At 44.0% G+C, this 57,671-nt stretch carries 38 protein-coding genes, 2 pseudogenes and 3 riboswitches (1 of these 43 running past the window's edge); of the genes and pseudogenes, 34 read left to right on the top strand and 6 right to left on the bottom strand.

The genetic code is table 11. The features are described 5' to 3' along the window. The 7 genes from QNI08_RS19830 to QNI08_RS19800 form a co-directional block, all read left to right on the top strand. On the top strand, nt 1-618 hold the end of the coding sequence (locus QNI08_RS19830) for an aldehyde dehydrogenase family protein (RefSeq protein ID WP_285769108.1). 876 nt of this gene lie to the left of the window's left edge; only the last 618 of its 1,494 coding nucleotides appear in the window; its start codon lies beyond the left edge, outside the window; the stop codon is at nt 616-618. An 84-nt stretch (nt 619-702) separates the two neighbouring features. Further along, on the top strand, nt 703-1,605 hold the full coding sequence (gene dapA / locus QNI08_RS19825) for a 4-hydroxy-tetrahydrodipicolinate synthase (protein WP_285769107.1): 903 nt from the start codon (nt 703-705) through the stop codon (nt 1,603-1,605). A 39-nt stretch (nt 1,606-1,644) separates the two neighbouring features. Further along, nucleotides 1,645-3,036, top strand: a complete 1,392-nt coding sequence (locus tag QNI08_RS19820) for a flavin monoamine oxidase family protein (RefSeq protein ID WP_285769106.1) — start codon at nt 1,645-1,647, stop codon at nt 3,034-3,036. Nucleotides 3,037-3,183: 147 nt separating this feature from the next. After that, entirely contained in the window at nt 3,184-4,560 is a 1,377-nt protein-coding gene (locus QNI08_RS19815) for an MFS transporter (protein ID WP_285769105.1), read from the top strand. A gap of 249 nt (nt 4,561-4,809) precedes the next feature. Then, nucleotides 4,810-5,724: a DMT family transporter gene (locus tag QNI08_RS19810; RefSeq protein ID WP_285769104.1), complete on the top strand. Its 915-nt coding sequence runs from the start codon at nt 4,810-4,812 to the stop codon at nt 5,722-5,724. A 263-nt stretch (nt 5,725-5,987) separates the two neighbouring features. Further along, nucleotides 5,988-6,857, top strand: a complete 870-nt coding sequence (locus tag QNI08_RS19805) for a MurR/RpiR family transcriptional regulator (RefSeq protein ID WP_285769103.1) — start codon at nt 5,988-5,990, stop codon at nt 6,855-6,857. A gap of 622 nt (nt 6,858-7,479) precedes the next feature. Beyond that, entirely contained in the window at nt 7,480-10,209 is a 2,730-nt protein-coding gene (locus QNI08_RS19800) for an ATP-binding protein (protein ID WP_285769102.1), read from the top strand. Nucleotides 10,210-10,346: 137 nt separating this feature from the next. Here QNI08_RS19800 and QNI08_RS19795 read toward each other — a convergent pair whose 3' ends face one another. Then, nucleotides 10,347-10,778 (bottom strand): VOC family protein, encoded by a 432-nt coding sequence (locus tag QNI08_RS19795; RefSeq protein ID WP_285769101.1) that lies wholly within the window; start codon nt 10,776-10,778, stop codon nt 10,347-10,349. 1,194 nt (nt 10,779-11,972) lie between these two features. On the opposite strand from QNI08_RS19795, the gene QNI08_RS19790 reads away from it, so the two are divergent. The 4 genes from QNI08_RS19790 (at nt 11,973) to gnd (ending at nt 17,087) form a co-directional block, all read left to right on the top strand. Next, the gene (locus QNI08_RS19790; protein ID WP_285769100.1) at nt 11,973-12,704 is read left to right on the top strand and encodes a GntR family transcriptional regulator; all 732 of its coding nucleotides are present in this window, start codon (nt 11,973-11,975) and stop codon (nt 12,702-12,704) included. Further along, a complete protein-coding gene (gene gntK / locus QNI08_RS19785; protein WP_285769099.1) occupies nt 12,697-14,241 on the top strand; it encodes a gluconokinase in 1,545 nt (514 codons plus the stop codon). The genes QNI08_RS19790 and gntK overlap by 8 nt, the downstream gene beginning before the upstream one ends. A gap of 18 nt (nt 14,242-14,259) precedes the next feature. Next, nucleotides 14,260-15,606: a GntP family permease gene (locus tag QNI08_RS19780; protein ID WP_285769098.1), complete on the top strand. Its 1,347-nt coding sequence runs from the start codon at nt 14,260-14,262 to the stop codon at nt 15,604-15,606. A 77-nt stretch (nt 15,607-15,683) separates the two neighbouring features. After that, nucleotides 15,684-17,087 carry a decarboxylating NADP(+)-dependent phosphogluconate dehydrogenase gene (gene gnd / locus QNI08_RS19775; RefSeq protein ID WP_285769097.1) on the top strand — a complete coding sequence of 468 codons (1,404 nt, stop codon included), beginning with the start codon at nt 15,684-15,686 and terminating at the stop codon, nt 17,085-17,087. 593 nt (nt 17,088-17,680) lie between these two features. On the opposite strand, the pseudogene QNI08_RS19770 reads toward gnd, so the two are convergent. Next, nucleotides 17,681-17,907 (bottom strand): annotated as a pseudogene (locus tag QNI08_RS19770) (toxin C-terminal domain-containing protein); the annotation flags it as partial. A 426-nt stretch (nt 17,908-18,333) separates the two neighbouring features. Here QNI08_RS19770 and pbp4b point away from each other — a divergent pair. Beyond that, nucleotides 18,334-19,709 (top strand): annotated as a pseudogene (gene pbp4b / locus QNI08_RS19765) (penicillin binding protein PBP4B). A 210-nt stretch (nt 19,710-19,919) separates the two neighbouring features. Here the strand turns inward: pbp4b and QNI08_RS19760 are convergent. Continuing rightward, nucleotides 19,920-20,921 carry an ABC transporter substrate-binding protein gene (locus tag QNI08_RS19760; RefSeq protein WP_285769096.1) on the bottom strand — a complete coding sequence of 334 codons (1,002 nt, stop codon included), beginning with the start codon at nt 20,919-20,921 and terminating at the stop codon, nt 19,920-19,922. A 135-nt stretch (nt 20,922-21,056) separates the two neighbouring features. Between QNI08_RS19760 and QNI08_RS19755 the strand changes: the two genes are divergently transcribed. The 7 genes from QNI08_RS19755 to QNI08_RS19725 all read left to right on the top strand — a co-directional run bounded on the left by QNI08_RS19755 (nt 21,057) and on the right by QNI08_RS19725 (nt 31,272). Next, nucleotides 21,057-22,097: a FecCD family ABC transporter permease gene (locus QNI08_RS19755; RefSeq protein ID WP_483313799.1), complete on the top strand. Its 1,041-nt coding sequence runs from the start codon at nt 21,057-21,059 to the stop codon at nt 22,095-22,097. Continuing rightward, nucleotides 22,094-23,122 carry a FecCD family ABC transporter permease gene (locus tag QNI08_RS19750; RefSeq protein ID WP_285769095.1) on the top strand — a complete coding sequence of 343 codons (1,029 nt, stop codon included), beginning with the start codon at nt 22,094-22,096 and terminating at the stop codon, nt 23,120-23,122. The genes QNI08_RS19755 and QNI08_RS19750 overlap by 4 nt, the downstream gene beginning before the upstream one ends. Before the next feature lie 447 nt (nt 23,123-23,569). Next, a complete protein-coding gene (gene hutP / locus QNI08_RS19745; RefSeq protein ID WP_285769094.1) occupies nt 23,570-24,019 on the top strand; it encodes a histidine utilization transcription antiterminator HutP in 450 nt (149 codons plus the stop codon). Nucleotides 24,020-24,133: 114 nt separating this feature from the next. Next, on the top strand, nt 24,134-25,651 hold the full coding sequence (gene hutH, locus QNI08_RS19740; protein ID WP_285769093.1) for a histidine ammonia-lyase: 1,518 nt from the start codon (nt 24,134-24,136) through the stop codon (nt 25,649-25,651). A gap of 326 nt (nt 25,652-25,977) precedes the next feature. Next, on the top strand, nt 25,978-27,372 hold the full coding sequence (locus QNI08_RS19735) for an amino acid permease (RefSeq protein WP_285769136.1): 1,395 nt from the start codon (nt 25,978-25,980) through the stop codon (nt 27,370-27,372). Nucleotides 27,373-28,334: 962 nt separating this feature from the next. Continuing rightward, complete coding sequence (locus QNI08_RS19730) at nt 28,335-29,540, top strand: quaternary amine ABC transporter ATP-binding protein (RefSeq protein WP_285769092.1); 1,206 nt, start codon at nt 28,335-28,337, stop codon at nt 29,538-29,540. A gap of 4 nt (nt 29,541-29,544) precedes the next feature. Continuing rightward, nucleotides 29,545-31,272 (top strand): glycine betaine ABC transporter substrate-binding protein, encoded by a 1,728-nt coding sequence (locus QNI08_RS19725; RefSeq protein WP_285769091.1) that lies wholly within the window; start codon nt 29,545-29,547, stop codon nt 31,270-31,272. A gap of 252 nt (nt 31,273-31,524) precedes the next feature. On the opposite strand, the gene QNI08_RS19720 is transcribed toward QNI08_RS19725, so the two are convergent. Next, nucleotides 31,525-31,707: a hypothetical protein gene (locus tag QNI08_RS19720; RefSeq protein WP_285769090.1), complete on the bottom strand. Its 183-nt coding sequence runs from the start codon at nt 31,705-31,707 to the stop codon at nt 31,525-31,527. A gap of 258 nt (nt 31,708-31,965) precedes the next feature. Between QNI08_RS19720 and QNI08_RS19715 the strand changes: the two genes are divergently transcribed. The 8 genes from QNI08_RS19715 to QNI08_RS19680 all read left to right on the top strand — a co-directional run bounded on the left by QNI08_RS19715 (nt 31,966) and on the right by QNI08_RS19680 (nt 43,523). After that, entirely contained in the window at nt 31,966-32,880 is a 915-nt protein-coding gene (locus tag QNI08_RS19715; RefSeq protein ID WP_285769089.1) for a nucleoside hydrolase, read from the top strand. A 407-nt stretch (nt 32,881-33,287) separates the two neighbouring features. Next, on the top strand, nt 33,288-33,578 hold the full coding sequence (locus QNI08_RS19710; RefSeq protein WP_285769088.1) for a WXG100 family type VII secretion target: 291 nt from the start codon (nt 33,288-33,290) through the stop codon (nt 33,576-33,578). A gap of 97 nt (nt 33,579-33,675) precedes the next feature. Next, nucleotides 33,676-33,915 carry an ESX secretion system protein YukD gene (yukD, locus tag QNI08_RS19705; RefSeq protein WP_285769135.1) on the top strand — a complete coding sequence of 80 codons (240 nt, stop codon included), beginning with the start codon at nt 33,676-33,678 and terminating at the stop codon, nt 33,913-33,915. A gap of 69 nt (nt 33,916-33,984) precedes the next feature. Continuing rightward, a complete protein-coding gene (gene essB, locus QNI08_RS19700) occupies nt 33,985-35,292 on the top strand; it encodes a type VII secretion protein EssB (RefSeq protein WP_285769087.1) in 1,308 nt (435 codons plus the stop codon). A gap of 30 nt (nt 35,293-35,322) precedes the next feature. Continuing rightward, nucleotides 35,323-39,807: a type VII secretion protein EssC gene (gene essC, locus QNI08_RS19695; protein ID WP_285769086.1), complete on the top strand. Its 4,485-nt coding sequence runs from the start codon at nt 35,323-35,325 to the stop codon at nt 39,805-39,807. Further along, nucleotides 39,800-42,730, top strand: a complete 2,931-nt coding sequence (esaA, locus tag QNI08_RS19690; RefSeq protein ID WP_285769085.1) for a type VII secretion protein EsaA — start codon at nt 39,800-39,802, stop codon at nt 42,728-42,730. Before essC ends, esaA begins: the two co-directional genes overlap by 8 nt. Further along, entirely contained in the window at nt 42,717-43,190 is a 474-nt protein-coding gene (essA, locus tag QNI08_RS19685) for a type VII secretion protein EssA (protein ID WP_285769084.1), read from the top strand. Before esaA ends, essA begins: the two co-directional genes overlap by 14 nt. A 168-nt stretch (nt 43,191-43,358) precedes the next feature. Next, a complete protein-coding gene (locus tag QNI08_RS19680; RefSeq protein WP_285769083.1) occupies nt 43,359-43,523 on the top strand; it encodes a hypothetical protein in 165 nt (54 codons plus the stop codon). Between the two features lie 553 nt (nt 43,524-44,076). Here QNI08_RS19680 and QNI08_RS19675 read toward each other — a convergent pair. Both QNI08_RS19675 and QNI08_RS19670 read right to left on the bottom strand, forming a co-directional pair. Then, complete coding sequence (locus tag QNI08_RS19675) at nt 44,077-45,024, bottom strand: helical backbone metal receptor (RefSeq protein ID WP_285769082.1); 948 nt, start codon at nt 45,022-45,024, stop codon at nt 44,077-44,079. A 15-nt stretch (nt 45,025-45,039) separates the two neighbouring features. Beyond that, entirely contained in the window at nt 45,040-45,573 is a 534-nt protein-coding gene (locus tag QNI08_RS19670) for an ATP:cob(I)alamin adenosyltransferase (protein ID WP_285769081.1), read from the bottom strand. 160 nt (nt 45,574-45,733) lie between these two features. Further along, nucleotides 45,734-45,951: riboswitch (cobalamin riboswitch) on the bottom strand. A gap of 184 nt (nt 45,952-46,135) precedes the next feature. Here QNI08_RS19670 and QNI08_RS19665 point away from each other — a divergent pair. From QNI08_RS19665 to ptsG, 7 genes are all read left to right on the top strand, one after another. Continuing rightward, nucleotides 46,136-47,092 carry an AAA family ATPase gene (locus QNI08_RS19665; RefSeq protein ID WP_285769080.1) on the top strand — a complete coding sequence of 319 codons (957 nt, stop codon included), beginning with the start codon at nt 46,136-46,138 and terminating at the stop codon, nt 47,090-47,092. After that, the gene (locus tag QNI08_RS19660; protein ID WP_285769079.1) at nt 47,092-48,288 is read left to right on the top strand and encodes a DUF58 domain-containing protein; all 1,197 of its coding nucleotides are present in this window, start codon (nt 47,092-47,094) and stop codon (nt 48,286-48,288) included. Before QNI08_RS19665 ends, QNI08_RS19660 begins: the two co-directional genes overlap by 1 nt. Next, nucleotides 48,285-50,477 carry a DUF4129 domain-containing transglutaminase family protein gene (locus QNI08_RS19655; protein ID WP_285769078.1) on the top strand — a complete coding sequence of 731 codons (2,193 nt, stop codon included), beginning with the start codon at nt 48,285-48,287 and terminating at the stop codon, nt 50,475-50,477. The genes QNI08_RS19660 and QNI08_RS19655 overlap by 4 nt, the downstream gene beginning before the upstream one ends. A gap of 36 nt (nt 50,478-50,513) precedes the next feature. Further along, nucleotides 50,514-50,615: riboswitch (purine riboswitch) on the top strand. Nucleotides 50,616-50,793: 178 nt separating this feature from the next. Further along, nucleotides 50,794-52,314: a glutamine-hydrolyzing GMP synthase gene (gene guaA / locus QNI08_RS19650; RefSeq protein WP_285769134.1), complete on the top strand. Its 1,521-nt coding sequence runs from the start codon at nt 50,794-50,796 to the stop codon at nt 52,312-52,314. Nucleotides 52,315-52,531: 217 nt separating this feature from the next. Beyond that, nucleotides 52,532-52,633: riboswitch (purine riboswitch) on the top strand. Between the two features lie 99 nt (nt 52,634-52,732). After that, a complete protein-coding gene (locus QNI08_RS19645; RefSeq protein WP_285769133.1) occupies nt 52,733-54,064 on the top strand; it encodes an NCS2 family permease in 1,332 nt (443 codons plus the stop codon). Between the two features lie 147 nt (nt 54,065-54,211). Then, nucleotides 54,212-55,054: a glucose PTS transporter transcription antiterminator GlcT gene (gene glcT / locus QNI08_RS19640; protein WP_285769077.1), complete on the top strand. Its 843-nt coding sequence runs from the start codon at nt 54,212-54,214 to the stop codon at nt 55,052-55,054. A gap of 209 nt (nt 55,055-55,263) precedes the next feature. Beyond that, complete coding sequence (gene ptsG, locus QNI08_RS19635) at nt 55,264-57,327, top strand: glucose-specific PTS transporter subunit IIBC (RefSeq protein ID WP_285769076.1); 2,064 nt, start codon at nt 55,264-55,266, stop codon at nt 57,325-57,327. Nucleotides 57,328-57,671: the final 344 nt, after the last annotated feature.

Raw genomic sequence — 57,671 nt, 5'->3', positions numbered from 1 at the left:
ATGTACAACCATGGACAAAACTGCAGTGCTTGTACACGCATCTATGTTCATCGTAAACATTACGAGCAGGTAGTGCAGGCATTGGCAGAACGTGTGAATATGTTGAAACTTGGCCCGGGAATGGATCCGGAAACGGATATGGGTCCTCTCGTCTCGGCAAAACAGCAACAAACGGTTCTTGGCTACATCGAGCAAGGGAAAAAAGAAGGCGCACGCCTTGTTACGGGAGACGGAAAAGCATTCGAAACAGGCTATTTTGTTCAACCAGCGATATTTGCGGATGTAGAAGATGACATGACCATTGCGCGTGAGGAAATCTTCGGTCCGGTCATGTCGGTTTTGGTCTTTGATACGGTTGAAGAAGTCATTAGAAGAGCAAATGATAGCGATTATGGTTTGGCAGCCAGTGTTTGGACAGAGAATATTAAAACGGGTCACTACATTTCCCGTAAGCTCCAAGCAGGAACGGTTTGGATCAATGACGTTGGCCTTGAGTGGGAGTCCATGCCCTTCGGCGGATACAAGCAATCCGGTATTGGACGCGAAATGGGCGGGGAGTATGGCTTAGAGAATTACACGGAAGTGAAAAGCGTGTATGTGAATATGAAACGAAAGTAAAGGGCGCATAACCATTTTAGATGAATGCTATGAAGCCATCATTCGGCAGTGATCCGGTTACTAACTTTAATGAGGAGGATGAATATGTATAAACCATTTGGAATGATCCCAGCTTTACCAACACCAATGAACGAGGATACGAGTATTGACTATAAGGGGCTTGAACGACTGATAGATCATTTGATAGATGGAGGGATGGACTGCCTGTTAGTGGGAGGGAGTACGGGAGAGTACTCACTAATGAGCATGGAAGAACGAAAAGCAGTGATTAAATTCGTATGTGAAACAGCAAACGGAAGATTGCCTGTCATGGCCGGTACAGGATGCCATCGAACAGAGGATACGCTTGAACTTACTAAATACGCAGCTGAAGTTGGTGCAGATTGTGCCCTGGTCATTAATCCTTATTATATGTCTACCAGTAGACAAGGGATTATTGATCATTACAAGGCAGTGGCAGAAAACTCGAGCATTGGAATTGTAATCTATCATTATCCAGAGGCAACAGGTGTCGAACTTGATCCAGAGTTAATTAATGAATTAAGTCAAATCGATGGAATCGTCGGCATTAAAAATACTGCTGATGGACAGCATACTTCGAAGCTTATTGCATTGACTAAAGACAACCGAAACTTCGCGGTGCTTACCGGGTTTGAGCATTTAATCTTACCTACATTGGCTTTAGGAGGACAGGGTGCCGTTGGAGTGGTCCACAACCTGGCTCCGAAAAAAATGGCAAAACTATATGATTTGATCGTAAATGAAAACAACTTAAAAGAAGCCACTAAATTAAATCAGGAACTGCTAGATTTATATAATGCTATTGAAGAAGAAACGATTCCGGGGACGGTAAAGGCAGGCTTGGAAGTACTAGGATTATCAGGGGGACCAAGCAGAGTGCCGTTAGTGCCTGCCACCGATAAGTTCAAGTCAAGAATTGAGTCGATATTAACTGAATTAGGGGAACTAAAATTGGAACAACTTTAATGGAGAATGATCATTATACAAGGGCTGGGAGGAAATCCAATGAAGGATGTAATTATAATAGGCGGTGGACTGGCTGGTTTGTCTGCTGCCTGGCGCCTTAAACACCATGACATCGTACTTTTGGAATCCGATGACCGTATTGGCGGGCGTGTACGATCTGAGCGCCGAGGGGATTATTGGTTAAATTGGGGCGGACACCTATATGCCGGAGCTGGTTCAGCGACGGATGAATTATTTCAATCTGTAGGAATAACGGCATTACCTGTCCCTGGAATTCTTACTGCCATGTCGTTGAATGGGAAGCTGCTTTTAGATGGTCCGGTCGAGCTGTATCCATTTCGGGCCCCGATGTCATGGAAAGCTAGATTGGCCATGATCCGTGCAGGCGCGAAAGTGCGTGCAGCTGTCATCAAGTATGGAAAAATGGCAAAAAAACGTCCGGGAGAGGATTATAGAGCTCGACAACAGCGGATTTTAGAATTTATGGGAGATCGAACCTTTGCCCAATTCACTGGAGTATTGCCGCCAGATGCTGATGCCATTTTTAGACCTACTGTCAGCCGTTCGACTGGCAGTCCCGAGACAATGACTGCAGGATCAGGTGTAGGATATTTCCACACGGTATGGAACAAAGACGATGGGTTAGGGAGAAATATTGTCGGGGGAGCATCAACGCTTACAAACACGATCGCCACAACATTAGGGGAACGGGTCCAACTGAAGGCAATCGTTTCAGAAGTTCTTCAGAAAGAGGACTCTGTTGTTGTGAGTTATACGCAAGATGGCGTGAAGCATGTGGTGGAAGCACGTTATGCCGTACTCGCGACCCCTGCCACGATTACAAAAAACATAGCGAAAAACATTGACCCGGAACTTGCAGACGCTCTTGGTAAGATTAAATATGGTCCGCATGTCAGTGCAGCATTTTTAACCAATGAAACAGCCCCTCAGGTTTGGGATGATGTATATTCATTTGCAACGCCTAAAAGGTCCTTTGACATTATTCTTCATCAATCCAATCTAGTCCGTTCAATAGAAACCGAAAGACAGCCAGGCAGCAGTCTCATGACATTTTCGCCGGGGGAAAGCGGGCGCCGGCTAATTGATAAATCGGAAGAGGAAATCCTTCAAATCTATTTGAAAGATTTAAATGAAGTATTTCCTGGCTTTAGTGAGCATGTAGTGGAGGCACATGTAGAAAAATTCCCGTACGGATCAGCCTATATTTTCCCAGGCCGTGCCGAAATACAACCTATTTTGACAAAATCTGCGGGTCGATTATTTTTGGCAGGTGATTATTTAGGCTCCTATTATACGGAAACGGCCATTCAAACAGGATTCACTGCAGCCCAGAGCATCAATAGCTTCCTGGATTTCGAGGTCCCTGCATCCCAAAAGGAAAAGAAATTCAAGACGGCAGTATCCAATTAAGTACTGTGATAATGCCGAGAAAACCAGGTGAACTCCTTCATTGGTATGAACCGGCATAAAAATGCAAGCGTTATCAACCAAAGTGATATTTCGCTAGTTCGACCTGATGAACCGAAGTGAAATTCTTTTGATAATAGGGGGGAATTTATGAATAAAGTCCGTACAATGGATGAACTGCCTTTAAGTAGATTCCATTATAAAATGTTTGCCTACGCCAGCGGGAGTACATTCATCGATGGGTATATCATCGGAATCATCGCGGTTGCGCTTTCCGTCATGCAGTCCCAATTCGATATGTCTCTAACCATGATGGGTTCGATTGGAATGGCAACCCTTGCGGGGATGTTTGTTGGTGGGGTAATAGGGGGCTATCTTACAGACCTAATTGGCAGGAAGAAAATGTTCGTCATCGATATGCTCATCATGGCTGTTGTTTCGATTCTTCAGTTTTTTATCAACGATCCCATTCAGTTAGTCATTTTACGATTTATTTTAGGAATTGCAATAGGAGCAGATTACCCAATTGCAGGAGCCATGATGGCGGAATTTTCCCCGAAAAGAAATCGTGGTTCCTTGCTTGGCGGGCTTAATGGACTCTGGTTTGTCGGTTATGCCAGTTCCTACTTGGCCGGTTACTTTTTGTTATCCATAGGCGATGCGAGCTGGAGATGGATGCTTCTAAGCAGTGCGATTCCAGTGATCATCATGCTTGTCGCACGTTTGAACATGCCGGAATCCCCTCTATGGCTGGCTAGCAAAGGAAGAGAAAAAGAAGCAAACGCCATCGTTCAGAAAATATTCGGTGATCATGTCATCATGTCCCGCGAACCAGAGACTAAGGAGAGAACCTCCTTTCTCGATATGTTCCGAAATGGTTATGGAAAATGGATATTTTTCGTCTCGGCTTTCTGGTCGCTTCAAGTTATTCCTACATTTGGGATAGGAACCTATATCCCTGAGATCCTTGCACAATTTGGGTTCGCCAATGGAACGAGGGAATATCTGGGGGCTGCAGTGATAAATATTATTTATCTTGTCGGCTTGCTTCCTGCTCTTTACTTGATCGAAAAATACGGAAGAAGGCCTACACTCATTGTTCCGTTTTTTGTATCTTCCATTTCTTTATTCGTACTGGGAGCAACCTCTGGGCTACATACATCGTTTGTTTTCATCTTAGTTCTTTTTATCATATATGGTACGTTTAACACTGCAATGGGAGCTCATGATTGGATTTATCCTAACGAGCTTTTCCCCACCCATATCCGGGGGACGGCAATGGGCTTTATAACAGGCGTAACCCGTCTTGCCTCTGCCATTAGTACCTTTTTCTTTCCATTCATTTTAGATACCTTTGGTTTGGCAGCTACGTTGTACATTTGTGGTGCTTTGTTTTTCATTGGGTTTTTAGTCTCTCTTTTCATGGCCCCGGAAACCAAGAATATGAGTTTAATACAAACCAGCACCATCAACAAAACCAGAAATAAAGGACATGACAGCTTCGTATCTCAAAAAAATATTAATTAGAAAAAGCGAAAACGTGTTTGGACGAGCCCATATCCGCACCTTTTAACGGCTGGTTTTTCCACTATATAGGGCGTAAAAGAGGAAAATCGATTCGTTGCAGCGTATAAGCAATAGATCGATCATTTTAATGGATGTAAAGTCATCTTCCTTTTGCGGATAGGTGGCTTTCATCTTGCTTACGCTGGATGGTTTCAATATTTAATGGAAATCGGTCGATGAAATCAATCTTTAAAAGAAGGGAGGGAGGATATGAAAATACGGTCGGACCTGAGAGTTTACTTGATTACAATTGCTGGTGCGGCATGCTGGGGGCTTATAGGTTTATTTATTGCCCCCTTGTATTCTCACGGCTTCACCGCTTGGGACGTAGTGGCCATTCGGGGTGTCTTCACCTTTGTGATCTTGATTTTAATTATGGCAATTTTTTATCGTAAGCAGTTACGTACCAGATTAAAAGACCAAATCTTTTTCGCTGGGGCGGGCATCTTTAGTATTGCCTTATTCAATTTTTTTTACTTTGAGGTTTTTTCGCAATCGAGTCTATCGCTTGCAGTCACACTTCTATATACAGGTCCCTTGTTTGTAACCATCCTATCTCGGCTCTTTTTTAAAGAGCCATTGACCATTAGAAAAGGCTGGGCACTTGCTCTTGCCATTACAGGTTGCGCATTTGTTGTAGGGCTTTTGCCATTCGGGCAAGATAGTATCCCTTGGAACACGTTGTTAATGGGGATTTTATCCGGCTTTTGCTATGCATTGTACAGTATTTTCGGTAAACCTGTAACGAAGCGTTATTCTGCGTTGACCATTACCACGTACACATTTTTTTATACGAGCATTTTCATGTTATTGACAAGCGACATAATAAGAAAGACTGATGAATTTCAAGAGGCGGATGTTTGGATATCAGCCGTATTGTTAGCGTTGGTATCGACGGTAGCGGCTTTTGTTTTGTACACTTCAGGCCTAAAGCATTTAGAAGCTAGTAAGGCTTCCATTTTAGCTACGATAGAACCCATCGTTGCAGTCGTAACTGGAGTGCTTTTCCTTGGGGAACAACTGCGGGGATGGCAGGTGTTAGGGATCGCTTTGGTTTTGTATTCGGCAATTCTTGTCGCCGGAGGGCGCTCCAAGATTAAGAAAGGTATAAACATACAAGGATGAATGGTTTTGACAGGTCCATTCCGCAATCCCCATAATAAGTTAGACCACACTTAAGGCATGAATCCGGTAATCCGACGGGCTCATGCCTTTTAATATATAACGATTCGTCGGTGATTAAAGTGAACAATCATATCTAATACGAGCTTGCATCCTACGGAAGGGTCCTTTGAAATCCTCCCATTTTTTGAATATAAGATATAATGGACCAAAGATGAATCAATTTAGGCGGATAAGCTATAAAAGAATGTGAAAAGGGGATTTGAATGAGTTTATATAATCAAACAACAACCATTACTAAAATAGTTGATGTTAAAGATTCTTTGCCCAAAAAACAAAGACAGTTATGCGATTATATTTTGAAGAATTATCAATCAATGGGCTTGATAACCATCAAAGAGCTGGCCAATCATGCTAATGTAGGAATTTCGACTGTCATGCGTACGATAAATGCCTTAGGGTATGAAAATTTTAACGACCTACGAAAAGATATGTATGATGAATCAGTGCCTTCCGTCTCGAAATGGGCATTGAAGAGGTCGTTTACGGAAATACAACAAGAAGGAGGGAAGGTTCCGACTCTAGTCCAGGTATGGAAAGAATCGGTCCATTTATTAAATAAATCTTTAAATCCCACATTACTGGAAAGCTTCGAAAAGGCAATTGATTGCATTGTAAACTCAAGTTATATCAATATTTTGGGTACTAGACCGTATAAAGCGACCGCGCTATATTTCGAACTGCTGCTTGGGGAGTTTTATCCTAAGATAAGGCAACTAGGCCATGATACTGAAGTGATTTACGATAGGATCTTGCAATTCGAGAAGGATGAAACGTTAGTGGTGTTTGCGTTCGAACCGTACACTAATCGGGTGATCGAAGCTGTTAAGCTGACCTATGAACTTGGCCACAAAATTATATTGATAACGGATCATATCTCATGTCCAATTATTACATATGCATCTGTCACAATGAAGGTGGAGGTCAGTGAAGAACAATTTTCAGTCATCCCGATTATGGCTTTAATCGATGCATTGGTAATCGAAATCGGTAAAAGATCATCTGAGGAATCCATCCAAAAATTAAAAAGACTTGAAAAAACCCTTATAGAAAAGAATATAACGTTTACGTATTAAAACATGATCCGTCTGGAAAAAATGGAGAATTGAATAGTGATTGACAAAAATCAATAAAAGGGCGAAAACTGCATCTGTACGAGGAGCTAATCCTTCCGTTTCCATGGATACTTTTGAAAAGGCATTGTTACATGTAAATATTGATGTGGACCCTATTTATCTGGTCCAACTCTTGAGAGACCAATGTTTTATGTAATTGTCTCTTGGAACATTAAGCTGCTGAAGGCATAATGAGCCACCTTCGTTGAAAATTCACCAAACATGCGAATATCTTTAAAGTTGAGGCCTCTCACGATTTACTTACGGGAGGTTTTTTCTAGTTGATGAAAGGGAAACTTCATACATCCAGTTTCATAGAAAGACAGGCATATAGTTCTTGCCGATGAGAACGTCCGGATTTTAATTTAGCGAAGTAAAGTTTTAAAGCGATCATGTTTAACAGGGGCATACAAAGTCCGTGCTACAGCTTGAATCCTGACACCAAGCCTAATGGGAGTGTTTAAATAATCCTTCGAATAAGTGCAGTGATTGTCCGACTATGAAACTAAGAGCTATCTATATCTTGCAGAACATATTATAATTAAAGGAAATAATTTTGTAAAAAAAAGGCAGGCAAGCGTCGATGAATAATTTTAGATTTGGGATACGCCAGAAGATTATTACTGGCTATATTATCGTGATTATTTGTTTAATTGCGTCTATTTGGGCTGTAACGAAACAGTTAGATACGATGAACACGGAAAGGAACTTTATCGTCGAGCATGATTTCGCGGTTAGGGATATCACAAACCGAATTGAAAAAGATCTTTTAAAGCTGGAATCGGACCAGAGGGCATATATCATTACGGGAGAGCAGAGCTATTTAGAGCCGTATAATGAAATGCGTTCCCAATTGACAGGAGACTACAATGCACTTAGGGAGCTTCTATCCGACAATCCGAAACAGCAAAAAAAACTTGATTCGATTAATGAAAACATCAAGCGATGGGTAGCGGTCGCAGGTGATCCGTTCATTAAACTTAAGGAGCAGAACGATACAGCGGGTATTCGCGAATTTTTTAAAGAAGAACGGGGAAAAGAAGAGATCGATAACGTCTTGATCCAATTTGAAACCTTCCGAAACAAGGAAAAAGCGCTCACGGAACAACGTGCGGAGAGTTTGAACGATCAAAACCAGTATCTGAAAATTGGTCTCTTTAGCATGTTAGCCTTCGTCATCATTGCCTCTGTTGTCCTCGCGATGATAATTTCCGGATCCATCCTCAAAACGTTAAAAGCGGTTGTGGCAAGCATTCGTGCAATGGCAAACGGCAGTGACTTGAGCGGGCGGATTCACGTTAAGACCAACGATGAGATTCGGGATCTTGGAGAAGCGACGAACGAACTTCTGAATTCATTTGAAGAACGGGATTGGCTGCAAACGAATGTTACAAAAGTCGTTAGTAAGGCCCAAGGCATATCCTCAGTGGAGAACCTTGCGGAGACATTTCTATCCGGTGCCGCTAAAATAACGGGATCATCATTTGGAGCTTTTTATAGTAAAGAAGGAAAAGGGAAAGGAACTAGGTTTGTAAAAATGGCTTCCTTTGCAGATTCGGAGAATGATGCAGGAAGAGAGAGTTTCAATCTCGGACAAGGCTTGATCGGCCAATGTGCACTTGAAAAACGGATGCAAGTGATCAATGGAATGGAAGCAGACTATCAGTTGATTTCTTCTGGATTGGGAGAAGCAAGGCCGAGCAGCATTCTGATTGCTCCAATCATTCATGAAGAGGAAGTCATCGCCGTATTTGAACTTGCGAGCCTTAATGAATTTACGGAGCAGCATATCGCTTTTATAGATACTGTACTTGAAACATTCGGGCTAACCATCAATAGTGTCATCGATCGCATGGAGATTGCACGATTATTAACTGAATCTCAGGCGATGACCGAAGAACTTCAGGCACAATCCGAAGAATTGCAGAGTCAGTCTGAGGAACTGCAGATGCAGTCAGAAGAATTACAAATGATCAATGAGCAGCTAAAAAATCGTTCACAAGAAGCGGAAGAAAAGTCAAGAGATCTTGAAAGCGCAAAAAAAGATCTTGAAGAGAAGGCGAAACAGCTTACGATTAGTTCTAAATACAAATCGGAATTTTTGGCGAACATGTCTCATGAACTGCGCACTCCGCTAAATAGTATTCTGATCCTATCTGAGATGCTTATTGAAAATAGCACTCGTTCTCTATCAGAAGAAGAATTAGAGTTTGCTGGAGTCATTCATTCTTCTGGGCAAGACTTGTTAAACTTGATCAATGATATTCTAGATCTTTCAAAAGTTGAAGCTGGAAAGCTTGAGCTTACGCTAAGTGAAGTGAATATAAGTGAACTTCCTGCCAGTTTAGAGAGGAATTTTTCACATATTGCGAACCAGAAGGGCCTTCATTTTCATATAAATATGAGCCCGGACGTACCGACCATATTCCAAACCGATGAGAAGCGTTTCCAGCAAATCATTAAAAATCTGCTTTCGAATGCCTTCAAGTTCACTGCGAAGGGTTCTGTATCCGTCCAAATCAAGAAAGTGCTGACGAACGTGAACTACACGGGTGTCGATTATTGGCTGGAGATTTCGGTTACGGATACGGGAATCGGCATTCCAAAAGAAACACATGCACTGATCTTTGAAGCATTCCAACAAGGAGAAGGAGCTACGAGTAGAAAATATGGCGGTACAGGTCTAGGGTTGTCCATCAGCACTGAATTTGCAAAAATTTTAGGAGGCAGAATCCAGCTCGATAGTGAAGAAGGAAAAGGAAGTACGTTCGCCCTTCTCATTCCGAGTATTACCGGAGACAGTATCTCTCGTGAAACATTTATAGAAGCATCGGCAGAAGTAGCAGCAACTCTTGAACAGGCCAATTCAGCCATAACGGCAGAGCCGGAAGTGGAACATGCCAAGTCCAATGAAGGTTTAGCCGATGAAAGTAATATTTTTTATGGTAAGACGGTTCTGATTACCGATGATGATCATCGTAATATTTTTGCATTAAGAAGAGCTCTTGAAAGTAAAGGGATGAAGATCCTCATTGCGAATAATGGCCTGGAATGCTTGGATGTACTGGACGAAAATAAAGGGATAGACCTCATTTTGATGGATATCATGATGCCTGAGATGGATGGGTACGAAACGATGAAGCGGATTCGTAACATAAAAGAATTTTCGGATATTCCGATTATCTCCCTGACTGCAAAGGCCATGAAAGATGACCGGAAAAAATGTCTGGAATCAGGTGCGTCAGACTATATTAGCAAACCATTGAAATTGGAACAGCTGTTTTCGGTGATGCATGTTTGGATGACAAAGTAAGTGGGTTACGTAGGTTTGCAAAATCAAGTCCTTGCACAGCAACCCATTAGGGACATAAAAATCATATAAGAGCAAGCCTCCTGCCCATTTTGCGACAGGAGGCTTTGTTTGTTGGTGAAGTGGAAGTGTGTTTGTTATTACTGCGGCTGCTCACCTGGGACATTCACATTGAAATGAACCCCGAACTTGTCCTTTACCATCCCGTACAAGGGGCTAAAATCCGTCTTATGAAGGGGAATAACGACTTGTCCGCCGTCTTCCAAAGCGGCGAAGATTTCTCTCGCCATTGCCTCTTCTTTAGGATGGATGGCAATTTGAATCGTATTGCCGGACAGATAAGGCATGTCTGCATACGTATCTGAGAACATGAGATCGGCTTCACCGACTTTCAAGTGTGCATGCATAACGCGATCCTTCATGTCATCCGTCAACGGATGATTCGGGTCAGCCGGCATATCTCCGTAAGTCATTATACCCATTACTTTCCCGCCAAGAGCTTTCTCGTAAAAATGGACCGCTTCTCTCGTGTTACCGTCAAAAAACAAGTACGGGTTCAAACTAATTGACATCACACAACACCTCCTTTGGAATAATCTGGTCATCTTATTTATGATACATCAAAATTGAGCTTGGGGAAACTGGACTATTCCAATTCTAGTTATCCTTATTCGATTAAATGACTCGATTGCTGCACAAAAGTAAAAAGGCAAATCGTTGATCAATTTCTCTCCCCTATATTACGGAGTATGCGAAAAGGTGTGGAATCGTAAGGTGAATTTAGATCAGTCATTTCAAAAAAAACCTGAAACTTCTACATAGCATAGAAAATACAGGGATTTTTATTCTGGCAAATTATATAAGAGTAGGTGCTTTTTGTTTCAAAAGGATAGAAAAGAGGGGCAACCTGTTAAAGAGGAAAATGTAGAAGAAACGGAATAATTATTTAAAGATTATAGTAGAGAGTGAAAATTGATGGTTTAGATGGCGGACTTTAAGAACGGAGGGCTCCAACGTTTGTAAATGGGCTATGTGAATGCAAGAAGCTAAATATTCAACTATATTTAATACAATAAAGAAAAATAATAATGGAGATTACTAGTAAAGGTCCTTTTTTGTCGAAAAATCGATAAATCACCGAATTCGCAGATAAAAGGCCTAGAATCGTAGATAAAAATCCAAATTCGCAGATAAAAGGCCAAGAATCGTAGATAAAAATCCGAATTCACAGTTAAAAGGTCCCGATTCGTAGAAAAATGCAGAATTCGCGACGCTTTTATTATAAGAATCCGTATACCTCAAGATGTTTCGCTGCCGTTGATCAGGAAGCATTACGCAAACATTTTCTTTCGTTACGTGAGAAATATAAGCCAAATATGGAAAATCATATGGGGATTTTAGATGATCCAATGGGGAACGAAATAATTTAATGGATAGTACAGCAAATGTGGAACACGGAAGCGTCTTATGGTTAAATATAAACCTACTAGAGGGCAAGGATAAAATGGTTGGCGTTCTGTAAACGAACAATCGGACGGTCTGATAGATCCACATAATTCTATATTTACAATGGATGTTACCCTCACTATAAAACTGTTCCGACGGGATAGATACAACAGAAGGGGAGCGGCCCCACCACGTACCATTCACACAGTTGAGCGGAGTAGTGCCCAGTGTTCTCCAGAAAAAGAGCGCTTGCATTTTTCGAAATATTGATTATAATACTTGTATACAAGTGTACTTGAACTCTATAAGAAGGTGAATGTATGGCAGAATCAAGGGAATTTCTTTATCCTGTAAAGTGGCTTTCAAAAGCTTCTGCTGGTGATCGGGTAACATCGGAGCTTAGAATGCGCATTATTTCGGGCATGATTGAAAGCGGTACCATCTTATCGGAAAATAAAATAGCAGCGGATTTCGGCGTCAGCCGCTCACCGGTCCGTGAAGCGTTAAAAATATTGGCCTCTGAAAATATCATCCGTTTGGAGAGGATGGGGGCCGTCGTCATCGGGCTGACAGAAAGAAAATATGCGGAAATCTATGATGTACGGATACTCATCGAGACATTTGTTTTCGAGCGCTTGGTGAGGGCAGCCACGGATGAATTGGTGATGGAACTTAGTAAGATTCTGGAAATGATGAAAATTTCGATAAAATACAGCGATGCGGATGAGTTTTCCTATCAGGACGTCCTGTTCCATGAAACGATCATTCGGTCCATCAATCATTCCTACATCCTGATGATCTGGGATAACTTGAAGCCTGTGATGGAAAGCTTGATCCTCCTTTCCATGCGCCATCGCATTTCAGAAAAATATGAGGACTTTACAAGGGTCATAAATAATCATCAGCTTTATATCGATGCGATCAAGACAAAAGATCGGGAACTCATGATCAAGTCGCTGCATGTGAATTTCGATGATGTTCAAGAGAAGGTTGAAGATTTATGGATGGCCCAACAGATGCTTTCAAAAGGAGTCGGACAAGAAAATGACTAGCTATATGTTAGGTGTAGACATCGGTACAACAAGCACGAAAGCTGTATTATTCACGAAAAAAGGCGATGTCATCGGGCAAGCGAATATGGGTTATCCACTTTACACGCCGGATATGACAACAGCGGAACAAGACCCAGAGGAGATTTTCCAGGCCGTTTTGAAAGCCGTTTCAACGCTAACGAAGCAGCATGCAGATAAACAGCCTTCATTCTTATCATTTAGCAGTGCAATGCATAGTGTAATCGTGATGGATGAACATGACCAGCCGCTAACCCCTTGCATCACTTGGGCTGATAACCGCAGTGAAGCTTGGACCCATATAATAAAAGAGAAATTGGGTGGGCATGAGGTGTACCAACGGACCGGGACACCCATTCACCCGATGTCACCATTATCCAAGATCACTTGGATCGTGAATGATTGCAAAGAGATTGCGGCCAAAGCTAAAAAATATATCGGGATTAAGGAATATATCTTTAAAAGGCTGTTTGATCAATATGTCGTCGATATTTCCCTTGCTTCATCGATGGGGATGATGAATCTCAAAAGCCTGGATTGGGATGAGAAGGCGCTAGGAATTGCGGGAATAACACGAAGTCAATTATCCGAGCTCGTACCGACAACAAGGATCTTCAACAATTGCGACCCGGATATCGCGAGACAGCTTGGGATTGATCCGCAAACCCCTTTTGTGATCGGAGCAAGTGATGGTGTCCTTTCGAACCTGGGTGTAAACGCTATCCGAAAAGGAGAAATTGCTGTCACGATCGGAACTAGCGGTGCCATACGGACAATCATTGACGAGCCGAAAACGGACGAAAAAGGAAGGATCTTTTGCTATGCATTAACGGAAAAGCACTGGGTGATCGGCGGTCCGGTAAACAACGGAGGGATGGTCCTTCGCTGGATTCGCGATGAATTTGCTTCTTCCGAGGTGGAAACGGCGAAAAGACTCGGAATCGACGCTTATGAAGTGTTAACCAAAATTGCCGAACGTGTAAGGCCAGGCGCCGATGGATTGCTATTCCATCCATATCTTGCCGGTGAGCGTGCGCCATTATGGAATCCGGATGTACGGGGCTCATTTTTTGGATTGACACTTTCACATAAGAAAGAACATATGATCCGGGCAGCCCTTGAAGGCGTCATTTACAATTTATACACGGTATTTTTAGCCTTAACCGAATGCATGGAGGGTCCCGTGACCCGAATACAGGCTACGGGAGGCTTCGCCAGGTCTGCGGTTTGGCGGCAGATGATGTCGGATATCTTCGAATCGGAGGTCGTCGTTCCAGAAAGCTACGAAAGTTCATGCTTGGGGGCTTGTATATTGGGTTTATATGCTGCCGGGGAAATCGATTCCTTCGAGGTCGTTTCCGAAATGATTGGCAATACCCACAAGCACACACCGAATGGTGCTTCGGTAAAGGAATACAGGCAAATATTGCCGATATTCATTAATCTATCAAGAGTATTGGAAAATGAATATACACAGATCGCGAACTATCAAAGAAACCTGATACATGCTACAAAGTAAACACATGGGGGATATACAATGCCATTAGTTATTGTCGCTTTAGGAATTGTCGCGTTATTGATCTTAATAATGGGCTTGAAATTAAATACATTCATTTCCTTGATCGTCGTATCGTTCGGAGTCGCCTTAGCACTGGGAATGCCGCTTGAGGAAATTGTAAAGACTATTGAAGCGGGATTAGGCGGAACACTTGGTCATTTAGCATTGATCTTTGGACTCGGCGCGATGTTAGGTAAGTTGATCGCTGATTCGGGCGGCGCGCAGCGCATTGCCATGACCCTTGTTAACAAATTCGGGGAAAAGAACATTCAATGGGCAGTCGTCGCAGCATCCTTTATAATCGGTATCGCTTTATTTTTTGAAGTGGGCTTAGTATTATTGATACCGATCGTATTTGCCATTTCAAGAGAACTAAAGGTATCGATATTGTATCTGGGCATTCCGATGGTTGCAGCGTTATCCGTAACGCACGGTTTCTTACCGCCTCATCCAGGACCGACCGTCATTGCCGGTGAGTATGGTGCAGATCTTGGTCAGGTCTTGCTTTATGGCTTCATCGTTGCGGTCCCGACCGTCATTATAGCTGGACCGGTATTCACGAAGATCGCTAAAAAATTAGTGCCTGCATCATTTACGAAAACGGGCAGCATTGCATCTTTAGGAGAACAAAAAACATTTAAAATGGAAGACACACCTGGATTCGGGATCAGTGTATTCACCGCCTTGCTTCCGGTCATTTTAATGTCGATTGCCACGCTCATCACTTTGTTGCAAAAAACGATGGGCTTAGAGGATAATGGTTTATTGGCAGCGATCCGATTTATTGGCGAAGCTGGCACTGCGATGCTTCTTTCCTTATTATTTGCAGTCTATTCGATGGGATTGGCAAGAAAGATCCCGATGAAAGATATCATGGATTCCTGTACAAATGCCATCCTGCATATTGGCATGATGCTCTTGATCATCGGGGGCGGCGGAGCCTTCAAACAAGTATTGATCGACGGCGGTGTAGGTGACTATGTGGCGGAATTGTTCAAAGGGACATCGCTATCACCGATCCTGCTTGCCTGGATCATTGCGGCCATCCTACGCATTTCCTTGGGGTCTGCCACCGTGGCGGCCTTGACGACAGCTGGCTTGGTCATTCCGATGTTAGGTCAGACCGACGTTAACCTTGCACTCGTCGTTCTTGCGACAGGAGCGGGAAGCTTAATCGCCTCGCATGTCAACGACGCCGGATTCTGGATGTTCAAGGAGTATTTTGGTTTAAGCATGAAAGAGACGTTTGCAACATGGACCTTGCTTGAGACGATCATTTCAGTAGCTGGATTAGGCTTCATTCTACTGATCAGTTTATTTGTATAAGGTCTTTACCGGCAGTAAATCCTTGATTTATAGGAGGGTTTACTGCCTATTATTCTTACATAAAAGGAGAAAAAATCATGTTCAATTCAATTGGTGTCATTGGTTTAGGGGTAATGGGCAGCAATATCGCCTTAAATATGGCGAGTAAAGGGGAACAAGTTGCCGTCTATAACTATACAAGAGATTTAACGGATCAGCTCATTGCCAAGCTGGACGGGCAGTCGCTCCATCCGTATTACGAAATCCAGGACTTCGTTCAGTCACTGGAAGCGCCAAGGAAAATTTTTCTGATGGTGACGGCGGGCAAGGCGATCGACTCTGTAATCGATTCATTGCTTCCTCATCTTGAACAGGGCGATATCATCATGGACGGGGGGAATTCCTATTATGTGGATACGGAACGCAGATATGATGACTTGAAACCTAAAGGCATCAGTTATTTAGGCATTGGTGTTTCTGGCGGGGAAGTCGGGGCATTGAAGGGGCCTTCCATCATGCCAGGAGGCGATCAGGACGCCTATGAAAAAGTAGCGCCGATTTTGACGAAAATCTCAGCCAAAGTAAATGAGGAACCTTGCTGTACGTATATTGGTCCAAAGGGAGCAGGTCATTTCGTGAAAATGGTGCATAACGGGATTGAGTATGCAGACATGCAATTAATCGCCGAAGCTTACACGTTTTTAAGGGAAAAGCTGCATTTGGAAGTGGATGAAATGGCTGACATCTTTGAAACATGGAACCAAGGAGAACTGAAAAGTTATTTAATCGAAATAACAGCCGAGATTCTAAGGAAAAAAGATGAAGTGACAGGCTTGCCGCTGATCGATGTGATTCTTGATAAGGCAGGACAAAAAGGCACAGGTAAATGGACCAGCATGCAAGCGATCGATAATGGCATACCGGCATCGATCATTACAGAGTCTTTGTTTGCACGTTACATGTCCGCGCTAAAAGAGGAACGGGTGAGTGCCGAAGACATTCTGACTGGTCCTGGGAATGTTGGGCAAGAGCTCGATAAAAACGAGTGGATCGAATATATTAGGCAAGCATTATATATGGGGAAGGTTTGTGCATACGCGCAAGGCTTCACCCAATATAAAATGTCTTCGGAACTTTACGGATGGGACCTGCCTTTAAAAGATATTGCATTGATTTTCCGCGGCGGCTGCATCATCCGTGCCGAATTCTTGAACGTCATCAGCGAAGCCTACCAAGATCAGCCAGATTTGGCGAATTTGTTAACGGCACCATACTTTGCCCAAAAAATCACCGACTATCAAGCAGGCATGCGGAAGGTTGTCAGTGAGGGAATCAACTCCGGCATCTCGTTCCCATGTTTAAGTGCTTCCCTTTCTTACTACGATAGTTACCGTACGGGCATCTCGAACGCGAACCTTCTGCAGGCGCAGCGTGATTACTTCGGGGCACACACCTATGAACGTCGTGACATGGCAGGGGTCTTTCACACAGACTGGCAGTAATATAATCAGTCAGTAAAATGGCTTAAAGAGTCGATTTATAAAAGGGTTGTCCCCAATGTCATGATTATGACTTTTAGGGATAACCCTTTTTATAAAAATTAAATGCAAAAAAAATCGCCCTTTTAAGTGAAATCAAGTTACCACAGACCATTTAGGAAACAAACTTTACTACCATACTATATTTAAGTCATGCTAGGAAGGGGTTGGCCCTCTTACTACAGCAATTCACCACCGCCTTGACCCCACACCTCAAAACGAGGGGGTGAGTTAATAGAAAGGGCAACCTTTTGATTCAAATGGAATACCTTTGTTCTTGTAGATTCATGTGGTCTAAAGGATAGACACTCCTAGTAAAACTTTATTTCTACCACCAGTTAATGCACATCCTGTACCTGAAAGGTATACAACTCCACCATTATTTATATTCATTGTTACAGTATTACTAAGTAATTTTGGTGTAGAGAAAAAAATCTACTTAGTCATCAATAACAGAGTAGATTTTGGCGGAATTTAGAAAAGGCCTTCATTTTCATAATATTTATTGAATTGTTCAGAGTACTTTTGTTTTAAATCCGCAATTTTTAACCACTTGTTTAATCTCCTATTCTTCTTAGTTCCGCATCATAAGTACCAGATCTAGTTTTTTTACTACCTAAATTTTTGACTGAACTAGCGCCTTTCCAAACGCCTCCGTGGTGTCCATCTTTATCTACAGTTAAATAGGCTGGACCTTTTCCTTTACCTCGTTTGAATACTTTTTGGCCGTGAGAAAGGTAGTTTGTTGCACGTATCCTAAATCTTCTGCGGCGGATTTTGCCACTGCTGCTGTTTTTGAACATGTTAAATATAGCTATTCATTTTTTAAACTAGAGAAGAAGGCTTTCTATACACGCGTGGGGTGAATAGGCAAACTGCATGGTTCGTTCATCTTTACTTAGGAATAACACTCAGAAGCTTTTTGTATTTTCTTTCTTTGGGGTCTTTTTTATTGAATGTTTATCCTTGAGAAATATTACTGTAGCGAGACTCCTGCGGGGAAAGCGCGCACCTGGAGTGGAGATGAACGTTTAATTTTAGACACTCAAATATATATATGACTTTTGAGCCATCTTTTGAAATAGGCTGGTTTTAACTAGGAGATTTTTGGATGGATGATATAAAATAAAAGCAAATAATCGCGAGTTTATTTATGAAGGCGCTTACATTATGACCAGAGGACTTTAGTTTTCTGGATAGGGGGAATATGATGAAAAAATGGACAATCTGCACACTGAGTTCATTTTTGGCGTTTTTTTTATTTGTACCGTTCACATCCTATGCACAAGCCAAACCGGATCAAGAGACTTCTGTGAGTAAGGAAGCGGGAAGGGCGTATCCGGTGCTGAAAAAGCAAAAAAACCGGAGGATGCGGGCTTTTCGTCGGAAAAGCTGAAAAAGGTCGATCAGTTGATTGAAATGGAGGTGGCTGCTGGGTTTCCTGGGGCTGCGCTGATTGTCATCAAGGACGGAAAAATCGTAAAACATGATAGCTACGGGTACAAGCGGAAGTTTGATGAGCATATGGCTCTTAAGCGGTTTCAGAAAATGGAAAACGATACAATGTTTGACCTTGCATCAAACACGAAGATGTATGCGACCAATTTTGCGCTCCAAAAATTGGCGAGTGAAGGCAAGCTCGATATCCAGGCAAGGGTGCAGCAGTATATTCCTGAATTCAAAGACACGGAAGCGGATGTGATTAAGGGAAAGGATACGTTGAGGATCGTCGATGTTCTCCATCATACAGCCGGGTTCAAGCCGGATCCGCAATATCATAATCCAGTCGTTTCAAAGGAGCTTTACTCTCAGGAGCGGAATAAAACGATTTCGTTCATATCGAAAACGCAGCTGACTTACGTTCCGGGAACACAGAACGTATACAGTGATGTTGACTATATGCTGCTCGGTGCCATTATAGAAAAAATAACGGGTCAGCCGCTTGATACGTATGTTGAAAATGAATTGTACAAGCCGCTTAACCTGAAACATACAAAATTCAATCCCCTTCGTAAGGGGTTCAAGCCAAAGGATTTTGCTGCAACTGAATTGCTTGGCAACACGCGGGATGGCGTAATTGATTTTCCTAACATTCGCACATACACCCTTCAAGGGGAGGTCCATGATGAAAAGGCATTTTATTCAATGGGAGGTGTTTCAGGTCATGCAGGTCTTTTTTCCAATACCGAAGATCTCGCTGTCCTGCTGCAGGTAATGCTGAATGGCGGAGGCTACGGCAAGCATGCTTTTTTTAATCAAGGAACGATCAATGAATTCATTGCACCTTCCGCGATGAATCCGACCTATGGGCTTGGCTGGAGGCGAAATGGCGATGCAAGCATGGAGTGGATGTTCGGTCCATATGCCAGTGAGAGTGCCTACGGTCACACAGGCTGGACGGGAACTGTCACGATCATTGATCCTGAAAAGGATCTAGGCATTGTTTTGCTTACGAATAAAAAGCATTCACCGCTCGTCAATCCTGCAGCCAATAGCAATCAGTTCTTCGGGGACCTCTTCAAAACAGGTAGTTACGGAAGTGTCATGACCGCCATTTATGAAGCATTGCAGAGCGATAAAAAATAGAAAAAGTGATATATATCGATAAAAATTTAAATATATCGACGAAATTTGGGATATATCAACGAAAATTCGAGATATATCTCCGAAAAATGAAATATATCTTCGAAAATCAGAATATATCTCCTAAGTGCGGATTATAACAATGAAAATCGAATTGCGGAGTTCGAGCAATAAAAAAATCAAGGCTATCACGTGATGTGATAGCCTTGATTATTATTTCACTAAACTTTTTAGCACATTATCAATGATTTGTTCGTTAGCGATTGCCCCAGTGTATAACCAGCTTTCGTCGGCAGAAAACTCGTGAACATTTCCTGATTTTACAGCAGGGATGCTTTTCCATAGTGCTTCATTAAGTGCTTTCGAGCCGGTGGATTTATCACTATTGATTAAGAATAGGTGATCGGCATCCATTTCCACTAGCTTCTCTAATGAAATGGCACTCCAGTTTCCTGTGGCACTAGCGGAGATTTCCTTGACAACACCCGGTTCCTTCAATCCTAAATCATCATACATGACAGCTCCGCTGGATAGGTTATCGCTAACGACGAAGAACTTGCCGCCGACTAGCCATACAGCTGCCACGGATGGATTGTCCGTTTCTTTTTCAAGCGTTTTTTTAGCATCCGCTGCTTTTGCCTCGTATTTGTCTAGAGCCTTCTTGGCTTCATCTTCTTTGCCGAATACTTCTCCAACGCGTTTAAGCTCATCGCGCCAGTCATTGTTCACTTCGGTACCGATTACATATGTAGGGGCGATTTTATTATATTGCTCATACTTCCCGCCTTCGACCATGCTTGCAGAGTCCATGATGATCAAGTCCGGTTTCATTTTTTGAACGGCTTCGAATGGAAGGTCGTGTGGAATGGTAGGAATTCCGTCAAGGTCATCCTGTAAATACCCTTGAACGCTTGCTCCGTCTTTGACACTCCATTGCGCGACCGGTTTAACGCCCAATGTGACAAGATTATCTTCAAGGTATGAAGCGATGACACGCTTCGGTTTGGCCGGAATCACCACTTTATGTCCCATGGCATCCGTTAATGTTCTTGTCTTCACTTCTTCTTTGGTATCTTTATTGGAGTTTTGCTCTGTTTTATTTGTCGAAGATTGGTTATCCTTCGCTTCTTCATTTCCACAGGCAGCCAAGGAAATGGCTAGCAGTCCAGCGCCTAAGAGTTGCAGCATTTTTTTCTTGCTTATCACGTTATACATTTAAATCCCCCTAAAGATATGATAAAATAATCTATGCATGATAATGATTCTCGATTTCAATTAATTTAAATATAGAAATCACTCATTGTCAATCGTTATTTTTGGGGATTTTCCCCTTGGAGAGTAGTTGTACAGATGAATTCAAAAACAAAAATCGACAAGGTACCGCTAAATACATATAAAAATAGAGTAACCAGCTTGGTCATCATGATAGCGGGCCTGGCATGCTTACTCCTTTCAATCATGGCTTCCATTAATTTCGGTGCCGCCGATTTGAGCTATCGGGATGTTTATAACGCGTTATTTCAGTTCGACGAGGACAATCCCGCCCATACGATCATTCGCCAGTTGAGATTTCCGCGGGCGATCGCTGCAGTCTGTGTAGGGGCTGCATTAGCCGTCTCGGGGGCGATCATGCAGGGAATGACGAGGAACCCGTTGGCAGATCCTTCCATACTGGGTGTAACCGCCGGATCATCGTTTTTCATTGCGATTGCGCTTGTGGTCATGCCGGGCATAACATATTTAGGCTTGATGATGTTCTCTTTTGCCGGTGCAGGGTTGGGCGCAGCATTAGTGTTCGGAATCACTTCGTTTTCAAGGGGCGGCATTACGCCTGTCAAGCTCGCACTCGCCGGCTCGGCCATAGCCTCCTTGCTAAGCTCGTTTTCAACGGCGGTCGGGATCAAATTCAATATTTCAAAGGATATTAGCTATTGGTTTGCCGGGGGGGTTTCAAGTGTGCAGCCGCAGCACGTATTATTTTCACTTCCGTTTATCGTGGCCGGACTATTGATAGCCTTGGTTCTTTCCCGCTCCATTTCCATTCTTAGCTTAGGGGAAGAGGTGGCCAAAGGACTTGGGCAAAATACCGGAATCGTGAAGCTTATCGGAATGATTGCGGTCCTGCTGCTAACTGGAGCTGCAGTATCGATTGCAGGCATGGTTGGGTTCGTGGGCTTGGTCATTCCCCATATCACTAGGTTTTTGGTCGGGAATGATTACAGGCTGATCATCCCTTGCTCCGCCATTCTCGGTGGGGTGTTATTGCTGGTTGCCGATATCGTCGGACGGATGGTGAATGCCCCATTCGAGACCCCTGTTGGGGCCATAACGGCCATCATTGGCGTTCCCTTTTTCCTTTACTTAGCTCGTAAGGAAGGGAGGGGTTTATGATGCCGCAGCGATCCGGCCCAAATGAGGGACGCTTTAAGAAGTTGCTTGCCTTAACAAGCATTTTAACCGTAATGGTATTTTTCATCAGTATTAATGCAGGCTACCTCAAGATTCCGCTGATGGATGTTATCTCAACATTATTAGGAAATGGCACTGCTGAAAATGAAATGACCATTTTCGATTTCCGTTTGCCCAGGATCGTTCTGGCGATACTTGTAGGAATGGGAATCGCCGTTTCGGGAGCGATTTTACAGGGCGTTTCCCAAAATCCAATAGCCGACCCTGGCATATTGGGCATCAACGCAGGAGCAGGATTCACGGTCGTACTTTATATGTTCTTTTTCCAGGGCACTGCATTCTTCAATGGAGGGTCTTCCGTGTTCATCATGCCCGTCACAGCTTTGCTTGGTTCCTTCCTTGCCGCATTTTTAATTTATGTTCTTTCTTGGAAAAAAGGGAAGGTGACGCCTTCGAGGCTATTACTGGTCGGAATCGGCATCAATGCTGCATTTGGCGCAGGATTGGTCATTTTCCAGATGAAAATGGAACCGAACAATTTCATGAAGGCATTAATTTGGTTATCGGGAACGATTTGGGGCACGAATTGGACATTTGTCTGGGCGTTATTACCGTGGCTGGTTGTCTTGATTCCATTCGCCATTTATAAATCAAAGGTTTTGGACGTCCTGGGCTTGGGTGACTCGATCGCAATCGGCGTCGGTGTAAGGATAGAAAGGGAGCGCAGGTTATTATTGATGATTTCCGTGGCACTGGCGGGTGTGTGTGTTTCCGTCGGAGGGGGCATTACCTTTTTAGGCCTGATTGCCCCGCATATAGCAAGAAGACTAGTGGGGGCAAGACATGCAAAGCTATTGCCATTGACTGCAATACTAGGTGCTTTATTGCTATTATCCGCCGATACATTGGGACGGGTCATCATGGCCCCGATGGAATTGCCGGTAGGCATCATCGTCTCGATCCTAGGAGCTCCGTACTTCATTTACTTGCTTGTAAAGAACATTTAGCAATATAGGCGGTGCAGGCCGATACGCTTAAAAGGCACTCCCTATAAAAATGGAATGCTTGAAAAGAGATTTTTATAACTCTGCGCAAATTGATGGAGATGCAGTCTGTATTTTGCAGGCGGCATCTTTTTTTAGGTTCCAATGCAGTGCGAGTCCTGTGAGACTACGTCATGAAACGATCCACATCCAAATCTTCCGAACCAAGGGGGAAATCTCGATTTATGAAAAGGAAGGGCAAATTCATAAAGCCCACATTCCGACGTGTTTTTTCTTATTAATGGTAGAAAGCATCTTAAGGGAGGGGTTTGTTTTGCCAGGAATAAGTTTGGATAAGGAGTCGGTGCGTTGAAAAGAAATCTAAAAAATAGGTTGACCGGACGGCTTGTACCCGCTTACAATAATATGTAGTTATTAGTCAATTTAGAAAATTGAAAATGAGGTCCTTGCATGACAAAGGAATTCGACAGAAGAATCGGGCGCCATGCAATCATGTACGCGTTTGCGGTAGAAGAGGAAGAAATTTCTTTAACAAATGAATTGAAGCGAATGAAATGGCTTTATGGAAAAGGCAAGGTCGGTTCGATGGAGCTGCAGAAAATAGTGGCGGCCATTGAAACATCAGCGAAAAGGCAGGGATTAGTCAATCCCGATATATATCGTGAAATGCATGCGCTGTACCATGCGATCATCGAGGCGTTGCATGGGGTGACACGGGGGCAGGTCGAGCTTGGCGGTCTATTGAGGACAGCAGGGCTAAGGTTTGCGATCGTCCGGGGCAGGCCGTTCGAGAACAGTGATGAAGGCGAATGGATTGCAGTTGCCGTGTATGGAACGATTGGCGCACCGGTTCGTGGATTTGAACATGAAGCGGTTGGCTTGGGAATTAACCACATTTAAATAAGCATTAGCCTATAGTTAATTAGTGAATTAGGGGGCTGTATTGATGACTGGATAAGTCTGTCAATATGGCCTCCTTTTTGTTTGGAAAAAAAGGATGAGGGGTGCAGGAAAATGATTACGTTAACAGGCCAAACTTTAACGATTGAAGATGCGAAGCAAGTATTGTACGGAGGGGCATTTGTCACGGCATCAGCCGAAAGTGTCGGGAAGGTGGAAAAAAGCCGGGAAGCGGTGGAGAATATCGTAAAACAAAAGAAAGTCGTCTACGGCATTACAACTGGGTTCGGTAAGTTCAGCGATGTGTTGATTGACGCAGGCGATGTTGAGCAGCTGCAGTGGAATTTGATCCATTCACACGCATGCGGAGTAGGGGAGCCATTTCCTGAGGTGGTTTCAAGAGCGATGGTCCTTCTTCGTGCCAATGCGTTATTGAAAGGGTTCTCAGGTGTAAGGCCTGTGGTCATCGAACGCTTGATCGAGCTTTTGAATGCGCAGGTCCATCCGGTCATCCCCCAGCAAGGCTCACTTGGTGCGAGCGGCGACTTGGCGCCTCTTTCCCATTTGGCTCTGGTATTGATGGGGGAAGGCGAAGTGTTCTATAAGGGGGAGCGGATGGAAGCCATCACGGCATTATCGAAAGAAGGCATACTGCCGCTGACACTTAAAGCGAAAGAAGGACTGGCATTAATCAATGGAACGCAGGCAATGACGGGGATGGGCCTCGTCAATTTCATCGAAGCGGAACAGCTTGCCCACCAAACGGAGGCGATTGCTTCCTTGACGCTGGAAGGGCTTCGCGGCATTGAAGACGCCTTTGATGCCGATGTTCATCTTGCCCGCGGCTATCGCCAGCAAACGGAGGTGGCGGAACGGATCCGCCGCATGATCAATGGCAGCAAGCTCATCACCAAGCAAGGGGAGCTTAGGGTACAGGATGCCTATTCGCTTCGCTGCATACCGCAGGTGCATGGGGCTTCGTGGCAGACCCTTGATTATGTAAAAGAAAAGCTGGAAATCGAAATGAATGCTGCGACGGATAATCCGCTTATCTTCGATGATGGTGAAAAAGTGATTTCAGGAGGAAACTTCCATGGTCAGCCGATAGCATTTGCGATGGACTTCATGAAAATTGCCGTTGCCGAGCTTGCCAATATTTCCGAACGCCGGATAGAGCGGCTCGTCAATCCGCAGCTGAATGATTTACCGCCATTCTTGAGTCCGTCACCCGGTTTGCAATCGGGAGCGATGATCATGCAATATTGTGCAGCTTCACTCGTCTCTGAAAATAAGACATTGGCCCATCCGGCAAGTGTGGATTCCATCCCATCCTCAGCCAATCAGGAAGATCATGTTAGCATGGGAACGATCGGTTCGCGCCATGCGCATCAAATCATCCAAAACGTCCGCCGCGTTTTGGCGATTGAGCTCATTTGTGCCCTGCAGGCGGTGGAATACCGTGGAATTGAGAAGATGGCTCCATTCACGAAGGATTTTTACGCAGAAGCAAGAAAGATCATTCCAAGCATCACACAAGATCGCGTCTTTTCCAAGGATATTGAAGCAGCTGCTAGCTGGCTGCTTGAAATCGACTGGAACTCGTTCATTCATGGAAGCTTGCCCACGGCATAATGAAGTGGAATGACGGCATGCACTGTGGTTTCACTCCAAAACGTTAGGCTTACGAACCCCTTACCGGGTTTTTAGGCCTGACATCGTTGCATAACGTACATAGTTCCAAATCTCTAAGGTATCTTTTTTGTAGGTAAAAACACTAGATTGTAGGGAAAAGCCAAAGCTGCAAACGATTGAATGCTCGACATAGCTTTAGAGATAAAAAATGCCTGGTCGGAGGGGAATTTATTTTGGAAAATCGCCAATTGCAACTGCCCGAAAAAAATGAACAAAACGAGCCGCCTCATTCTTTGCAAAGAAAACTGAAAGCACGCCACCTGACGATGATTTCCTTAGGCGGTGCGATTGGAACGGGACTCTTTCTAGGAAGTGGTCCGGCCATCCATTCTGCTGGTCCTGGCGGGGCATTGGTCGCATATGCCGTCATCGGCATCATGGTTTATTTCATCATGACAAGCCTAGGGGAATTGGCATCATTCATGCCGGTCAGCGGTGCTTTCAGTACGTATGCTACAAGGTTCATCGATCCTGCCCTGGGATTTGCGCTTGGCTGGAATTATTGGTTCACTTGGGCGATGACGCTTGCCGCAGAACTATCTGCCGCAACGATGGTCATGAAGTTCTGGTTTCCGCACAGTCCGTCATTTTTATGGAGCTCCATGTTTTTAGTTTTGATCTTCCTGTTGAATTACGTATCCGTTAAAGGATATGGGGAAGGGGAATATTGGTTCTCGCTCATCAAGGTCGCAACCATCATCATTTTTATCGTTGTCGGTATATTGATGATCTTCGGGATCATGAATGGAGAGGCAATCGGCTTTAAAAATTTCACGGTAGGTGATGCTCCATTTGCTGGCGGATTTTTGGCGACATTGGGAATTTTCATAGCTGCCGGGTTTTCTTTTCAAGGAACGGAAATCGTCGGTGTCGCAGCGGGTGAAAGTGAGGATCCGGCGAAGAATGTTCCGAAGGCCGTTCGCAGCATCTTTTGGAGGATTTTCCTGTTTTATATTTTAGCGATACTTGTCATCGGTCTGATCGTTCCATATACGAATGGGAGCCTTCAGGGACACACGATCATGGTCAGCCCGTTTACGATGGTTTTTGAAAAAGTGGGACTAGCATTTGCAGCATCGGTGATGAATGCCATCATTTTAACTGCAGTCTTATCAGCAGGCAATTCAAGTCTTTATGTGACAAGCCGGATGCTGTACTCCATGGCAAACGAAGGACTGGCACCAAGGATTTTCGGAAAGCTCAACAAGCGTGGCGTTCCTATTTGGGGACTGATCGTCACCTCACTTGTGGGAATGCTGGCATTTTTCGCATCCATATTTGGTGATGGAGTGATATATGTTTGGCTGATGAATGCCGTCGGAGTCACCGGTTTCATCTTTTGGCTAGGCATAGCGGCGAGTCATTACCGTTTTCGTAAAGCTTATATCGCCCAAGGACATTCACTGGCTGACCTTCCTTATCTGTCGAAATGGTTCCCTTTCGGTCCGATATTTTCCTTTGCCCTTTGTTTCTTCGTTTTATTGGCGCAAAACTATCAAGCATTTCTTGGAGATCACATCAATTGGGCCGGCGTAATGGCCGCTTATCTTGGCATCCCGTTTTTTCTCGTGATGTGGCTTGGCTATAAGTTCATCAGGAAAACGAAGGTGATTCCGTTAGACAAGTGCCGGATTGATTTTGATGAACATAAAGATGTGTAATGACCCTTGCAATTCGAATAAAAAAACCTTGAAATGGAAACTATTTCAAGGTTTTCTTTTGTTCTTTTTGGGGAATAAGATACCAGATTATTTAAAGGTGGAACGATAAAAAATCTTCAGTGGATTTTTTTGGATATTTATAGATTGAAAAAAAACTGAAAAAAATTCGCGGTGAAGGGTTTAACTTTATTTTTCGACATGTGAGAACGTTGGTATAGCAACGTTTTTTCAAGATTTCGGAGGCCTTGGAATGTAACGCGGATTTGGACATTATAGGCAAGAATCAAGCTATGGATCATTTGAATTTATAATTAGAGTTTGTTAAGGTAATGAAGTGCTTTAGGGATTAAGGTTCAGTCCGAGTGCGTGGACTGACCGAAACTTAAAATAAAAAAACCATTATATTTCAGTTGGTATATGCTGTGCCTGTTCGATTCCTCGTTAGTATTGCACCTCTTTTCCCTGCTTGAAATACCCAAACATACGGGAATCCTTTATTCATTTTTTTCAATGCGTTTTGGTGTCATACAAAGTATCATTCCACCTGATCAAGGAAAATGAAAACTTTAGAGGAGAATCTTTTGTCCAGGCGTGGACAAATTCTCTAAGTGGAAATCGTTTATAGTACAGGTGGTGTAGGTTGTGCCTGCTTGTTCCCTCCGTGCTGTGATTGCACCTCTTTTCCCTACTTGAATTGCTCAAATAATCACACATATATCATCCAATTAAAGAATTCCTTCTTGGGAACAATATATAACAAGAAGGCCCCCGGATATATGCGTCAAATCCGCTTTTTTGCCCTATATATGGTATTAAACATAAGAAAAAAGTGTAGAGCTGGAAATTGTTTTAGCATTTCTGTTATTTCAAGGGACTTGAGCATTAATCATCGTCACTCGCATAAAACGGGAAAATTCAGCAAAACTGAATCATATGGGCAACTATTAGAATGAGGTGACTTGATGAAGCCATATGTAGAAGTCAGAAATGTCTCGAAAATTTTTGGCAAATCTCCAAAAGCAGCAACAGATTTATTGATTCAAGGCAAATCAAAAAAAGAAATCCTGAAAGAAACGGGACAGACTGTCGGCGTCAATAATGTGAATTTCGAGATTTACCCTGGAGAGATATTTGTGATCATGGGGCTATCCGGAAGTGGAAAATCGACGTTGATCCGCATGTTCAATCGACTGATCGATCCGACCCTTGGTGAAATTTTGATTGGCGGGGAAGATATCGTAAAGATGAATGCCGCCCGTTTAAGAGAAGTCAGGCAAAAGAAAATAAGCATGGTGTTTCAGAACTTTGCTTTATTCCCGCATAAAACGATATTGGAAAACGCCGAATTCGGTCTCGAGATCCAAAAGGTGGATTCTGCGAAACGTCAGGAAAAAGCGATGAAGGCTCTTGAGGCAGTTGGCTTGAAAGGGTATGAAAATCAGCTTCCGTCACAGCTTAGCGGCGGCATGCAGCAGAGGGTCGGATTGGCTCGGGCGCTTGCAAGTGACACGGATGTATTATTGATGGATGAAGCGTTCAGCGCCCTTGATCCATTGATCCGTAAAGATATGCAGGATGAATTGGTTGAAATTCAAGATCAGTATAAAAAAACGATCATTTTCATTACCCATGATCTTGATGAAGCTTTGAGAATTGGGGATAGAATTGCGCTTATGAAAGATGGAAGTGTGATTCAGCTGGGAACACCAGAACAAATCATGATGAATCCAGCCAATGAATTTGTCGAGAAGTTCGTGGAAGATGTTGATTTATCAAAAGTATTGACGGCCTCTCATGTAATGATCCGTCCAGAGAAAATCTCAGTTGACAGAGGACCGAGGGTTGCCTTGGAGATCATGCGCAAACAGGGGTATTCCAGCATTTTCGTTGTGGATAGGAAGCAAAAATTATTGGGTGCGGTGACGGCCGAGCAGGCTCGTCAGGCCATGAGCCATAATCAATCGATTTCCGAAGTGATGACAACGGATATCCCTACCGTCAAAGAAGATGAATTATTAGGAAACCTTATGGACGTGATGGCTACTTCAAGCTTGCCGATCTCTGTCGTAGATGATGAAAAACGTATTAAAGGAATTCTACTTCGCGGTGCCGTGATCGGTGCCTTGGCAGGTAATAAAGATTCCTTGAATGAAATGGAGAGTGAATAATTCAATGAATATGCCGAAAATCCCACTAGGAGCTTGGGTCGATTCTTTAGTGGATTGGATAACTATTGCATTTGCTGGATTATTTACACTCATTACGAATGTGATTGAAGGTCTCTTGAACATACTTGTAGACGTAATGAGCGCCGGGCCATCAATCGTATTGATAGTAGTGCTAACCCTCCTGGTTACCTACACAAGCAGATGGCCATTGGGAATCTTTACACTCATCAGCTTGCTGTTGATCGATAACCTTGGTTATTGGGAATCAAGCATCCAAACACTGGCAATCGTCATATTGTCAGGATTCCTAACGATACTGATCGGGATACCGATCGGGATATGGTGCGCCCAAAATAACACGGTGCGCAAGATCGTCACCCCAGTTTTGGACTTCATGCAAACGATGCCCGCATTCGTTTACTTGATACCCTCGATATTATTTTTTGGGATAGGAGTAGTACCGGGAATCATTGCATCATTCATTTTTGCTATTGCACCAACAATCCGGATGACTAATCTTGGGATTCAGGAAGTGCCTAATGATTTGATTGAAGCATCGGATGCTTTTGGCTCGACCAGCGGCCAGAAGCTGATCAAGGTTCAAATACCGTTGGCCACCCCGACGATCATGGCAGGGGTCAACCAAAGCATTATGCTTGCACTTTCCATGGTAGTTACAGCTTCATTGGTCGGTGCACCGGGACTTGGGGCAGATGTTTACCGTGCTGTCAGCCAAATAAATGTAGGGCAAGGTTTTGAAGCAGGACTATCCATCGTCATCATTGCAATCATTCTCGATCGTATTACGCAAAACATACGTAAGCCAGCTTACGACCACATCGTTAGCAGAAAAATCATTGCTATCGTTCTTGCGATACTCGTTGTTGGTACGGCACTATTCACAACGTTTGCAAAAGAAGCGGGTGTGAAGGGCGATGACAATAGCTTTGCTGCCAAAGCCAATTATGAAATCATCGGAATCGAACCTGGAGCAGGAATAATGAAGCAAACCAAAACCGCTATTTCCGATTATAAGCTGGATGATTGGAAGCTTGTCGAAGGATCTTCGGCTGCGATGGTAGCTGAACTGAAAAAGGCCATCGATAAAAAAGAACCAATCGTCGTGACAGGTTGGACACCGCATTGGATGTTCTCGAAATATGACTTGAAATATCTCGATGATCCGGATAAAGTATATGGCGGAGCTGAAAATATCAATTCGATCGCCAGAAAAGGTCTTGAACAGGATGCGCCAGGGGCCTATAAAATTCTTGATCAGTTCTACTGGGAAACGAAAGATATGGAAAATGTAATGGTTAATGTTGCAGAAGGAATGACTCCTTCAGAGGCAGCAGATAAGTGGATAAAAGAACATCAGGACAAGGTATCCAAATGGACCAAGGATGCTGCGCCAGGAAATGGTGAAAAAATCAAATTGGTTTATGTTGCCTGGGATACTGAAATTGCCAGCACGAATGTAATTGGCAAGGTATTGGAGAAAAACGGGTATGACGTAACATTAAGCCAAGTTGAAGTGGGACCAATGTTTGCCGGTGTTGCAAACGGAAGTGCCGATGCCATGGTGGCTGGTTGGCTTCCAAGTACACATATGGAGTATTATAATAAGTACAAAGCCGATTTGGTCAACCTTGGACCAAACTTAAAAGGAACGAAAAATGGTCTGGTCGTACCTGATTACGTCGAGATCGATTCGATTGAAGACTTAAAATGATTGAAAAAGAGGGAATCTCATCAGAGATTCCCCCTTTCAGTTTGAGGGCAAAAGGGGCCCGTTGTTAAAGTTATAAAAACTCGATTGGAGCGGGTGACTTCTGCGGGATAAGCACAATCACCGTCCGAATGGTACAAGCTACCAAAAAAGTAGACAAACTCGATTTCCCCTAGTTTGCCTATAGTCCGAGAAGGGCTCTTATTAAAATTCTTTTAGTCATCACAAGTTACGGACCACTGCTTGTTATGGAGTCTAATGGATGGAAATGAATTTGCGTGTCAATTCCTCTTCCGTCACTTCGAGCTTCCCTTGTAAATCTTCAGCAAGGAGCACAAAGCTTTTGACACCGATGAATTCAGAATGCGAAATCAAAAAGAATTTTGTTCCTTTTTTGTAAGCAAAAGATTCAGCTTTGACTAACTTATACATTTTCATCCTTTTTTCCACCTTGGCTATCATAAATTCATCAAGTTCCATGTATCCGATTGTAAGGAAGACAGAATATCCACCTGAATCTGTTTTCCTTTTTATATCATCCCGAATTACGATGAGTCAATCATTATTGCAGGGAACAAGTCTGCCTTTGTCTGGAAGTGCTCATGATTGAATGTTAAAATCAATTGGAAACAAGGATTGCTTGGTACATAAGAAATTATCAGGGGACAAGCCTGAATCAGGAAGGTGCGGAAGAAAATGAAACCAATCATATTCGATGTCGATACGGGGATTGATGATGCCCTGGCGATGGCATACGCGTTACACTCTCCAGAGTTGGAGGTGCTCGGCTTCACGACTTGCTTCGGCAATGTGGCGGTTGAGGACGCCACCCGTAATACGCTCGCTGTTTTGGAGAAGCTAGATCGGCATATACCGGTGTTTAGCGGAGCCAGTCAAACATTGAAACGCGGAGAAAAGCAGAAATACCCCAAGCATGTCCATGGGGAGGATGGGCTTGGAAATACACGTAAAGAAGTACCGATCCTTCAAGCATCACAAGGAAAAGCAGTGGATTTCATCATCGATCAAGTGAAAAGCCGTCCCAATGAGATTACAATCATTGCAGTTGGTCCACTGACCAATATCGCTTTGGCGATTAAGAAGGCCCCAGATGTCATGTCATTCGTTAAAGAGCTGATCATAATGGGAGGTGCCGTTAAAGTGCCGGGCAATGTAAACCCTTACGCAGAAGCGAACATCATATCCGATCCCGATGCAGCCGAACTTGTGTTAGCATCAGGGCTGCCGGTTACCCTGGTGGGACTTGATGTGACGATGCAAACGTGTTTACCGAAAGCGAAGGTTGGTGAATGGCGGGCGACTGGTAAGGAATCTGCCGGATTTTTTGCGGATATGACCGACTATTATATGAAGGCATATGATGCCTCCCATCCAGGGTTGGGCGGCTGCGCCCTACATGATCCCCTTGCAGTCGGGGTTGCGATCGAACCTGATTTTGTGAATACAGAATTAATGAACATCAACGTGGTGACCGAGGGTGAAGAGACAGGCAGGACAATCGGTCAGGCAGATAGTGAATCCAGCATACGTGTCTGTACGGAAGTCGATGCGACTCGGTTTGTGAAACACTTTTTGGAGCGGGTCATATAACATCTTGTCCGTTACCAATACGACTTCAGCGAGATAGCAGTGGCTGAAAAAGGGACCTTCGTTCATTCGAGGGTCCTTTTTATTGGGATGGGAGCATTAATCAAACGATTGATTAATTGCTAAGAATGAGCGTCAAAAGTCACTACCGTATCATGAAAAGTGACAAAAACATGTAACGTAATAGGAAGATAGGCATTTTATTACCAGATAAAAGAAAATTTTCATGATTATATTAAAAAATAGGTTTATCTAATAAAAAAATCAGGTATTTAGACTTTTATAATGCCATATTTAGGATTTTATACATAATCATAATTTACCATTTTTCGACTTCGTTCTTATTTACATGGCAGAATTTGTATGATTCCATTAAAATGTAACTATACGATTAAAGGAGGATTTTTACTATGTCACAAATTCGCGTAACACCTTCGGAACTGAAAGACGTAGCCAGACAATATGATAATGAGAGCCAGCAGGTAACGGATATCATTGGTCGTTTAGATAGAATGAGAGATCATTTAACTGGAATTTGGGAAGGTTCGTCAAGTGAGGCATTCGTCGGGCAATACGAAGAATTGAAACCTTCATTCTTGGATATGGCACGATTGTTAAATGAAGTTTCTCAGCAATTGCATAAATCAGCGCAGATTCTTGAAGATACAGATAACCAGATTGCTAGTCAAATTCGCGGATAAACATTACGTCAAAAGAGATAAAGAATTGTTTAGAAAAAGCGCCGCGACTCTTTTATGAAGATCGTGGTGCTTTTTTGCTTGAAATGAGGTGGGCTCGATATATATACAACTAACAATTGATTTAACGAGGTATACAGGGGAAGTATTCGACTTGCAAGTATCCGATTACCGATCCATCAAGAAGGTAGTGGAAATAGTATGGCAGCTTAAGGATATTGCCGTCAAACCTAAAGAAGGCTATTGGGTGCGGGTCCAGAATAAAGAGTTCGTATGTTCAGGTTATGGCACCTTGCTTGATAGCGGGATTACGACTGGGGACCGCCTGGAGATCCTCTAGTGTTTCGATGCGGCCTCGCTATAGGAAAAAAGTCTAAAGCCCTTTAGCAGGGGTAAAGGAGTACATAGAATGGATGAGTTGAATTCCTCATATCTGGAGAAAAAAATAGCAGCACACATGGTGAAGGATGAAAGTGGATATTTGTTCGTTTTTCAACGGGCGAAACTAGCGATGCAAGATCCATTGGAGTTGCAGCTTATTCATGAAGCTGACGATGCTCTCCAGAGATATATAGAAGTGACAGAGGATGAGGTGCAGATCAGAGTAAATCCGCCAGCCTCTTTTTTTGTTTTTTCCAGACTGAAGGATAAAAATGTGATAAGCAAATGGTTATCGGCTTATCAGGTCATGAAGAAAATCAGAAACCATCAATTGACTCGGTTGATGCTTGCCGTCTGTCCGGAAAATATCGTTTTTGATTCTAGTTTGTCTCCGTATTTCCTCCATTACGGTGTAAGGGAGAGTTTGCTGCCCTATGAGCAGGATCAAGATCTGTTATTTCAAGAAACGAAGGCAATGATTTCGGCTCTTGTGGATGGGCAGCATTCCTTCGAAGAGTATTTGAACTACAATCAAACCTTAAAGCTATCGAGCGAAGCGCAAAGCATATTGGCTGCCGCGAATTGGGATGAACTTTCCACGGTCATTCGATCCCGAATCGATGTGTTGGAAAAGGAAGATAATGCTTTTGTGCATATCCCTGAAAAGAAATGGAAAACGGTCCGTTATACCCTCATGGGAACGATGATTGCCCTTGTGCCGCTGCTGTTCTTTACGATTTATACCCTATTCATCTCACAACCAAGGCACACTGCATACGTAGAAAGCGGTGAGAGCTTCCTCAAGCAAAAATACAGTGAAGTTATTGACCGTTTGGAAAACTACGATCCAAAGAACATGCCATATGTCGTTCAATATGAACTGGCAAGGTCGTATGTCACGTATGAACCGTTAGAGGCTGCCGGGAGGAAGAATGTCGAAAATGCCATCACCCTGCAGACCGATAGTCAGTACCTCCTCTATTGGATTTATATTGGCAGGGGGGAGAACGAGGATGCCATCGATTTGGCGAGAATCATGGAGGACCGCGAATTGATCATGTACGGGCTGATCAATCAGAGGGAAAGAATAAAGCTGGATGATAAGCTATCAGGAGAAGAAAAAGAAAAACGACTGAAAGAAGTCGATACTGAGCTGAACCAATATGAAAAGGAAAAAGAGGAATTGGATAAACGATTGGATGAAGAGAAAGAACAGAACCTGGAGAAAGCGAATGCGGAAACGGAAGCTAAGCCAGCGGTAAAAGAAGCAGGGGAAAAGAATGAAAGCAAGGATTCGAAAAATGCATCTGAAGAAAAAGAAAAAAGCAAAGAGTGAGCATATTGCCTTTTGCGGAGGTGAGAATGAATGAGCTTATTATGGATTTATTCCAAGGAGAACTACCAATCCTACCCGATCAAGAAGGAGCATAACGGTCCAATTACGATTGGTCCATCAAAAAAGGATGCCATCACCATCCATTCGATGCCTTTCGAACAGGGATCCATCGAGCTGAGAAAACGGGAGGGGTTCGATGAATATGAGGTATATCGAGGAGACCTGAAGCTTGGTGATGTCAAGGCGTTACAGGGCTTCACTTTTCATGTAGGGGCAGACACGGTCGTAATTTTTTATAAGGCGGGAAATTCGGGAGAAAGCCTCCATTATATCGGCAACTTGAAGGAAATAACCGTATCACAAAAGGCGGAAGCGACTTTACGAATGGAAGGGGCCCTTTCATGCGATGGCTTGTCCATGGTACTTCTGCAAGGGCGTTGGTTTTTAATTCCCGCTGAAAAAAGCAAGGTATTCCTGAACGGTGAAAGGGTGGCAGCAAAAGCGCCGATACAAAATGGCGATGTGATATTTCTGCCGAATATGACACTTAGGCTGATCGAAGCCGACTTATTGATGGTGCATAGTGCCGATGCCTGTTCCACATCCTTACCTCAAATCAAGAAGCCAATCTCGGAAATGAGGAAAAGCTATCCTCAATATCGCAGGACACCTAGGATGATCTATGAATTGCCGGACGAGAAAGTGAAGATCTCATTTCCAAGCCAGGAATCGGAGGATAATAATAGGGGGCTATGGCTCATCCTGATGCCGCCATTGATGATGCTGATTGTCATGGGTGTCATTACGATCGTTCAGCCGCGAGGGATATTCATCATCATATCGATTGTGATGTTCACAACGACCTTGGTAACCTCGACGGCGCAATATTTTAAAGACAAGAAGAAGCAAAAATTCAGGGAAGAAAAACGCCAACGTGTTTATACACGCTATCTAGAGCAAAAACGGGAGGAACTGCAAGAGCTTTCTGAAAAGCAAAAGAATGTCCTGTTCTATCATTACCCATCCTTCGAAAGGATGAAGCATCTAACCGCAAGTATCAGCGACCGTATATGGGAGCGAACATTGGAAAGTGAAGACGCACTCCATTTAAAAATAGGGACAGCGGCGATTCCGTCGAGCTATGAAGTCTCGGTTAATAGTAATGATATGTCCAATCGTGAAATTGATGATTTACTGGAGCGGTCACAGGAGCTTGTCGATGCTTACAAAAACCTGGAGGACCTTCCGTTATCCATCGATGTATCACGTGGATCGATGGGGCTTGTCGGGAAGGAGTCGATCGTAAGACGGGAGCTGCAGCAATTGATTGGACAGCTTGCCTTTTTCCATAGCTATCATGATGTCCGGTTTGTGGCCATTTTTCCGGAAACCGATTATCGCGAATGGGAATGGATGAAATGGCTGCCCCATTTTCAACTGCCTCACTCCTATGCAAGGGGATTCATATACAATGAACAATCACGCGATCAGCTATTGACTTCGATTTATCAGCTTTTGAGGGAGCGGGATTTGGACGAGAACAAAGGGAAGGCGAGATTCACTCCTCATATTGTCTTCATCATTACAGATCGCCAGTTAATAGCTGAGCATGTCATATTGGAATACTTGGAAGGCAGAGCGGATGATTTGGGCATCTCGACGATTTTTGCTGCCGATGCAAAGGAAAGCTTGACGGAAAATGTCCATACTCTCGTGAAATATATAAACGATCGCCAAGGTGAGATTCTCATCCAGCAATCGAAGGCTGCCCATACTCCCTTTACACTTGATGTCCATGCTAGAGAAGGTAATGAGCGTTTTGCACGGACGCTGCGCTCACTAGATCATCAAAAGGGCATGAACAATTCGATTCCAGAAACGGTTTCCTTTCTGGAGTTACTGAGGGTACGAGAAGTGGAGGAGCTGCCGATCGACCGAAACTGGCTCACCAACCAGTCCTCCAAATCCTTGGCCGTACCGATTGGTCGGAAAGGAAGAACGGATAGAGTCGAATTGAATCTGCATGAAAAGGCGCATGGACCGCATGGCTTGGTGGCTGGAACGACGGGCTCGGGGAAAAGTGAACTGCTGCAAACCTACATCCTATCGTTAGCCGTCCATTATCATCCACATGAAGTGGCCTTTTTGCTCATTGATTATAAAGGCGGGGGAATGGCACAGCCATTCAGGCAGATTCCCCATCTCCTCGGGGTCATAACGAATATTGAGGGAAGCAAGAACTTCAGCGCAAGGGCCCTTGCCTCCATCAATAGCGAATTGAAAAAACGCCAGCGCCTGTTCGATCGATATGATGTCAATCATATCAACGACTATACGGATTTATACAAAGAAGGAAAAGCGGAAGAACCGCTGCCGCATTTATTTTTAATATCGGATGAGTTTGCTGAGCTTAAGAATGAGGAGCCCGATTTTATCCGCGAATTGGTCAGTACGGCGAGAATTGGACGGAGCTTGGGCGTGCATTTAATCCTTGCCACGCAAAAGCCAGGCGGCGTCATAGATAACCAGATATGGAGTAATGCCCGCTTCAAGATTTCCCTGAAGGTGCAGGATGCCAATGATAGTAAGGAAATTTTGAAAAATAGCGATGCAGCGAACATCACTGTTACAGGACGGGGATATTTACAGGTAGGCAATAATGAGGTGTACGAACTGTTTCAGTCAGCATGGAGCGGTGCACCTTATTTAGAGGATACCGCTGGAACGGAGGATGAGGTGGCACTTGTCACCGACCTTGGCCTTGTTCAAATCTCGAGTGTTTCAGAACGGTCCGATGCCCGAAGGAAGGAAAAGGTCAGTGAAATAGAAGCTGTTGCAGACCATATCGTGGCGACACAGGCAGAAATGAAGATTGAAAAGCTGTCAAGCCCATGGCTGCCGCCCCTTCAAGCACGCCTATCGCGAAGCGGTGAAAAAAGCCTTGCAAGTAATCGATTTCATCTCGGAATGAAGGATGAACCGGAGCTGCAGAGCCAGACAAATTATATATATAACTGGATTGAGGATGGGAATATCGGGATATTCGGTTCTTCCGGTTATGGCAAATCAACAACGGTTTTGACGCTGCTCTTTAGTTTTGCTGATCAATTCACGCCTGAAGAACTGCATTATTATTTGTTCGACTTTGGCAATAGCGCTTTATTGCCATTGCGCCAGCTGCCCCATACAGGGGATTACTTCCGATTTGATGAGTTAAGGAAAATGGAAAAATTCATGCTCTTCATGAAAGCGGAGATCGAAAGGCGCAAGCAGCTTTTTTTAGAGCGGGAGCTAAGCAACATCAAGCTTTATAACGCACTGGCGAAGGAGAAATTGCCAATCATTTTTATCACGGTCGACAATTTCGATTTAGTGAAGGATGAGATGCCAGATCAGGAGGCGCAATTGATCCAGTTTGCACGTGACGGACAATCACTGGGGATATTCATGATCTTGACGGCGACAAGAATAAATGCCGTTCGCCAGCCGTTAATGAATAGCCTTAAGACGAAAGTGGTTCATTACTTAATGGACAGCTCGGAGCAATATTCAGTCCTCGGCAGGACCCTTTATGAAAATGAACCGGTCCCGGGAAGAGCGTTGGTGAAAAAAGATCAGACATATCTTGTTCAGGTGTATTTACCAGCCGATGGAGCGGATGATATAGCCGTGTTGGATGAAATGAAACAAGCTGTCGCCGCACATAAAGATAAGTATCGAACATTACCTAAGCCGCCGGCCATACCGATGTTGCCGACACACCTGGATGCCAGCTCCTTCAAGGAATACTGCTCCCAGGATACTAAGAAGGGCTCCATACCGATCGGTCTATCCGAAGAAAGCGTTACGCCTGTATGCGTGGAGCTTAGTGCCGATCCATTCCTGCTTGTCGTCGGACAGTCACGGAAAGGAAAAACGAATGTCCTAAAAGTGCTCTTGGAATCATTATTGTTGACTCAAACGATCAGCGAAATCGGTTTATTTGACGGGATCGATCGTGGATTGTCTTCATATGCTCCGAGTGCTAAGGTACGTTATATCGAAACGAAAGATCAAATAACGGGTTGGCTCGATCATATTACGGAGATCTTTGAAGAGCGTGAACGGCAGTACCTAGAGGCGTTGGAGTCGGAACCGATGAAGCAAGAGAAATCCAAAGCAATCGTTATGGTGATTGATAGCATTTCCCGTTTCCAGCAAACGATCGATGGCAGGATCCAGGATCGAATCAGCGGGATGATGAAGCAGTACAGTCATCTTGGTTTCAGGCTGGTCGTCGCTGGTAATGCCAATGACTTCACCAAGGGGTATGATTCATTGACAACGGAATTGAAGCAAGTGAGGCAGGCAGTCCTGCTCCTGAAAAAATCGGATCAAACCTTGTTTACACTCTCTTATTCGAGAAAAGAAGAAGAAATTCAGCCGGGCTACGGATACTTCGTCCAAAATGGCCGGGAATGTAAAATCCAAATCCCATTAAGTGAAGAAAGAAGGAGAGTGCACGAGAGTGTCTGAAAAAATAAAACCGGTGCTGTTAATCGGTAAAATACTTGTGATTTTGGCGCTGCCAATCTTGTTTTTCTCTTATATTGGTCAAAACCCGATGAAAAAGCCGGAAACGGCCTCCCGTGAGGTTGCGATCGTCAACGAAGATAATGGCACTGAATTTAACGAAAAGCCGATTTACGTCGGTTCGGAACTTGTTACGACATTGGACAACGACTCCGACTATAATTGGATCGTAGTTAACCGAAGCACGGCTGAAAGCGGACTTGCCAATGGAAAGTATGATGCCGTTATCTACTTCCCGTCCGATTTTTCAAGGAATATTTATACGTTCGAAGATGAACGGCCAATCAAGGCGGGGATAAAGTATAAGGTACAAACAAGCTTAAATGCAGAGAATATGGAAAAGGTACAAAAGGAATTAGAGAAGACGAAAAGCAAGATGAACAAGCATATTTCAACACAGTATTGGAGTTATGTTTCCCAATCGGTGGAGGATATCCGCAAGAAGTTCGATAAGGTTCTTGCAAAGGAAATCGCGTTTCAAAACACGATGTATGATTTCTATACACCAAGCTCTGAAAGTCTTGCTGGGAGTATAAAGCAGCATAAGGATATGCTTGAAGGAGTATTCGCCGAAACGAAGGATGCCGGGCAAGCGAGCAATGAAACCATGGATGGAATGGGCCATGCAAAAGCCCAAATAACATCCTTCGTAAAAGATGTCGCATCGTTTGAGGAATATCAAAAAAACCAAAGCAAACTTTTCATGGATGCTTCGAACCAAAATCAGCAGCTTGTCAAGGATAGTGTCCAAACATATGGAAAGGTGTTGAGTGAGGGAAACCAACAGGTTCCGGAGATTCAGCAAGGGATGAATACCAAATACAGCCTGAATGACAAAGGCTTTGTTGAAAATGCCGGTGTCGTGAAGGAGAAGCTGGAAACCAGCCATGCCGAGCTGGAAAACTTCACAGCAAACATGAAAGGCAGACAAGTGGAGCAAATCTCGAAGATTTCTCAAGATCAGCAAAGCTCGATTGAACAATTCAAACAAACGGAAGAGTTCGATCTTGATAAGCTTCAGGCCGCCATGCTTGCACAAAGGGAAAACCTTGCAAGCGGCTCAGGTGATGATGCGGATGACGCTGGAGGGGACGATACAGGGATAGAGGATATCGAGACCGAAACGGGTATGGGCGAAGCGGACGGTTCCCCTTCAAAGAAGGATCCGATCGATGAACTCTCGCTGCAGGCATTACTGGATCAAATCAATGGCATCCACTCGGCCCTTGCAGGCTTGGTCCCGGCTGAGGGAAGTGAAGGGGCTGCTGAGCAAATCAATGTGCTTACAGCAGAGCTGCAAGCGGAAATCAATGAGCTCAGCGGCACGGTGAACGGCAGAACCGGGAATTATAATCAAGTGATAACGGAGTTTAATGCACTTGTGGATTCGTATAATGAACTGCTGACACAGCATACGCAGCTGCAAGCTGATTATAATGAACTTGGCTCCCATTACAAGGATCTTGGTGATCAATGGAAAAAGTCACAGGATGATATCGAGGAGCTGCAAAACATCCAAAACATGACAATCGACGAGGCCATCACGAAGATCAAAAGTACCGAGCAGAATCTCCTTGAAAAAGTGGGGGGAGAAAGACGAGCGGTGCTAGTGCAGGTCTTCAACAGTTCCATTGCGAACCGTAATGCAAATGAACTTCTCTCCTACTACGGCGCACTTTCATCTTACAATGAATTGGCTGAACGGGTGACGGCAGCGAAGGTGGAAGAAATATTTGCGGCCAATATAAAGGAATTGGAAAACCTGAAAAATGGGGTTTCCCCAAACGTGGATGAGGGAGCGCAACTCGTCAAAGCAAGTTTAGCGGGAGTCGATGATGATTTCGGAATGTTTTCCGACTCCATATTAGGTTATATGAAGGAATATGATGCAAACGTAAAAGCAGGGCAGGAAGCCACGCTAGCTGAATTGGCGGCAATTACGGCAAGCGCGCAGGATGTATCTGCCAATATGACCGATCGTTTGGAGGCGCCTGAAGTGGAACCGGAACCGCCGGTGAACCTTGATGGTGAAATGTTCATCTCGCTTCAAGACAATACCGCGGCTACTGTCGGCTCCATTGCCAAGCTTGTCAATTCGGTGGCAGAGCGTCAGGCTACGGTCACGAAGGATACCGCAGACCTGCAAATGAAAGTCGGATCTGTACAGGAAAGGGCCGATCAGCTTAATGATAATTGGTCGAAGAATGTGGATTCGACCGTCCAAATCAAGACGGACGTATATAGCGTCTTGAATAATACTCTAGTCGATGAGCAGCAAAATGGATATGTGTATGAATACTTAGCGAATCCGGTTCAAATCAGCGGCGAAGTCCTTCATCAGGAAAAGGTTAATATTCCGCCGATCGTCATGCTTGTGATCATACTCATTTCCGGATTATTGATCGGTTTCTTCCTGCATCATTATGGAAACCTTCCAGTGATGGTGCATGCAGCACTGTTCGCTTTATTAAATTTGATTGTAGGATTAATCATCAGCATCTATGGCTTGAAAATATATCCTCTGGGGGATATGCAGGAGATTAAATGGACCGTTTTCACCGTCCTGCTTTTATTCTTCTGTTCTGCCTGCACCCGGCTTGCCTTTTCCATCGGGCCGTTTGTCGGGGCGATCCTGGTGATCGGTTTGATCAGCTTTTTTACGGTTCCATTACTGGACTTGATCATGCCTAATTTCAACGTCGCTCACCCTGTAGCGGACGTATACATGTCCATTCAATTCGGAGATCAGTCGGCATTCATTCCGGCCAGCATCATCTTGTTGATACTGACGCTTATCGGCTCGATCATTCCCGATATATTGAAGCGTTTTACAGAAAGAAGAGAAATGGCCCATGAAGCGGATTAAATGCGTAATGCCGATCGTATTCACCCTGTTCTTTAGCCACGCCCCTCATGGTGACGCCGAGGAGCAGATGGTGGAGCCTAATGAATATCAGGAAAAGGATATTGATGTTCAAACGGAGTACTTCCATGAGGAGGGGTTACTGGAGCAAAAGCAAAGACTGCCGGAAGAACAAAAGGATCTTACCTTTGAAAGGGGGAAATATGATGCTGTCGATTCGATGAAGGATTCGCTGTTTCATTCCCCGGTGGAGAATCATAATACCATCGCTTCAAAGGCCGAACAGCTTGGATTATTCAAAGAGACCGGCAGTCGAATGGCAAGCGAAGAAGAAGAGGCGCCTTCGATGCATGTTGACCTGACGATTTTGCTCGGTATCATTTTAGCGCTTTCGGTCGTATGTTTGTTTTTTATCCTGATCCCGAAAATGGGAAAGCTGAGTGGAGAGGCAAAGCGAAAATGAAAAAAAGTTTTAGCTAAAAAGGACCCTGCAGGCAGATACTTTGAAAAAAGTCTATCTTGTAGGGTACTTTTGTTTGTAATATTTAGCGATGCGTTCGACTTTAGGTGAAAATGCAGATGGAATCGAGATTGCACACATGTAGCTGGCGGGAAATGGTACAAAAAGCGTGTGAAAAGCGCGATTTTTTTGAAGGACCGCCTCAAATTTGATTCAGAGACTAAACTCGCGAGTAGAAGCACGAAATTGGCGAGTAAAGTAGAAAAATTCGCGAGTAAAAGTGCCGAACTCGCGAGTAAAGCAGTTAAATTCGCGAGTAACGCTCCGAAATGGTGAAAGAAGCAGTAATATATAAGAGAACCCAGACCGAATTCGGAAGGAACGCAGGATTTTAACGAGAAACGGCTTCAATTGCGTGTGAAAAGCGCAAATTTTATGAGAATCCACCTCAAATTTAATGCAATGAGCGTTTCACGATACTGCACTCTTTATGGAACTTGAAGATAATTCTGTTGACCAAACTATGAATTTCAGTCTATGAAGTAGACGATAAGGTCACCTTAGATACTCTCTTATATACAAAAAGCAATCATTTGGTATAAGGAGAAAGTGGAATTTAAAAAAAGATGCTGCCTGTATAATGCAGACTGCATCTTCTTGCTTTTTTGCTACAGGTCCATGATTGCTTTAAGAATCCCTAAAAGCAGGGCTATGGCCAAGACCCAAATGAAGAATCTTTTATACATGATCAATACCTCGGATATCATTTTGAATATCATTCATTTTAGCATAAACATCGGAAGAAAAGCAGAAATCCTTGCCCTTACTAATTAGGCGAGGGCGAAAAAGGAAAGGATGCCCCGATATACCGGGGCATCCTTCTTCTGTATTATTTAAATAAATCAGGATAAACGGTTTTAGCTGCAAGCTCTACAGCTTCACCAATTCTTGGTCCTGGACGCGACATGACACTTTCATCAAGCAGGTGGACGTCATCCTTTTTGACTGCATCGATATCTTCCCAGCCTTTACGCGATTTTATTTCATTGACGGCATCTTTTACATAGGTGGCTGTCGTAAGGATCGTTTCAGGGTTGCGCTTGACGACTTCTTCCCCGGATATTTTAACCCACCCTTTTTGGTCGTCAAAGACGTTTTTAATGCCGGCGGTTTCCAGGATTTCTTGCTGGAAGGTTTCGTCACCTGTTGTATAGATTTCCGGAGCTGGACTGATTTCAAAATATGTTTGCTCCTGTTTATCCAAGGTTGCCACTTTTTCCTCGACACTTGCAATTTGGGATTGGATATCCTTCACCAATGCATCGCCTTTTTGGGAAACACCCATCACTTTGGCAATCTGCTCAATATCCCCGTACACGTCCTCGAAATTGGCTGCGGATTTAATGACGAAAATCGGAATGCCCGCGTCTTCTAGTGGCTTCAGCGTCGTTTCATCTCCAATGGTGTACGCGATGATGGCGTCTGGCTTCAGGGCAATGATCTTTTCCGCATTGATGTTCACGGAGTCTGAAACATGTTCGATTTTCTTCGCTTCCTCGGGATAATTATCGAAGTCCGTCACGCCAACGACTTTTTTTCCCTGTCCTAGGGCAAAGAGAATTTCCGTATTGCTTGGCTGCAATGAAACGACTTTTTCCGGTGCTTTATCGAATTTTATTTTCTTCCCGTTATCATCTGTAACTGTATAGGCTTTGGCCTCTTTCGCTTTATCCGTATTTTTATCGTCTTTTGCGGATTGATCGGTAACTCCACATCCTGCAAGGAACAGGGTGAGCATAAGCACGGATATCCAGCTGAATTTTTCGGTGATTTTCATTATTCATTCCTCCGTCTATTTTTTCATCGGTTTAGTAGGATAAGATTTGCTGATAAAAGGTATTTCTTCGATGCCTTGCCGCTTGTTGACGCAGACTGCCATCACGAATAAAACGTTTGCAAGCAAGTGGGCGTAATCGAAAAGGATGCCAGGAACTTCCCTTTCCAGACTGACTTTGTGCAAGGCACGGACTGATTTTTTGGCTTCGCTGCGGCAGGCATGCAGGGCACAGGCCGCCGTCGACCCCTGGGGGAGCAGGAATGTTTCGATTTTTTCTTTGACTTCTGCAACATAGCGGTCATAAATCGAACTTAAATGGTCCAGGTCATGGTCGGTGATGGCGAGCTTTCCCCGGACCGAACCATTTAGATGATAGGCCATGGGAAGCAGCTCCATTAAATCCCGGTATACGTCAGGAATGTCCTTCGTCAGCGATGCGGCCATGCCGATTTGCGTCGTCAGTGAGTCTGTTCGTATCTCGAAATCCACTGTGGATGCGGATTCGCGCATGTATGGATAGCATAAAAAACGAAGGTCCTTCTTTGCCATAACTCTTCCTCCTTTACGTGTTTTGGTGAATGATTGCCGTATCGCTTTTCGGATCAAAACAAAAAACCGACCAAGAGGTTTGGTCGGCATTGCGCATCCATGTATCCCTAATAGAAAAAAAGATGGAGGCTGCCGTACAATCTCCTATCTTCCGAAGAGCATGATACGATAAAAAAAGGCAGGTCTCCTGGCTTGTGCGTCATTTTACTTTAAGAACCTTCCCATTTGAGCCCTTGGATGGAGCTTAATGTCCTATCCATCATCAAATAGTGGTATGCATCTTATTTCATTAGCACTTACAGTTGCGGAAACAGCTTCGGTTTTGAACCGAATTCCCTATTAAGCTGCCAAGGCAGCACCTTTTTCTGCAAGGTTCATATTCACTTAGGAATAGTTTACCATACCTTTTTCCTTAAGCAGCATTAATATTTTTAGAGAATTTCGTTTATGGTTTACGGGATATTTAGTAAACTTACAATGTAAGGGTTAATTGGCTGTTCCTGTAAAGTTAAATATAGACTGGAAATGAAATGATCGTACTAGATTTCACTGGAGGTAGAGAATGATTTATAAGCAGGCAAATCAAACATTGGAGAAGGTTCTAGGGAATATCGAAAAGGTGATGATAGGAAAACGGGAGATTGCAGAACTAAGCCTCGTGGCCCTTCTTTCCGGCGGGCATGTCTTATTGGAGGATGTTCCGGGAGTAGGCAAGACAGTCATGGTCCGGGCGCTGGCCAAATCGATAGGTGCAAGCTTTAAGCGAATACAATTCACCCCTGATTTACTGCCATCTGATGTAACCGGCGTTTCGATTTTCAACCCAAAGGAGCAAGCTTTCATTTTTCGTCCGGGACCGATAATGGGCCATATTATTTTGGCTGATGAAATTAACCGCACCTCCCCAAAAACCCAGTCTGCCTTGCTTGAAGCGATGGAGGAGGCAAGCGTGACGATCGATGGCGTCACAAGGGAATTGGAGAAGCCCTTTTTTGTCATGGCGACGCAAAACCCCATTGAGTACGAGGGAACATACCCGCTTCCGGAAGCTCAATTGGATCGATTCCTTTTAAAGATGAAAATGGGCTACCCAAGTGCTGCAGAAGAAATCGAGGTCCTGCAAAGAGCACAATACATGGCTCCGCTTGAAGAGCTGGAACCAGTCATTACCTTGGCAGAATTGAAGGCGTTACAGGCAGAGGCCAAAACGGTGATCGTGGATGACACGATAAAAGGTTATATTGTTGAACTGGCCAACCGAACCAGAAGCCATCAGGCGGTATATCTAGGGGTGAGTCCGCGTGGATCGATTGCTTTGATGAAGGCCGCCCAAGCTTATGCACTGCTCCAGGGGAGGGATTATGTCCTGCCGGATGATGTTCAATATTTGGCTCCGTTCGTATTCTCCCACCGGCTGATTTTAAAACCTGAAGCGAATTATGAAGGTCTCGATGCTGATAGGGTGATTCGCGAAATTGTAGCGAAGGCTCACGTGCCTGTAAAGCGGGCCCTGACATAATGCGCCGCATCATTCATCTTCTAAAGAAGAACATGAACGCGGCCGGATTGGTATTTCTCATGACCATTTCCTTTTGCTTTGCGATGTTTCAAGGCGGTTTTGTCAGTTATTTCATTTTTTATTCGTTCTTGCCATTTGCCGCGTACGCCATGATTCTGCTGTTTTATCCCCTTCAGGCCATTACGGTTGAAAGAAAGGTCAGTAAAAGGGAATGCCAGGCAGGTGATTCCGTTGAAATGGACTTGACGATCACCCGCAAAAACCGCCTCCCCCTCTTATTTCTCGTGATAGAGGAGGAAATGCCGCGGGAAATGGGAGACTGGGAAATTCATAGGAAGGCCCTGATTTTCCCTGGATTCAAGCGTACCATCACCACGTCGTATGTTTTGGAAAACCTTCCGCGGGGCGAGCATGAATTTCAAACGATCCGCTTGTGGATAGGGGATTTTTTTGGACTCGTTGAAAAGGAAGCGATATTCGATTCCCCGTTGAAGATAACCGTTTTTCCTTCATATCAAGAGCTCGACTCCTTCTATCTTGATCGAATGTTCAATCAGGGACAAGCAGGCCCGACAAAGAAAACACAGCGGGAACATTCAGTGGTATCCGGGGTCAGGGAATACCAGCCAGGTGATCAGCTGTCATGGATCAATTGGAAGGCGACGGCTCGAACGAGTGAGATCATGACGAAGGAATTCGAGGTCCAAAAAAATCGGGATATATGGATCATCCTTGATAACCAGCCCACGATCTCACTTGAAGAATCCATTACCACGGCTGCTTCCTTCGTCCACAGCTTGATAAAGAAAGGCATTCAGGTTGGGTATGCGAGTACGGGTTCGGGCCTAATCGTGCCTGCTGGAGCAGGCAGGAACCAGAGAAGGAAGATTTTCACCCGCCTTGCTAAAGAAGGGCAGAGCTCAGAATACGCATTGGTCGAGATGGGGAGGAAGAGGAGTGTGCCGGCAAACGCTGCCGTAATTTTCATCGTTACCGAAATGACGAGAGAAAAGGTGGATATGTTGAACGCTTTCCGCACTATTCAGGGGTTGATGATGGTGTGCATCAAGAATCCGACAACACTATCGGCTGATGAAAAAAGGGCGCTGACTACAGCCGTAACAAAAGGGATCAAGGTTAGCTTCATTGAAAATGGGCAACTGCGGTTTGATAGGGCGGAGGTGATGGCGAAATGATTGTCCCTGCTGAAAGGCTGGAAAGGTTCATGCATGTCATCCTCTATATATTTGGCCTGATTCTGATCACAGAGTGGCTAAGGCCAGTCGATCAACTTACGGAATTAGGCAATATTTTCACGTTTGTCCTGTTTTTAATCTTTTCCCTGCTGCTGCATTATTTCCGTATCCATTGGTCCATCCGCTCAATCCTCATTTTCGCCTATATCTTCCTTTCCATCCAGCTGCTTCATTCAAAAAGTGGTTTATCATGGATGAAAGGGTTTCTCATCGATTTTACGGCTAACCTTGGTTTTATATACGATGGGGATTGGGAGTCGATCACAAATCCATTCAGGACATTGCTATTTTTTGTGCTTCTTTGGCTTGTTACGTATTTGATTCATTACTGGGTGATGGTAAGGCAAAGCATTTTTTTCTTTTTCATTTTAACGGTGTTTTTTATATCCGTCCTTGATACATTCACTCCCTATGCGGGGGACAGGGCAATGATACGAATCATCATCATTGGATTTCTGATGCTCGGGCTGCTGTCCCTGCTGCGTCTCATGATACAGGAGCACATTGCATGTCCGCCGGCAACCATCAAAAATTGGGGCTTCGTGCTAACTGGCATGATCGTGGTAAGTGCCCTCGCTGGCTTCATGGGCCCAAAACTCTCTCCCAAATGGCCCGACCCGGTTCCTTACATCACGTCTTATTCAGATAAGGTGTTGCAGGAAGACCAAGGCTCCGAGAAGAAAAGTGTCGGCTATGATGAAGATGATTCTGCTCTGGGCGGTTCGATAGAGCCTGATAGCTCCATCGTATTTTTTAACAATGCCTCAGAGGGCCATTATTGGAAAGTGGAAAATAAGGATGTCTATACAGGGAAAGGTTGGGTTTCCATTGAGGAACCGGATGTCGCCTCTTTTTCCACAGGCCAGGATATGGGCCTGTTAGATGTTCACCAAGTTCCTGAAGTGGTGCGAACGAAGGAGATGACAGCCACAGTGAGGATGGAGGAAATGTATTCGCATATCCTCCATCCTCAATCAGCCTATTTAAAAATGATTGAGAGCAATATCGGCACTGATGTGGATTTTGTCTATTATCTAGGTATGGACAAAATCATTACGGAATGGCAAAATGGCGATCCTCAATTATTGAAAGAATATGAGCTGACCTATGATATGCCGAGTTTTGATATAGCTGAGCTAAGGAAGATCACCGCACCAGACGAATCGATGGATCTATTAATGAAAAATAATACGCAGCTTCCAGAGGGATTGCCTAATCGGATCTTTGGATTGGCATCTCAACTTACGAGAAATGAAACGAATTGGTACGATAAAGCAAAAGCCATCGAGGATTATTTCGATAACCCTGAATTCATCTATTCAAAAGACGAAATCCCGTATCCAGATAATAATCAGGATTATGTCGATCAATTTTTATTCGAGACAAAGCTAGGGTATTGCGATAATTATTCGACGGCAATGGTCGTATTACTCCGTGCCGCCAATATACCTGCAAGGTGGGTAAAGGGCTACACTGAAGGAGAAAGGACGGTTTATCGAGGCGAATCGGTTTATAAGGTCACCAATAATAATGCACATTCCTGGGTCGAGGTTTATTTCTCTGGAATAGGCTGGGTGCCCTTTGAACCAACAAAGGGCTTCGATGGGCAAGCGGAATTTTACGACTCGGAATCGAAGCAGGAAGAAATCAAGAGTCAAGAGGATGCGCCCGCTAATGCAGAGCAGCCAAAGCAAGATGTGAAGCAACGCCTGGATGCACCTGATCAGAAAGCCCACGGAGAAAAGGGTGCACACAAACTGGCGGGGCAATGGAAAAGGGCTGCCGCCGCTCTGGTGATACTCACGGTTCTCGCGGCAATCGCCCATTTAACCAGAAGGAAATGGATTCCTCATTTGCACATCCTTTTGTATAGGCAAAAATCCCGCCCGCATTTCATGCCTGCCTATTCGTTATTATTGAAACAGCTGAAACGCGCTGGATTAATTCGACCGGCTGGGCAAACGCTAAGGGAGTATGCAGCTTATGTCGATGCAGTATACGGTACAAATGAGATGACCGAATTGACGGCTGGATACGAATTGATGATATATCGGGGAGACGTGGAAGATGGGGAATGGGAGCACTTTCAAGCCGCCTGGGAACGCATGATGAAAAAAACTAGCTCTTGACCAGGTTTTTATTATATTGATACAATAACAAAAACTAACGTAAACTAATATATCCTTCATATATCCTCGATAATATGGATCGAAAGTTTCTACCGAATCACCGTAAATGATTTGACTATGAAGGCGGATTTTAACTGAAAAGCTAAAAATCTGCCTTCGTCTGTACTTTTTGTGTATTTTTGAGGGTGGATTTTTAGTTTTTCTTTTTTTATGATAGTATTTTTTATAAGAAAGTATCACTTGCTTTTATGGGTGAATTACATTGATAGAGGTGACGTTTGTGCCGGGGAAAACAGAATTGCAAAAAAACCAGGAAATGATCGTAGTACTAGATTTCGGAAGCCAATATAACCAATTGATCACGCGTCGTATCCGTGAATTCGGTGTGTACAGTGAGCTTCATCCTCATACAATTACGGTAGAAGAAATCGAGAAAATGAATCCTAGCGGGATCATATTCTCAGGAGGCCCGAATAGTGTTTATGATGCAGCGGCGTTTGGCTGTGATGAGCGCATTTTCGAAATGGGTCTGCCTATTTTCGGAATATGTTACGGCATGCAGCTTATGACCAAGCATTTTGGCGGAAAAGTGGAGCCAGCGAAAAACCGTGAATACGGGAAAGCCACACTTGCCCTCCAAAATGAATCAAAGCTATTCAGTGGCCTGCCGCAAGAGCAAATCGTCTGGATGAGCCATGGCGACTTGGTGGTTGAGACACCTGAAGGCTTCACCATTGATGGAACGAATCCATCATGCCCGATTTCGGCGATGAGTGATGAGTCCCGTAAATTATATGCCGTGCAATTCCATCCGGAGGTCCGCCATTCGGTTTACGGAAATGACATCTTGAAAAATTTCGTATTCGGAGTTTGCGGGTGCAAAGGCGACTGGTCAATGGAGAACTTCATTGAAATCGAGATGGAGAAAATCCGCCAAACGGTCGGAGATAAAAAGGTATTATGTGCATTAAGCGGCGGTGTCGATTCATCCGTGGTTGCCGTATTGATCCATAAAGCGATTGGCGACCAGCTGACTTGTATTTTCGTTGATCATGGTTTGCTTCGTAAAGGCGAAGCCGAAGGCGTAATGGAAACATTCAGTGAAGGCTTCAATATGAACGTAATCAAGGTCGATGCAAAAGAGCGTTTTCTATCAAAACTTGCTGGCGTATCAGATCCGGAACAAAAACGTAAAATCATCGGCAACGAGTTCATCTACGTATTCGATGACGAAGCAACAAAGCTTGAAGGAATTGATTTCCTAGCACAAGGTACACTGTACACAGACATCATTGAAAGTGGTACGGCCACTGCACAAACAATTAAATCGCATCACAATGTCGGCGGACTGCCGGAGGATATGCAATTTAAACTGATTGAGCCGTTGAATACACTATTCAAGGATGAAGTGCGTGCACTTGGAAGTGAAATGGGCATTCCGGACGAAATCGTTTGGCGTCAACCATTCCCTGGTCCAGGTTTAGGTATCCGTGTATTGGGAGAAATCTCGGATGAAAAGCTTGAAATCGTACGTGAGTCTGACCATATCCTGCGGGAAGAAATCAAGAAGAATGGTTTGGAACGCGAAATCTGGCAATACTTTACGGTACTGCCTAACATCCGCAGTGTAGGGGTCATGGGCGATGCCCGGACGTATGATTACACCATCGGCATCCGTGCGGTTACTTCCATTGACGGGATGACTTCCGATTGGGCAAGGATTCCATGGGATGTACTTGAAATCATCTCGACGAGAATCGTGAATGAAGTGAACCACGTAAACCGCGTCGTGTATGACATTACGTCCAAGCCGCCTGCAACGATCGAGTGGGAATAGACGCAATGATTGGATCAGTGAAGGGCGACCTTCACTGATTTTTTTGGTTGAAAAATGGAAAAGTGCGCGGAAAGGACATACTTTTACGCATATTAGCGAATGAAAACCCATAATTAGTAAGTGATATAGAGTGAAACGCGAACGTTGCCTATATTTACATAAAAAATATTCGTGAGATATATTGACGATTATTTTGGCGGCGTGTACACTATACCTATAAAACAAAAAACATAATCGTCGTATAATATTGGGGATATGGCCCAAAAGTTTCTACCAAGCTGCCGTTAACGGCTTGACTACGATGTGAATGGATTGGCCCTGCGGCCACTTCTTTACATAATTGGTAGTCAAGTCCCGTTCGGAAGCGAACCGGGCTTTTTATCGTTGGCTTACGATCTTATGATAGGGGAGACTCATGATGAAGAATTATTTCCGCTTTAATGAACTGGGAACGAATTATCGCCGTGAAATACTTGGCGGTCTAACGACGTTCCTTTCTATGGCATATATCCTGGTCGTTAACCCTGTGATGCTGACATTGCAAAGCATCGAGGATTATCCAGATGAATTGAGAATGGACTACGGAGCCGTTTTTGCCGCTACCGCTTTGGCTGCCGCAATTGGCTCAATATTGATGGGACTCATAGCAAGGTATCCCATTTCGCTCGCCCCAGGTATGGGACTGAATGCCTTTTTCGCCTTTACGGTTGTACTTGGTTTCGGAATTCCGTGGCAGACCGCTTTAACTGGTGTATTGATTTCAGGGGTCATTTTCGTTCTGCTCTCCTTATCAGGAATACGTGAGAAAATTATCAATGCCATACCAGTCGAATTGAAATATGCGGTCGGAGCTGGCATCGGGTTATTCATCACGTTTGTGGGCTTCCAAAATTCAGGGATCATTACGAATGATGACAGCGTGCTTGTCGGCTTGGGCGATTTAACCTCAGGAAATACGTTATTGGCAGTCTTCGGAATTGTCGTAACCGTCATTTTGATGACGCGGGGCGTCAAAAGCGGGGTGTTCATCGGTATGGTCATTACGGCCATCGCCGGTATGATTTTTGGCCAAGTGCCTGTTCCGGAGAAAATCATCGGAGCTGTTCCAAGCATTGCCCCTACATTTGGGGTTGCATTCGATGCCTTCGGAAATCCGGGAGATCTCTTCACCGGACAAATGTTAATCGTAATATTGACCTTCTTGTTCGTGGCTTTCTTCGATACGGCTGGTACGTTAGTGGCTGTAGCGCAGCAAGCGGGCTTGATGAAAGATAATGTTCTTCCTAGAGTTGGAAAAGGATTGCTTGCAGATTCTTTATCCATCGTTTCAGGTGCGATCCTAGGTACATCCACAACTACGTCTTATGTTGAGTCAACATCGGGTGTGGCGGCTGGTGCACGAAGCGGTTTTGCGGCTGTGGTGACAGGTTTGCTGTTCATCCTATCACTTTTCTTCTTCCCGCTTCTTTCCGTCGTAACATCGGCGGTGACCGCTCCGGCATTGGTCATAGTCGGCGTCCTGATGGCCTCTTCACTTAAGAATATTGACTGGCACAAGTTCGAAGTAGCCGTTCCAGCGTTCTTTACGGTCATCATGATGCCGATGACGTATTCGATTGCCACTGGGATAGCTTGCGGATTCATCTTCTATCCGATTACGATGTCGATGAAGGGAAGAGCTAAGGAAGTTCATCCTATCATGTGGGGTCTAGGAGTCGTCTTCCTTTTATATTTTATTTTCTTGAAGTAATGATACGGTTTATGAGAAGAGTCCATTTTTAGGGCTCTTCTTTCTGTTGTAAGGGAAAGGACATATCGTGTATAGTAAAGGGACTAAGTACTGAGTACTTTATCCTGCGCGCATAAGGATGACTTTGCGAAAAAATGAGGGAGAAAAATGAGCGGTTTTATCGTTGAAAAGGTATTGAACAATAACGTGGTGATTGCCACGCATCCGTCGTATGGCGAAGTGGTCTCAATCGGAAAAGGCATAGGCTTCAACCGAAAGAAAGGCGAGGAGTTAAGTCCGCAACTTTTTGATAAAACATTTGTTCTAAAAGATGTCAAGGAGCAGGAAAGTTACAAAAAGCTTTTGCCTCAGATCGACCAGAATCTTCAAGCTGCCATAATAGAATCCATTCATCTAATCAATGATCGAGTGTCGGGAAAACTTAATGAACATATACATGTCGGATTAACTGACCATTTATTGTTCGCCCTTCAGCGTGTTTCACAAGGAATGACTATTAAAAACCCATTTTTGAAGGAAACGATCACCCTCTATCCCTTCGAACATGATATCGCCGTAGATGTTATCGAGTTAATTCAAGACAAGACAGGAATCGGCCTGCCGCAAGGGGAAATCGGTTTCATAACGCTTCATATCCATAGTGCTATAGCCAATAAGGACTTATCGGAAGTCAATCAGCATTCACAATTAATCTATCATCTCATACAAGTCGTGGAAGAACAGCTCGGCGTACACATCAATAAGGAAAGCATCGACTTTTCCCGCTTGGTCCGCCATTTAAGATTCATGATAGACAGGGTTCTGGCTGGTGAAAAAGTGGATGAACCAGAAAAAATCGCTTTGCTATTGAAAGAAGAATATCCTTTATGCTACAATATCTCATGGAAGCTAATAAAAATTATGCAAAGGAAATTAGGCCAGCCGGTATGTGATGCTGAAGCTGTCTATCTGACGATGCATATTCAACGATTACAAAAGAAAATAAAATAATAATACATTATCTTACGTGTTACTGATTCGATCAGGCATAAGTGGAGAATGATTGTTGTGAAAGAGGGTATTATATACCTGATTTCATTTCAATCCTATCTTTGCTTATGCCTTTTTTGTATTGAAGAAAGGGTGCGTGGGAAGATGCATTCTATCACCGAATGTAACCGTTTTTATTAGCCTGAAAACAGTATAGAGGAGGAAAACCTATGTTTAAGAAGTTGTTTGGTGTTTTGCAAAAAATCGGGAAATCTTTAATGCTTCCTGTAGCCATTTTGCCGGCGGCTGGGATTTTGCTTGCGTTTGGTAATGCTTTGCAGAATGAGACCTTGCTGGATATCGCTCCGTTTCTTGCAAATGGCGGGGTGGAAATGGTCGCATCTGTTATGGAAAATGCCGGTCAAATCATTTTCAGTAACCTTCCACTGTTGTTCGCGGTAGGGGTAGCGATTGGGCTAGCTGGCGGAGATGGAGTTGCCGGTTTGGCAGCGATCATCGGATTTTTGATCATGAATGTTACGATGGGCACAGTACTTGGGATTGATGTGAAAGACCTGGAGGGCAGTGCAACATATACAAGTGTCCTGGGCATTCCGACTTTAGGTACGGGTGTCTTCGGCGGTATCATCGTCGGTGTCATGGCAGCCATCATGTATAATAAGTTTTATGAAATCGAACTGCCTCCGTACTTGGGATTCTTTGCGGGGAAACGTTTTGTTCCGATTGTTACTGCTGCAAGTGCAGTGATTCTAGGATTGTTGATGATATTGGTATGGCCGACAGTTCAATCTGGCCTGAATGCTTTTTCAGAAAATATGTTAGGTGCCAATTTAACTCTAGGAGCCTTCGTATTCGGTGTGGTGGAACGTGCGCTTATCCCATTTGGACTGCACCATATCTTCTATTCTCCTTTTTGGTATGAATTTGGCAGCTACGTGAATGAAGCAGGTAACACCGTCAAAGGTGACCAAGCCATATTCATGGCACAAATTAAAGATGGTGTGCAGAACTTAACCGCAGGTACCTTCATGACTGGTAAATATCCGTTCATGATGTTCGGTTTACCAGCTGCAGCTTTGGCCATTTATCATGAAGCTAGGCCGGAACGCAAGAAAATTGTCGGCGGTTTGATGGCTTCGGCAGCACTTACGTCATTCTTGACAGGTATTACGGAACCACTTGAATTTGCATTCTTGTTTGTTGCACCAGTACTATTTGGTATTCACTGTGTGTTTGCAGGGCTTTCTTTCATGACGATGCATTTACTTAATGTCAAGATTGGGATGACATTCTCGGGTGGATTGATTGACTACGTCCTGTTCGGTTTGATCAATCCGCAAACGAATGCATGGCTTGTCATTCCAGTTGGTCTAGTCTTTGCGCTTATCTACTACTTCGGTTTCAGGTTTGCTATCCGGAAATTCAATCTGAAAACTCCTGGCCGTGAAGTGGAAGAAGATGAAGACGCTGAATCTGCCGGGTCTAGTACAGCAGGCAGTCTGCCTGGAGATATCCTTGAAGCGATGGGCGGAAAAGAAAATATCTCTCATTTGGACGCTTGTATCACTCGTCTTCGCGTATCCGTAAATGATATCGGCAGTGTCGATAAAAATAGGCTGAAGAAACTCGGAGCGGCTGGAGTTCTGGAAGTGGGCAATAATATTCAAGCTATTTTCGGACCGCGCTCGGAAACGATCAAGGGACAAATGAAGGATATCATGGATGGAAAAAGGCCTCGTAAGGTTGAAGCGTCACCAGAAAAAGGCGTCGAAAACCAAATTGAGGATGTTATTCCGAAGCCTTTACGGACAGAAGGGGCGGCCGAACGTTTTGTTTCACCTATTAAGGGTGAATTAAAGCCGATTACAGAAGTGCCGGATGCAGTCTTTGCCGGAAAAATGATGGGTGATGGGTTTGCCATCCTCCCCCATGAAGGATTGGTCGTTTCTCCAGTGGATGGCACGATCGTCAATCTGTTCCCGACTAAGCATGCACTTGGCATCGTCTCTGATGCTGGACGTGAAATCCTGATCCATGTGGGGATCGATACGGTTAAGCTGGAAGGCAAAGGCTTCGAAGCACTTGTCGCTCAGGGTGATAAAGTGACAAGCGGGCAGCCATTGCTTAAAGTTGATTTAGAGTATGTTAAAAATAATGCTGCCTCCATCATCACGCCGATCGTCTTTACGAATCTTTCTGAAGGGGAAAGCGTGAAGATTGAAAAGACAGGTAATGTGGATAGGGAAGAAGCGAACGTCATTACCATCAAATAATAAACGCATTTAATTAGGAGGGCAGCCAGTCATGGTTGCCCTCCTGTTTTCGGTAGTGGGTGCTCGCAAGTGCTCATACAGCAGGGAGGATATCTTTTATAATAGAAGAAGCAGGAGAATTATAGAAAAAAACAAAAAAAGTGAAAGTTTACATTGACTTGTCCTAGGTCAGGTGATAATATATTAAATACACCGCTTATGACATCCGCAGCAAGTGAAAGTTAAATAAAAACTTGTTGTTGACATGTACTGAAGAAAGGTGTTATAATCATAAAGTTGCTAAAGCGACGTTGTGAAAAATGCTCTTTGAAAACTGAACAAAACAAAGCGCCAACGTTTTTTTA

The sequence above is a fragment of the Peribacillus folii genome, assembly GCF_030271255.1.
In the GTDB taxonomy this organism is placed as follows: domain Bacteria; phylum Bacillota; class Bacilli; order Bacillales; family DSM-1321; genus Peribacillus.
Note: the sequence above shows the minus strand (reverse complement) of the source record. Positions and strands in the feature narration are given on the sequence as shown.

Bases quoted from the DNA above. Each gene is read 5' to 3' on its own strand.
- QNI08_RS19815 (WP_285769105.1), top strand. From the start codon at position 3,184: ATGAATAAAGTCCGTACAATGGATGAACTGCCTTTAAGTAGATTCCAT.
- QNI08_RS19810 (WP_285769104.1), top strand. From the start codon at position 4,810: ATGAAAATACGGTCGGACCTGAGAGTTTACTTGATTACAATTGCTGGT.
- QNI08_RS19780 (WP_285769098.1), top strand. From the start codon at position 14,260: ATGCCATTAGTTATTGTCGCTTTAGGAATTGTCGCGTTATTGATCTTA.
- guaA (WP_285769134.1), top strand. From the start codon at position 50,794: ATGATCGTAGTACTAGATTTCGGAAGCCAATATAACCAATTGATCACG.
- glcT (WP_285769077.1), top strand. From the start codon at position 54,212: ATGAGCGGTTTTATCGTTGAAAAGGTATTGAACAATAACGTGGTGATT.
- QNI08_RS19820 (WP_285769106.1), top strand. From the start codon at position 1,645: ATGAAGGATGTAATTATAATAGGCGGTGGACTGGCTGGTTTGTCTGCT.
- QNI08_RS19645 (WP_285769133.1), top strand. From the start codon at position 52,733: ATGAAGAATTATTTCCGCTTTAATGAACTGGGAACGAATTATCGCCGT.
- QNI08_RS19790 (WP_285769100.1), top strand. From the start codon at position 11,973: ATGGCAGAATCAAGGGAATTTCTTTATCCTGTAAAGTGGCTTTCAAAA.
- QNI08_RS19660 (WP_285769079.1), top strand. From the start codon at position 47,092: ATGCGCCGCATCATTCATCTTCTAAAGAAGAACATGAACGCGGCCGGA.
- essB (WP_285769087.1), top strand. From the start codon at position 33,985: ATGGATGAGTTGAATTCCTCATATCTGGAGAAAAAAATAGCAGCACAC.
- essC (WP_285769086.1), top strand. From the start codon at position 35,323: ATGAGCTTATTATGGATTTATTCCAAGGAGAACTACCAATCCTACCCG.
- gntK (WP_285769099.1), top strand. From the start codon at position 12,697: ATGACTAGCTATATGTTAGGTGTAGACATCGGTACAACAAGCACGAAA.
- QNI08_RS19655 (WP_285769078.1), top strand. From the start codon at position 48,285: ATGATTGTCCCTGCTGAAAGGCTGGAAAGGTTCATGCATGTCATCCTC.
- QNI08_RS19675 (WP_285769082.1), bottom strand. From the start codon at position 45,024: ATGAAAATCACCGAAAAATTCAGCTGGATATCCGTGCTTATGCTCACC.
- essA (WP_285769084.1), top strand. From the start codon at position 42,717: ATGAAGCGGATTAAATGCGTAATGCCGATCGTATTCACCCTGTTCTTT.
- QNI08_RS19670 (WP_285769081.1), bottom strand. From the start codon at position 45,573: ATGGCAAAGAAGGACCTTCGTTTTTTATGCTATCCATACATGCGCGAA.
- QNI08_RS19735 (WP_285769136.1), top strand. From the start codon at position 25,978: ATGATTTCCTTAGGCGGTGCGATTGGAACGGGACTCTTTCTAGGAAGT.
- QNI08_RS19750 (WP_285769095.1), top strand. From the start codon at position 22,094: ATGATGCCGCAGCGATCCGGCCCAAATGAGGGACGCTTTAAGAAGTTG.
- gnd (WP_285769097.1), top strand. From the start codon at position 15,684: ATGTTCAATTCAATTGGTGTCATTGGTTTAGGGGTAATGGGCAGCAAT.
- hutH (WP_285769093.1), top strand. From the start codon at position 24,134: ATGATTACGTTAACAGGCCAAACTTTAACGATTGAAGATGCGAAGCAA.
- QNI08_RS19805 (WP_285769103.1), top strand. From the start codon at position 5,988: ATGAGTTTATATAATCAAACAACAACCATTACTAAAATAGTTGATGTT.
- QNI08_RS19795 (WP_285769101.1), bottom strand. From the start codon at position 10,778: ATGTCAATTAGTTTGAACCCGTACTTGTTTTTTGACGGTAACACGAGA.
- QNI08_RS19665 (WP_285769080.1), top strand. From the start codon at position 46,136: ATGATTTATAAGCAGGCAAATCAAACATTGGAGAAGGTTCTAGGGAAT.
- QNI08_RS19710 (WP_285769088.1), top strand. From the start codon at position 33,288: ATGTCACAAATTCGCGTAACACCTTCGGAACTGAAAGACGTAGCCAGA.
- QNI08_RS19730 (WP_285769092.1), top strand. From the start codon at position 28,335: ATGAAGCCATATGTAGAAGTCAGAAATGTCTCGAAAATTTTTGGCAAA.
- QNI08_RS19715 (WP_285769089.1), top strand. From the start codon at position 31,966: ATGAAACCAATCATATTCGATGTCGATACGGGGATTGATGATGCCCTG.
- ptsG (WP_285769076.1), top strand. From the start codon at position 55,264: ATGTTTAAGAAGTTGTTTGGTGTTTTGCAAAAAATCGGGAAATCTTTA.
- hutP (WP_285769094.1), top strand. From the start codon at position 23,570: ATGACAAAGGAATTCGACAGAAGAATCGGGCGCCATGCAATCATGTAC.
- QNI08_RS19760 (WP_285769096.1), bottom strand. From the start codon at position 20,921: ATGTATAACGTGATAAGCAAGAAAAAAATGCTGCAACTCTTAGGCGCT.
- QNI08_RS19725 (WP_285769091.1), top strand. From the start codon at position 29,545: ATGAATATGCCGAAAATCCCACTAGGAGCTTGGGTCGATTCTTTAGTG.
- QNI08_RS19800 (WP_285769102.1), top strand. From the start codon at position 7,480: ATGAATAATTTTAGATTTGGGATACGCCAGAAGATTATTACTGGCTAT.
- QNI08_RS19720 (WP_285769090.1), bottom strand. From the start codon at position 31,707: ATGAAAATGTATAAGTTAGTCAAAGCTGAATCTTTTGCTTACAAAAAA.
- dapA (WP_285769107.1), top strand. From the start codon at position 703: ATGTATAAACCATTTGGAATGATCCCAGCTTTACCAACACCAATGAAC.
- QNI08_RS19755 (WP_483313799.1), top strand. From the start codon at position 21,057: ATGAATTCAAAAACAAAAATCGACAAGGTACCGCTAAATACATATAAA.